Origin of the sequence: Acinetobacter sp. Q186-3 (genome assembly GCF_013420655.1) — a bacterium.
GTDB lineage: Bacteria > Pseudomonadota > Gammaproteobacteria > Pseudomonadales > Moraxellaceae > Acinetobacter > Acinetobacter indicus.
The window spans coordinates 1-57,671 of the sequence record NZ_VOXS01000012.1 but is presented as its reverse complement, the minus strand read 5'-3'; the positions used below and the strand labels follow the sequence as shown (position 1 = coordinate 57,671).

The 57,671-nt window shown below is 45.3% G+C and carries 55 protein-coding genes and 1 rRNA gene (1 of these 56 running past the window's edge); 31 read left to right on the top strand and 25 right to left on the bottom strand.

What is annotated here, in order from left to right; genetic code table 11:
* From FTT64_RS10760 to FTT64_RS10735, 6 genes are all read left to right on the top strand, one after another.
* Nucleotides 1–1,002: the 3' portion of a SulP family inorganic anion transporter gene (locus tag FTT64_RS10760; protein ID WP_104494982.1), read on the top strand. Its footprint begins 723 nt before the window's first position; only the last 1,002 of its 1,725 coding nucleotides appear in the window; the start codon falls outside the window, past its left edge; it ends in the stop codon at nucleotides 1,000–1,002.
* 229 nt (nucleotides 1,003–1,231) lie between these two features.
* Nucleotides 1,232–2,425: a serine/threonine transporter SstT gene (sstT, locus tag FTT64_RS10755; protein WP_104498806.1), complete on the top strand. Its 1,194-nt coding sequence runs from the start codon at nucleotides 1,232–1,234 to the stop codon at nucleotides 2,423–2,425.
* Between the two features lie 35 nt (nucleotides 2,426–2,460).
* Nucleotides 2,461–3,135: a YoaK family protein gene (locus tag FTT64_RS10750; RefSeq protein ID WP_005178167.1), complete on the top strand. Its 675-nt coding sequence runs from the start codon at nucleotides 2,461–2,463 to the stop codon at nucleotides 3,133–3,135.
* A gap of 15 nt (nucleotides 3,136–3,150) precedes the next feature.
* Nucleotides 3,151–3,684 (top strand): DUF2058 domain-containing protein, encoded by a 534-nt coding sequence (locus FTT64_RS10745; protein ID WP_005178168.1) that lies wholly within the window; start codon nucleotides 3,151–3,153, stop codon nucleotides 3,682–3,684.
* Nucleotides 3,685–3,862: 178 nt separating this feature from the next.
* Nucleotides 3,863–5,101 (top strand): mechanosensitive ion channel family protein, encoded by a 1,239-nt coding sequence (locus FTT64_RS10740; RefSeq protein WP_016658089.1) that lies wholly within the window; start codon nucleotides 3,863–3,865, stop codon nucleotides 5,099–5,101.
* Between the two features lie 204 nt (nucleotides 5,102–5,305).
* Nucleotides 5,306–5,668 carry a NirD/YgiW/YdeI family stress tolerance protein gene (locus FTT64_RS10735; RefSeq protein WP_180182356.1) on the top strand — a complete coding sequence of 121 codons (363 nt, stop codon included), beginning with the start codon at nucleotides 5,306–5,308 and terminating at the stop codon, nucleotides 5,666–5,668.
* An 84-nt stretch (nucleotides 5,669–5,752) separates the two neighbouring features.
* Here the strand turns inward: FTT64_RS10735 and FTT64_RS10730 are convergent, their stop codons facing one another.
* Nucleotides 5,753–5,917 (bottom strand): hypothetical protein, encoded by a 165-nt coding sequence (locus FTT64_RS10730; protein ID WP_155757083.1) that lies wholly within the window; start codon nucleotides 5,915–5,917, stop codon nucleotides 5,753–5,755.
* Nucleotides 5,918–5,946: 29 nt separating this feature from the next.
* Between FTT64_RS10730 and FTT64_RS10725 the strand changes: the two genes are divergently transcribed.
* From FTT64_RS10725 to FTT64_RS10705, 5 genes are all read left to right on the top strand, one after another.
* Nucleotides 5,947–7,800, top strand: a complete 1,854-nt coding sequence (locus FTT64_RS10725; RefSeq protein ID WP_005178171.1) for an ABC transporter ATP-binding protein — start codon at nucleotides 5,947–5,949, stop codon at nucleotides 7,798–7,800.
* A gap of 1 nt (nucleotide 7,801) precedes the next feature.
* Nucleotides 7,802–8,251 carry a MaoC family dehydratase gene (locus FTT64_RS10720; RefSeq protein WP_016658087.1) on the top strand — a complete coding sequence of 150 codons (450 nt, stop codon included), beginning with the start codon at nucleotides 7,802–7,804 and terminating at the stop codon, nucleotides 8,249–8,251.
* 103 nt (nucleotides 8,252–8,354) lie between these two features.
* Entirely contained in the window at nucleotides 8,355–9,383 is a 1,029-nt protein-coding gene (locus tag FTT64_RS10715) for an AraC family transcriptional regulator (protein WP_005178175.1), read from the top strand.
* Nucleotides 9,384–9,451: 68 nt separating this feature from the next.
* The gene (gene gcvH, locus FTT64_RS10710) at nucleotides 9,452–9,826 is read left to right on the top strand and encodes a glycine cleavage system protein GcvH (RefSeq protein ID WP_005178176.1); all 375 of its coding nucleotides are present in this window, start codon (nucleotides 9,452–9,454) and stop codon (nucleotides 9,824–9,826) included.
* A 255-nt stretch (nucleotides 9,827–10,081) separates the two neighbouring features.
* Nucleotides 10,082–11,263, top strand: a complete 1,182-nt coding sequence (locus FTT64_RS10705) for an MFS transporter (protein ID WP_016658086.1) — start codon at nucleotides 10,082–10,084, stop codon at nucleotides 11,261–11,263.
* 58 nt (nucleotides 11,264–11,321) lie between these two features.
* Here FTT64_RS10705 and FTT64_RS10700 read toward each other — a convergent pair whose 3' ends face one another.
* Complete coding sequence (locus tag FTT64_RS10700) at nucleotides 11,322–12,515, bottom strand: PilT/PilU family type 4a pilus ATPase (protein WP_045794791.1); 1,194 nt, start codon at nucleotides 12,513–12,515, stop codon at nucleotides 11,322–11,324.
* A gap of 253 nt (nucleotides 12,516–12,768) precedes the next feature.
* On the bottom strand, nucleotides 12,769–13,824 hold the full coding sequence (locus FTT64_RS10695; RefSeq protein ID WP_075166576.1) for a 3-deoxy-7-phosphoheptulonate synthase: 1,056 nt from the start codon (nucleotides 13,822–13,824) through the stop codon (nucleotides 12,769–12,771).
* Between the two features lie 874 nt (nucleotides 13,825–14,698).
* Here FTT64_RS10695 and hppD point away from each other — a divergent pair.
* The 3 genes from hppD (at nucleotide 14,699) to FTT64_RS10680 (ending at nucleotide 18,526) form a co-directional block, all read left to right on the top strand.
* A complete protein-coding gene (hppD, locus tag FTT64_RS10690; RefSeq protein WP_168383124.1) occupies nucleotides 14,699–15,757 on the top strand; it encodes a 4-hydroxyphenylpyruvate dioxygenase in 1,059 nt (352 codons plus the stop codon).
* 151 nt (nucleotides 15,758–15,908) lie between these two features.
* Entirely contained in the window at nucleotides 15,909–17,291 is a 1,383-nt protein-coding gene (locus tag FTT64_RS10685) for an amino acid permease (RefSeq protein WP_016658082.1), read from the top strand.
* A gap of 14 nt (nucleotides 17,292–17,305) precedes the next feature.
* Nucleotides 17,306–18,526, top strand: a complete 1,221-nt coding sequence (locus FTT64_RS10680; protein ID WP_180182357.1) for an amino acid aminotransferase — start codon at nucleotides 17,306–17,308, stop codon at nucleotides 18,524–18,526.
* Nucleotides 18,527–18,599: 73 nt separating this feature from the next.
* On the opposite strand, the gene FTT64_RS10675 is transcribed toward FTT64_RS10680, so the two are convergent.
* A complete protein-coding gene (locus FTT64_RS10675; protein WP_168406285.1) occupies nucleotides 18,600–20,708 on the bottom strand; it encodes an EAL domain-containing protein in 2,109 nt (702 codons plus the stop codon).
* A gap of 313 nt (nucleotides 20,709–21,021) precedes the next feature.
* On the bottom strand, nucleotides 21,022–22,137 hold the full coding sequence (locus FTT64_RS10670) for an S-(hydroxymethyl)glutathione dehydrogenase/class III alcohol dehydrogenase (protein WP_016658079.1): 1,116 nt from the start codon (nucleotides 22,135–22,137) through the stop codon (nucleotides 21,022–21,024).
* 123 nt (nucleotides 22,138–22,260) lie between these two features.
* Between FTT64_RS10670 and FTT64_RS10665 the strand changes: the two genes are divergently transcribed.
* The 3 genes from FTT64_RS10665 (at nucleotide 22,261) to FTT64_RS10655 (ending at nucleotide 25,169) form a co-directional block, all read left to right on the top strand.
* Entirely contained in the window at nucleotides 22,261–23,829 is a 1,569-nt protein-coding gene (locus FTT64_RS10665; RefSeq protein WP_180182358.1) for a phospholipase D family protein, read from the top strand.
* Nucleotides 23,830–24,025: 196 nt separating this feature from the next.
* Nucleotides 24,026–24,463 carry a hypothetical protein gene (locus FTT64_RS10660; RefSeq protein ID WP_168407189.1) on the top strand — a complete coding sequence of 146 codons (438 nt, stop codon included), beginning with the start codon at nucleotides 24,026–24,028 and terminating at the stop codon, nucleotides 24,461–24,463.
* 196 nt (nucleotides 24,464–24,659) lie between these two features.
* Complete coding sequence (locus tag FTT64_RS10655) at nucleotides 24,660–25,169, top strand: pyridoxamine 5'-phosphate oxidase family protein (RefSeq protein WP_168408180.1); 510 nt, start codon at nucleotides 24,660–24,662, stop codon at nucleotides 25,167–25,169.
* Here the strand turns inward: FTT64_RS10655 and FTT64_RS10650 are convergent.
* The 6 genes from FTT64_RS10650 to FTT64_RS10625 all read right to left on the bottom strand — a co-directional run bounded on the left by FTT64_RS10650 (nucleotide 25,166) and on the right by FTT64_RS10625 (nucleotide 30,576).
* A complete protein-coding gene (locus FTT64_RS10650) occupies nucleotides 25,166–25,756 on the bottom strand; it encodes a uracil-DNA glycosylase family protein (protein WP_171065083.1) in 591 nt (196 codons plus the stop codon). The two genes, FTT64_RS10655 and FTT64_RS10650, sit on opposite strands and share 4 nt — an antisense overlap.
* A 15-nt stretch (nucleotides 25,757–25,771) precedes the next feature.
* Entirely contained in the window at nucleotides 25,772–26,500 is a 729-nt protein-coding gene (locus FTT64_RS10645) for an SGNH/GDSL hydrolase family protein (RefSeq protein WP_180182359.1), read from the bottom strand.
* A 167-nt stretch (nucleotides 26,501–26,667) separates the two neighbouring features.
* Nucleotides 26,668–27,411, bottom strand: coding sequence for an SDR family oxidoreductase (locus FTT64_RS10640; protein WP_016658074.1), 744 nt, complete (start codon nucleotides 27,409–27,411; stop codon nucleotides 26,668–26,670).
* A gap of 15 nt (nucleotides 27,412–27,426) precedes the next feature.
* Nucleotides 27,427–28,125 carry a histidine phosphatase family protein gene (locus FTT64_RS10635; protein WP_016658073.1) on the bottom strand — a complete coding sequence of 233 codons (699 nt, stop codon included), beginning with the start codon at nucleotides 28,123–28,125 and terminating at the stop codon, nucleotides 27,427–27,429.
* Nucleotides 28,122–29,243, bottom strand: a complete 1,122-nt coding sequence (locus FTT64_RS10630; protein WP_180182360.1) for a phosphotransferase family protein — start codon at nucleotides 29,241–29,243, stop codon at nucleotides 28,122–28,124. Before FTT64_RS10630 ends, FTT64_RS10635 begins: the two co-directional genes overlap by 4 nt.
* 91 nt (nucleotides 29,244–29,334) lie before the next feature.
* Nucleotides 29,335–30,576, bottom strand: a complete 1,242-nt coding sequence (locus tag FTT64_RS10625; protein WP_168400115.1) for an acyl-CoA dehydrogenase family protein — start codon at nucleotides 30,574–30,576, stop codon at nucleotides 29,335–29,337.
* A 94-nt stretch (nucleotides 30,577–30,670) separates the two neighbouring features.
* Here FTT64_RS10625 and FTT64_RS10620 point away from each other — a divergent pair, with 94 nt between their 5' ends.
* On the top strand, nucleotides 30,671–31,588 hold the full coding sequence (locus tag FTT64_RS10620) for a LysR family transcriptional regulator (protein ID WP_168395738.1): 918 nt from the start codon (nucleotides 30,671–30,673) through the stop codon (nucleotides 31,586–31,588).
* 219 nt (nucleotides 31,589–31,807) lie between these two features.
* Complete coding sequence (locus FTT64_RS10615; protein ID WP_005178218.1) at nucleotides 31,808–32,365, top strand: thermonuclease family protein; 558 nt, start codon at nucleotides 31,808–31,810, stop codon at nucleotides 32,363–32,365.
* A gap of 40 nt (nucleotides 32,366–32,405) precedes the next feature.
* Here FTT64_RS10615 and FTT64_RS10610 read toward each other — a convergent pair whose 3' ends face one another.
* The 3 genes from FTT64_RS10610 to FTT64_RS10600 form a co-directional block, all read right to left on the bottom strand.
* The gene (locus FTT64_RS10610) at nucleotides 32,406–32,513 is read right to left on the bottom strand and encodes a hypothetical protein (protein ID WP_005178219.1); all 108 of its coding nucleotides are present in this window, start codon (nucleotides 32,511–32,513) and stop codon (nucleotides 32,406–32,408) included.
* A 63-nt stretch (nucleotides 32,514–32,576) separates the two neighbouring features.
* Nucleotides 32,577–33,581, bottom strand: coding sequence for a cytochrome d ubiquinol oxidase subunit II (cydB, locus tag FTT64_RS10605; RefSeq protein ID WP_180182361.1), 1,005 nt, complete (start codon nucleotides 33,579–33,581; stop codon nucleotides 32,577–32,579).
* The gene (locus tag FTT64_RS10600) at nucleotides 33,578–35,023 is read right to left on the bottom strand and encodes a cytochrome ubiquinol oxidase subunit I (RefSeq protein WP_180182369.1); all 1,446 of its coding nucleotides are present in this window, start codon (nucleotides 35,021–35,023) and stop codon (nucleotides 33,578–33,580) included. Before FTT64_RS10600 ends, cydB begins: the two co-directional genes overlap by 4 nt.
* 417 nt (nucleotides 35,024–35,440) lie before the next feature.
* On the opposite strand from FTT64_RS10600, the gene FTT64_RS10595 reads away from it, so the two are divergent.
* A complete protein-coding gene (locus FTT64_RS10595) occupies nucleotides 35,441–35,884 on the top strand; it encodes a MarR family winged helix-turn-helix transcriptional regulator (RefSeq protein WP_016658066.1) in 444 nt (147 codons plus the stop codon).
* A complete protein-coding gene (locus tag FTT64_RS10590) occupies nucleotides 35,881–37,089 on the top strand; it encodes an MFS transporter (protein ID WP_180182362.1) in 1,209 nt (402 codons plus the stop codon). The genes FTT64_RS10595 and FTT64_RS10590 overlap by 4 nt, the downstream gene beginning before the upstream one ends.
* A 14-nt stretch (nucleotides 37,090–37,103) precedes the next feature.
* Here FTT64_RS10590 and FTT64_RS10585 read toward each other — a convergent pair whose 3' ends face one another.
* Entirely contained in the window at nucleotides 37,104–38,084 is a 981-nt protein-coding gene (locus FTT64_RS10585) for a GlxA family transcriptional regulator (protein WP_180182363.1), read from the bottom strand.
* A gap of 114 nt (nucleotides 38,085–38,198) precedes the next feature.
* Between FTT64_RS10585 and FTT64_RS10580 the strand changes: the two genes are divergently transcribed.
* Nucleotides 38,199–39,986, top strand: coding sequence for an acyl-CoA dehydrogenase (locus FTT64_RS10580; RefSeq protein WP_127800243.1), 1,788 nt, complete (start codon nucleotides 38,199–38,201; stop codon nucleotides 39,984–39,986).
* Between the two features lie 104 nt (nucleotides 39,987–40,090).
* Here the strand turns inward: FTT64_RS10580 and FTT64_RS10575 are convergent, their stop codons facing one another.
* The gene (locus tag FTT64_RS10575) at nucleotides 40,091–40,582 is read right to left on the bottom strand and encodes a hypothetical protein (protein WP_104471392.1); all 492 of its coding nucleotides are present in this window, start codon (nucleotides 40,580–40,582) and stop codon (nucleotides 40,091–40,093) included.
* 2,104 nt (nucleotides 40,583–42,686) lie between these two features.
* On the opposite strand from FTT64_RS10575, the gene FTT64_RS10570 reads away from it, so the two are divergent.
* Complete coding sequence (locus FTT64_RS10570; protein ID WP_168381814.1) at nucleotides 42,687–43,370, top strand: hypothetical protein; 684 nt, start codon at nucleotides 42,687–42,689, stop codon at nucleotides 43,368–43,370.
* A gap of 139 nt (nucleotides 43,371–43,509) precedes the next feature.
* Here the strand turns inward: FTT64_RS10570 and FTT64_RS10565 are convergent, their stop codons facing one another.
* The 4 genes from FTT64_RS10565 to FTT64_RS10550 form a co-directional block, all read right to left on the bottom strand.
* Nucleotides 43,510–45,870, bottom strand: coding sequence for a TonB-dependent receptor (locus tag FTT64_RS10565; protein ID WP_180182364.1), 2,361 nt, complete (start codon nucleotides 45,868–45,870; stop codon nucleotides 43,510–43,512).
* Nucleotides 45,871–46,090: 220 nt separating this feature from the next.
* Entirely contained in the window at nucleotides 46,091–46,543 is a 453-nt protein-coding gene (locus FTT64_RS10560; protein ID WP_104487297.1) for a DUF2147 domain-containing protein, read from the bottom strand.
* 419 nt (nucleotides 46,544–46,962) lie between these two features.
* A complete protein-coding gene (gene fumC, locus FTT64_RS10555) occupies nucleotides 46,963–48,357 on the bottom strand; it encodes a class II fumarate hydratase (protein ID WP_016658056.1) in 1,395 nt (464 codons plus the stop codon).
* Nucleotides 48,358–48,492: 135 nt separating this feature from the next.
* On the bottom strand, nucleotides 48,493–49,500 hold the full coding sequence (locus tag FTT64_RS10550) for an SDR family NAD(P)-dependent oxidoreductase (protein ID WP_180182365.1): 1,008 nt from the start codon (nucleotides 49,498–49,500) through the stop codon (nucleotides 48,493–48,495).
* A 71-nt stretch (nucleotides 49,501–49,571) separates the two neighbouring features.
* Here FTT64_RS10550 and tusD point away from each other — a divergent pair, with 71 nt between their 5' ends.
* The 4 genes from tusD to FTT64_RS10530 are packed head-to-tail and all read left to right on the top strand — an operon-like array spanning nucleotide 49,572 to nucleotide 50,966.
* Complete coding sequence (gene tusD, locus FTT64_RS10545; RefSeq protein WP_005178259.1) at nucleotides 49,572–49,940, top strand: sulfurtransferase complex subunit TusD; 369 nt, start codon at nucleotides 49,572–49,574, stop codon at nucleotides 49,938–49,940.
* 43 nt (nucleotides 49,941–49,983) lie between these two features.
* The gene (locus FTT64_RS10540) at nucleotides 49,984–50,334 is read left to right on the top strand and encodes a hypothetical protein (RefSeq protein WP_005178260.1); all 351 of its coding nucleotides are present in this window, start codon (nucleotides 49,984–49,986) and stop codon (nucleotides 50,332–50,334) included.
* Between the two features lie 17 nt (nucleotides 50,335–50,351).
* Entirely contained in the window at nucleotides 50,352–50,636 is a 285-nt protein-coding gene (locus FTT64_RS10535; protein WP_016658053.1) for a DsrH/TusB family sulfur metabolism protein, read from the top strand.
* Nucleotides 50,637–50,654: 18 nt separating this feature from the next.
* On the top strand, nucleotides 50,655–50,966 hold the full coding sequence (locus tag FTT64_RS10530) for a TusE/DsrC/DsvC family sulfur relay protein (protein WP_005178263.1): 312 nt from the start codon (nucleotides 50,655–50,657) through the stop codon (nucleotides 50,964–50,966).
* Between the two features lie 79 nt (nucleotides 50,967–51,045).
* Here FTT64_RS10530 and FTT64_RS10525 read toward each other — a convergent pair whose 3' ends face one another.
* Nucleotides 51,046–51,945, bottom strand: coding sequence for a LysR family transcriptional regulator (locus tag FTT64_RS10525; RefSeq protein WP_171294542.1), 900 nt, complete (start codon nucleotides 51,943–51,945; stop codon nucleotides 51,046–51,048).
* 101 nt (nucleotides 51,946–52,046) lie between these two features.
* On the opposite strand from FTT64_RS10525, the gene FTT64_RS10520 reads away from it, so the two are divergent.
* Together FTT64_RS10520 and FTT64_RS10515 are read left to right on the top strand one after the other, a co-directional pair.
* Complete coding sequence (locus tag FTT64_RS10520) at nucleotides 52,047–52,460, top strand: CidA/LrgA family protein (protein WP_005178267.1); 414 nt, start codon at nucleotides 52,047–52,049, stop codon at nucleotides 52,458–52,460.
* Nucleotide 52,461: 1 nt separating this feature from the next.
* The gene (locus FTT64_RS10515) at nucleotides 52,462–53,154 is read left to right on the top strand and encodes an LrgB family protein (protein WP_005178270.1); all 693 of its coding nucleotides are present in this window, start codon (nucleotides 52,462–52,464) and stop codon (nucleotides 53,152–53,154) included.
* Between the two features lie 33 nt (nucleotides 53,155–53,187).
* On the opposite strand, the gene ybaK is transcribed toward FTT64_RS10515, so the two are convergent.
* Nucleotides 53,188–53,658, bottom strand: a complete 471-nt coding sequence (gene ybaK, locus FTT64_RS10510) for a Cys-tRNA(Pro) deacylase (protein ID WP_005178272.1) — start codon at nucleotides 53,656–53,658, stop codon at nucleotides 53,188–53,190.
* Between the two features lie 75 nt (nucleotides 53,659–53,733).
* Entirely contained in the window at nucleotides 53,734–55,359 is a 1,626-nt protein-coding gene (locus tag FTT64_RS10505) for a Na/Pi cotransporter family protein (protein ID WP_180182366.1), read from the bottom strand.
* 312 nt (nucleotides 55,360–55,671) lie between these two features.
* On the opposite strand from FTT64_RS10505, the gene FTT64_RS10500 reads away from it, so the two are divergent.
* Together FTT64_RS10500 and FTT64_RS10495 are read left to right on the top strand one after the other, a co-directional pair.
* Nucleotides 55,672–56,214: a lytic transglycosylase domain-containing protein gene (locus FTT64_RS10500; RefSeq protein ID WP_005178276.1), complete on the top strand. Its 543-nt coding sequence runs from the start codon at nucleotides 55,672–55,674 to the stop codon at nucleotides 56,212–56,214.
* A 151-nt stretch (nucleotides 56,215–56,365) separates the two neighbouring features.
* Nucleotides 56,366–56,914 carry a type 1 glutamine amidotransferase domain-containing protein gene (locus tag FTT64_RS10495; RefSeq protein ID WP_104471402.1) on the top strand — a complete coding sequence of 183 codons (549 nt, stop codon included), beginning with the start codon at nucleotides 56,366–56,368 and terminating at the stop codon, nucleotides 56,912–56,914.
* Between the two features lie 69 nt (nucleotides 56,915–56,983).
* On the opposite strand, the gene FTT64_RS10490 is transcribed toward FTT64_RS10495, so the two are convergent.
* Nucleotides 56,984–57,307, bottom strand: coding sequence for an ankyrin repeat domain-containing protein (locus FTT64_RS10490; RefSeq protein WP_168384535.1), 324 nt, complete (start codon nucleotides 57,305–57,307; stop codon nucleotides 56,984–56,986).
* A 265-nt stretch (nucleotides 57,308–57,572) separates the two neighbouring features.
* Nucleotides 57,573–57,671 (bottom strand): 5S ribosomal RNA (gene rrf, locus FTT64_RS10485); the annotation flags it as partial.

Here is a 57,671-nt window from a genome sequence, read left to right as displayed (position 1 = left end):
CAACAGGTCGGCATTAAAACTGTCGGTGAAATTCCTTCCGGTTTCCCGGCGCTGTCGATGCCGTTCTGGAATCTGGAGCTGGTACTGCAACTGTTACCCGGCGCCGCGATGATTGCCATGATCAGCTTTGTGGAGTCATTATCCATTGCCCAAGCCACCGCCTTGCAGCAGCGTAGCCAGCTGAATAGCAATCAGGAACTCATTGCCCTGGGTGCAGCCAATATTGGGGCCGGCCTCAGTTCAGCCTTTCCGGTGACCGGCAGCCTCTCACGTACCGTGGTCAATGCCGATGCTGGCGCCAAAACCTCCATGGCTGGCGTGCTGTCATCTTTATTTATTGTGCTGGTCAGCCTGTATTTCACCGGCTTTTTCCGTGATCTGCCACTGACTGTACTGGCAGCGACCATTATTGTGTCAATCTGGAAACTGGTCGAGCTAAAACCGTTTATCGACACCTGGCGTTATTCCAAGGCCGATGGTCTGGCGATGTGGATTACCTTCTTCGGCGTGTTATTTATTGATATTTCTACCGGGCTGATTATCGGGATTGTTTCAACCTTTATTCTGCTGCTGTGGCGTATTAGCCGGCCGCATATTGCCGAAATTGGACTGGTCGAAGGCACCCAGCATTTCCGTAATATCCAGCGTCATCAGGTCATCACCTCGGCCAAAGTGCTGTCGATCCGGATTGATGAAGACCTGACCTTTTTAAACTCCAATACCTTAAAAGGTTTCCTGATTAATGCAGTCAGCCAGAAACCGGAATTGGAGCATGTGGTAATTAACGGTTCCAGTATTAGTGCCATTGATTTAAGTGCGCTGGAAATGCTGGAAGATCTGGACAATGAACTGAGAAAACTGAATATCCAGCTGCATTTTTCCGAAGTTAAAGGCCCGGTCATGGACAAACTGCAACGCTCTAAATTACTGAATCATTTAAGCGGTAAAATTTTCCTGACCCATTATCAGGCCATTCGCGAGCTGAGTCCGGACATCACCTAAGATGCCGATCCTGTCTGCTTTTCAGGCAATTATTCGCCCTAAAAAGCAGGCATAAGCATAAAAACATGAAAAAATCATGACTTTTGCATAGCTTAATTTTTCGAATATTCTATTTAAAAACAGCCATTTGATTTTTATATGAATTTTTTTGTAAGCTATTTAAATTTTCGGTATAAAATACATCGCTAATTTTTCCCTATATTGTCCGTAATTCAGACAAGGCCTTCCTATGTTCTCAGCATTTCTGCGCTTGAGCTTAGTCACTCGAATTCTGATCGCTATCATTTTAGGTGTGATAGTTGCGGTGGCTTTTCCACAATTTGCGCCCTACTTAAGCCTGCTCGGCGATTTATTCATTAAAGCGCTTAAATCCGTGGCACCGATTCTGGTGTTTGTCCTGGTGTTATCCTCTATTGCCAATTTCAAGGTTGGCCATAGTGCGCATATCCGCCCGATTATGTTGATGTATGCCGCAGGTATGTTCCTGGCTGCCCTGGCTGCAGTAATTGCCAGCAGCCTGTTCCCAAGCACGCTGTTCCTGGATATTCCGGCCAATACCGACATGCAACCACCGGGCAGTCTGGCTGAGATTTTAAAGAATCTGCTATTAAGTTTTGTGGCTAACCCGGTAACAGCAATTAGTGAAGCCAACTTTATTGGTATTCTGGCCTGGGCTGTGGCTTTAGGTGTGGCCTTCCGTCATGCAACAGACAATACCAAAGCCTTCCTGACCGATGCTGCAGATGCTGTGAATAAAGTAATCCGTCTGGTGATTAACTTTGCGCCGTTTGGTATTTTTGGTCTGGTGGCGGTGACTTTTGCCGAATCTGGTATGAGTACCTTGGTTAGCTATACGCAATTATTAACTGTGCTGATTGGCACCATGATTTTTGTGGCGCTGGTGATTAACCCGATGATGGTGGGCTTTGTCACTCGTTCCAATCCATATCCACTGGTATTCAAATGTTTACGTGAAAGTGGTATTACCGCCTTCTTTACCCGCAGCTCTGCCGCTAACATTCCGGTGAACCTTGATTTGGCCAAACGTTTAGGCGTACAGGAATCAACTGCCAGTGTCGCCATTCCATTGGGTGCTGCGATTAACATGGCTGGTGCTTCTGTAACCATTACTGTGCTGTCACTGGCGGCGGTGAATACTTTAGGCATTCAGGTTGACTTTAGCACCATGCTGATTTTATCCGTGGTCGCAACAGTTTCGGCTTGTGGTGCATCAGGTGTGGCCGGTGGTTCATTGCTGCTGATTCCGGTGGCATGTGGCCTGTTCGGAATTTCATCGGACATCGCCATGCAAGTGGTGGCCATTGGTATGGTGATTAGCGTGTTGCAGGATTCAACTGAAACTGCACTGAACTCATCTACCGATGTATTATTTACTGCCGCAGTTGATCGTAGTTTGCGTTAATATATGCACGACGTCTGTTGATTAATCAATGAATTATGCCATTTCAAAAATTACCGCTCTGGGTTCAGCTGGGTGCATTTTTTCTTTCTGTGAATGCAGGAATCATTAATGTTCTAGGACTGGTGACTGTGTTGCACCAGTCCGTTTCCCACATGACCGGTAATGTCAGCATGCTGGCAATGGCACTTTTGGACTGGCAATGGTCACAGGTAATTTATCTGTTTCTGGTCGTTGTCTGTTATGTGATTGGTTCATTTTATAGTGGACTTATCTTGGGAAATAGCCACTTTCTCCTCGGACGCCGTTATGGGCTGCCGCTGAGTTTAGTGGCTATTTTTATTCTGCTGTGCTGGATTTTACTGCCGTATTTCCCGCGTTATGCATTGCTCTGGGCCTGTGTAGCGATGGGCGTTCAAAACGCCATGATCAGCTATTACAAAGGCACCATCATCCGGACCACGCATTTATCCGGGGTATTGACCGATTTGGGTCTGGCCTTGGGCTATCGCGTGCGTGGCCTGCATGTTGGCAAACGCCGGGTGATTTTGCACCTGCTGATTTTAATTGGCTTCTTTATTGGCGGTCTGGTTGCGACAGCGGTTTATCCTTTATTACAATTAAACTCTTTCCTGGTGCCGGTGGCTTTAAGCTTTAGCTTAAGTCTGGTGTACTGGGTGATTTATTTTCGTTATCGACATTTTCAGAAATAGTTCGGACATTTTCTCATGGTCAAAAATGCATTACAGGCACAGTTACTCAAAGCAGGTTTAGTCGATAATAAAAAGGCTAAAAAACTGTCTAAACAGGCGGTACATGAGCAGCGCACAGGTGTGAGTAAAGATGCTGAAGTAAAAGCCAAAATCGAGCAGGACAAACAGCAGAAAATGGCCCGTGATCAGGCGCTGGAACAAGAGAAAAAAGCCGCCTTGCAGGAAAAAGAGCTGAAAGCTGCCATCATGCAAATGATCAACCAGCATAAAATCCGCGACACCGATGGCGACAGCGTGTATCAGTTTATTGATGGCACCATTAAAAAAGTCTACATCAACCAGCAGATTTATAATGCACTGGTGGCCGGAAGTCTGGTGATTGCCAAGGAAAATGACGGTTATGCCTTCTTGCCAAAAGCGTTGGCAGAGCGTATTAACCAGAAAATGGAAGGCTTTATTCTGGTGAATAATTCACAAAGCAACGCAGATACCACCGATGAAGAAGATCCGTATGCTGCTTATGTCATTCCTGATGACCTGATGTGGTAAGCACTACAAAGAAAACCGGCTTGGGCCGGTTTTTTTATGGGCCGTTTCATGTGATTCAGAGCCGATTAAACGTAAGCAGATGCACAGGATATGTATAAAAATTTTATTAGAGGTTATAAATTTAAACATAAACCTTTAAACTCTATCACATTTTTAAAATGAATTAAGCGAGGATCACTTGGAACAGTTTGACGTCATCCAGAATCTGCAAGACTGGATAGATCAATACCCATGGCTAGAAATGCTGTCATCTCTCAGTATTGTGATTTTATTGGCGATTATTGCCAATTTTATTGCCAAGCAGGTGGTGGTACGCGGCATTCGCAAGCTTATTTCCAAACTTCCTTTTGCCCACAACGAAATTATTGCCGAACACAGCGTCATCCGCCGTATTGCCAATATTGTGCCGGCGATTGTAATCATGAACGGGATTACCACCGTTCCGCATTTGTCCGATAAAGCCATCACCTTTGTACAGATGGGTGCGCAGGCCTTTATCTTCCTGACCATTGCCCTGGCCATTGGCGAATTGCTGAATATCTTTAACCTGATTTACCAGCGCAATCCCAAGTCACGCAATAAACCAATCAAAGGCTATTTGCAGCTGGTCAAGCTGATTATCTTTATTGTCTGCGGTCTGATGATTCTGGGCACTTTCCTGAAAAAAGATGTATTCACCTTGCTGGCCGGTTTTGGTGCCATGGCTGCGGTGCTGATGCTGGTGTTCCAGAATACGATTTTATCGCTGGTGGCTTCGGTACAGATTGCCTCTTATGACATGGTGCGTTTAGGGGACTGGATTGAAATGCCATCTTTAAATGCCGATGGTGATGTCATTGATATGTCATTACATACCGTCACAGTACAGAACTTTGACAAGACCATTACCACCATTCCGACCAATAAATTAATTACCGACACCTTTAAAAACTGGCGCGGTATGCAGGAAGCCGGTGCACGCCGGATTAAACGTTCGATTCATATTGATCAGAGCAGCGTGCATTTCATGAGCGCTGAGGAACAGGCCAAGCTGAAAGAGTTTATTTTGCTGGATCAGTATTTAAATACCAAAGCGGAAGAACTGGAGAAATTTAACCAGCAGCTAAACAACCATGCTCAGTACAATCATCGTCGTCTGACCAATCTGGGAACATTCCGTGCCTATGTTGAGTTTTATCTTCAGCAGCATCCGGGCATTAGCAAAAACCAGTCCCTGATGGTACGTCAGCTACAACCGACCAGCGAAGGCTTACCACTGGAGATTTATGCTTTTACCAATACCACGGTCTGGAAAGAGTATGAAAATATCCAGTCAGATATTATGGATCATTTACTGGCAATTATTCCGGAGTTTGGTTTACAGGTGTATCAGGCGCCATCTGGAACCGATTTTAAAGAGTCGTTTAAAGCATCTTAAGTTTTTAGACTGAAACTAAACACATGAGAACCCACCGCTTGGTGGGTTTTCTTTTTCATCTCCCCTTTCGAATGTATCAGACTCATTTCCCTGTTCTTTCTTACCTAAACACTGCCCGCTGATGTTTACAATGACACAGCATTGCAGCACGCTGTTTTTACGTATACTGAAATTAAGCTTATAAAAGAAAGAGGTACATCCTGCATGAAAATTAAAATGCCGTTAATCTTCGCCAGTGTTCTGCTTGCACTTTCAGCTCCTGCCTTTGCGGATGATGACCAGAAAATTATTGCGCAAGCAGCAAAAAATATTATGACCACTGCGCAGGCACTGAAAGCCGCAGATGAAACACCAGTTACGGTGTATGGCACTATTCATAAACATATTAAAGATGAAATGTACCAGCTTCAGGATCAGACCGGCATCATCCATATCGAAATTGATCATGATCTGGCGACACCGGCGCAATTGCTGAATCCGGGTAAAAAAGTCCGGGTGGTCGGTGAAGTGGATACACACCGTTATAAACCAACCGATATTGATGTAGTCGAGATTGAAATTCTGTAAGTTTCAGGCAGATATTTTCTGATCGAAGCTCGCAAAAAATATGAGGTTTCTTTCAACTGCAAAGCCTTATTTATCTGCCTGATTTTAAAGCAGCACCGCCCTGAAAAGTTTTACTTTTCTTTTAAACTGGGTATTCTTGGCAATAAATCTGTTGTTTATCTCGCAAGCGGTAATCGTGATCAGTAGCGCATTGAATAGAACATGCTCTTCGTCTGTACAAGCTGCATGGCCGATACCAATGATGATCATCAATCTGCTTGCTCAAAAGGACATTGTGTATGTTTAAGTGGTTCGAGAGCCTGGTTAATCCATACCCCACCAAAGGTTTAAATAAACCACTACCTACCCGTTTTTTTCCTTTTGTCTGGCAGGCCGCGCGCGGTGTTCGTCCGTACTTATTGCTATTGGTGCTGTGTACCGCAGGTGCGGCAAGTTTTGAAGCCCTGCTCTATGCCAAAATTGGCGAGCTGGTGAACTGGCTCAGTCAAAGTCAGCCAGATACCTTTCTGGCCGAACATCAAACCAATCTGACTATTCTGACTTTTATCCTGCTGGCCAATATTTTCTTTGCTAGTTTGCAATCCATTATCAAACATCAGATTTTATATAGTAATTTCCCGATGCGCCTGCGCTGGCGTTTTCACAACTTACTGCTGCGTCAAAGTCTGGATTTTTTCCATAATGATTTTGCCGGGCGGCTATCGGCCAAAGTCATGCAAACAGCGCTGGCGGTACGAGAATTCTGGATTATTCTGGGCGATATGCTGGCCTATGTGGTGATTTACTTTATTACCATCAGCGTGGTGTTAGGCGCCATTTCACCTATGCTGATTATCCCGTTGCTGGTATGGCTGGGCCTGTTTATTGCCGCAGCCAGTTATTTTATTCCACGTTTAAGCAGAATCTCCAATAGCCAGGCTGATGCCCGCGCCGTCATGACCGGCCGCGTGACCGATGCCTATACCAACATCCAGACCGTGAAACTGTTTGCCCATGCCGGCCGCGAAAGCCAGTATGCCAAAGAATCCATGCAGGAATTTATGGTCACGGTCTATAAACAGATGCGCTTGGGCGCACAGTATGAAATCAGCATTAACCTGCTGACGGTTGTGCTGTATGTCGGTGTGCTGGGTACGGCGCTGTGGTTATGGATGAATGGCCAGGCAGAACTCGGCATTATTGCCGCCACCACCGCCATGATTCTCAAGCTGAACAGCATTGCTGAATTTATGATGTGGCAAACCTCAGCGCTGTTTGAAAATGTCGGTACCATTCAAGACGGGATGAAAACCCTCGGCCGCCCGATCACAATTGAAGATAAACCGGATGCCAAAACCTTAAATGTCGCACAGGGCGAAATCAAATTTGAAAATGTCAGCTTTGCCTATAACGACAAAAACGTAATTGAGCAGTTTAACCTGACCATCCGCCCGGGTGAAAAAATCGGGATTGTCGGACGTTCCGGTGCCGGGAAATCGACCCTCATCCAGCTGTTACTGCATTTTTATCAGATTAATCAGGGCCGGATTCTGATTGATGGTCAGGATATTGTCGATGTCACCCAAGACAGCCTGCGTAAAAATATCGCGCTGGTAACACAGGACACGTCGCTGCTGCATCGTACCGTGGCTGAAAATATTAAATATGGCCGCCCTGATGCCAGCGATGAAGAAATGTATGCTGCAGTGGCCAAAGCCAAGGCTGAAGAATTTATTCCGCAGCTGACCGATTTACGTGGCAAACGCGGTTATGAAGCCTATGTGGGTGAACGCGGCGTGAAACTGTCGGGCGGACAACGTCAGCGGATTGCAATTGCCCGGGTATTCTTAAAAGATGCGCCCATTTTAATTCTGGATGAAGCCACCAGTGCGCTGGATTCTGAAGTTGAAGCCGCAATTCAGTCCAGTCTAGATGAACTGATGCAAGGTAAAACCGTTATTGCGATTGCTCACCGTTTATCGACCATTGCGCAGATGGATCGCCTGATTGTGCTGGATCAGGGTCAGATTGCCGAACAAGGCACGCATGATGAACTGGTGGCACTGAACGGAATTTACGCTCAGCTGTGGCAACGCCAAACTGGTGGCTTTCTGATTGAGCAACAACAATTAAAGCAAAAACAAGGAACCTGATATGTTGTATCTGGAAGATTTGAAGGTGGGTGATCACTTTGTCAGTCGTGACTACGAAATGACTTTAGAAGAAATTCAGCAGTTTGCCCACCTGTATGACCCACAAATTTTCCATACCGATGTGCAGCAAGCCGCGCAGCATCCGGTATTTCAAGGTATTGCCGCCAGTGGCTGGCATACTGCCGCGGTAACCATGCGTTTATGGACCGAATGTTTTCCGGTGGCACATGGCCTGATTGGTTCAGAATCCAGTCTGCGCTGGCCGCGTCCGACCCGTCCGGGTGACCTGATTCATGTTGATGTTGAAATTACCGCCATCAGTCCATCAAAAACCAAGCTGGACCGTGGTCTGGTCAGTTATGTGACACAGGCCTTAAACCAGCATGGTGAAGTTTTACTGATTTCGACCACCAAAATTGTGGTGTTCCGGCGGGATGCACAGGTGGCCTAAGCAGTCATTTTGTCAAACAATTTTTCTAGTTTTCCGGTTTTTTTCATGCCAATATAGGCAAGCAAATTTAAAAAATAATACTCATTAGTGCAATGGACCGTGCATGAAAACACTTTTACCGCGTCAGGATCAGGGTGTTCCTGGTGTTTATGGCTTACTTATTCTGGATGTTGTTTCCCGTTGGGGATATAACGCTGAAACCTTTTTTGCTCCCTTCCATCTGACCACTGAACAACTGGCCGATCCTGACTTTCGGATTCCGACCAGCATGGCCAATGACATGGTCAAACATGCGCTGTATCTCACCGGTGAATCGACGCTGGGCTATCATTTAGGCACGCAAATGCGCATCTCGATTCATGGCTTTATCGGCTATGCGATTATGACTGCCAATGATATTAGTGATGCTTTAATGCTGGCCAACCGCTTTATTCAGCTGCGGATGCCCTTTTTACAGCTGTTTTTCTCTACCTTTGGTGAAAAAGCCACCCTGCAGCTGCAAGGTGAAATTGATCTGGAACCGCTCAGAACCGAAATTGCGATTGCACTGATTATTGGCATGATCACCATGGCCAAAGCCATTACCGGCATGGAGCATCTTTCTGGTGAAGTCGATTTTGATTTCCCGGAACCGCTGGGCTTTGAAAAATATGCAGCCAAATTCCCGAATCACAGTTTCCGTTTTGACCAGCCCTATCTGATCTTGAGTTTTGACAAGCAGTATTTGGGGCTGAAAATGATTCATGCCGATCCTATTGCCAGCCAGATTGCCATTAACCAGTGCGAAGCCGAACTTTCTGCCTTGGGTGAACGGCGCCGCCTGTCGATGCGCGTGCGCGATATTCTGACCAATTCCGAACAGCATTATTTAAGTATCGAGCATGTCGCCGACCAGCTGCATATGTCAGATCGCACCCTGAAACGCCAGCTGGCAGCCGAAGGCACCTCTTTTTCTACCCTGGTTGATGAAGTCCGTTACCGGCATGCCACCTCGCTGCTGTCACGTACCGATTACACCCTGGAACAGATTGCCGATGAACTGGGTTATAGCGATGTCGCCAATTTTAGCCGCGCCTTTAAGCGCTGGAGTGGCCGCAGTCCAAGCAACTGGCGTAAAGATCCGTATTTATAAAACTTTTGTTTTTCTGCAAAAGCATGTATAAACATGCCAAAAATGATTTAAATAGTTAAGGAGTCATCATGAATCACCCTTCAGAACTGAAATATGCACGTACACACGAATGGGTACGCATTGAAGGTGATCTTGTTGTTACAGGTATTTCTGATCATGCTCAAGATGCACTGGGCGATCTGGTCTATGTCGAAGCACCTGAAGTGGGCCAGCAAGTAACCGCGGGTGAACAGGCCGGCGTGGTGGAATCTGTGAAAACTGCGTCTGACATTCACGCACCAGTATCCGGCACAGTGGTTGAAATTAACCCGGCGCTGGAAGATGACCCGGATTTTGTGAATGATGAGCCGTATGGCAAAGGCTGGATTTATAAAATCAAGCCAGACAACCTGGCCGATGTCGAAAAACTGCTTTCAAGCAGCGAATATGAAGCCGGCTTATAAAAAATAATCTTACAAGAAGATCAGCCTACGGGCTGATTTTTTTAGCTTAAAAGCCAAATTAAGTGCAATAAATATCATATTGAGATAATTTAATTAATAAATTTTAATAAATAACATTAAAATAAACATAGATTATAGCAATACTATATTTTTACCATAAAGCAATTTAAGATAGGCCTTGTCTCTCCCATGTACCAATAGCGGCAGATCAGCACAACAACAAACGCCCTATTGATCCCAGCACAAAGGTTTAATATGTCAAATACCGCGTCACAGCCTTTATGGAACAAACCTTTTCTTCTGTGTTTTTCCAATAACCTGTTTCTGTTTATTTTCTATTTTGCCCAGACCACCATTTTGCCAATTTATATCCTGAATGAGCTGAACGGTTCACTGGCACAGGCCGGTCTGGCCATGACCCTATTTATGGTATCTTCTATTCTGGTTCGGCCATTTAGCGGGTTGATTATTGAAAAGCTGGGCCGTAAAAAGACCTTGTTCCTGTCCGAAAGCATGTTCTGCCTGCTGTCTTTTGCCTATATTTTTGCTGACAACCTGACCCTGCTGCTGATCATCCGTTTTATTCATGGTATCTGGTTCAGTATTTTAACCACCGTTACCGTACCAATTGCCAATGACTTTATTCCGGAGCAGCGTAAAGGTGAAGGTATGGGTTATTTTGTTATGTCGGTGAATTTAGGGATTGTCCTCGGACCTTTGCTGGGCATTTCCTTAATCCAGACTTGGTCCTATAGCATTATTGCGACTGTATTGGCGGTGATTATCAGCCTGGGCTTTGCCTTCTGTTTTATGATCCCGCTGCGTGAGCCAGAAAAAACCGATACTGCTGCAACTGTTCGCCGTAAGCTGTCGCTGCATGACTTTATGGAAAAAAAAGCCTTAACGGTTTCAGTGATGGCGATGCTGGTGGCCTTTTCCTATGCCAGCATCATGTCTTTTATTTCCACCTATGCCGAAGAAAAAGACCTGCTCAGTTATGCCAGCATGTTCTTTATTGTGTTTGCTATTTCCATGATGAGCCTGCGCCCGATTACCGGGAAAATTTATGACCGTTATGGTCCGCGCTATGTGATTTATCCTTCAATCTTAATGTTTGCCGCAGGTCTGGCATTGCTCAGCCAGATGCAGGGTGTGGTCAGTTTTATGGTCTCTGCGATCTTTATTGGGATGGGATTCGGCACCTTGCAACCATGTTTACAAACCTTGGCGATTCAGCGCGCGCCTAAATCGCGGATTGGCCATGCCACCTCAACTTTCTTCACCTGCTACGATATTGGGATTGCCCTCGGTTCGCTACTGGTCGGCTTACTGATTAGCTGGCAAGGCTATAGCATCACCTATCTGGTCTGTGCCGGGGTGGTGTTGTCGAGTCTGCTCTTTTATAAGTTTGTGGTTAATCACCCAGCCACGGCCTAAATAAAAAACGCCCAAATTGGGCGTTTTATTTTTTAAGTGATGCTAGATAAATTGCAGCTTAAGCACTCTGTTGAGGAGCAGATTCCGTATCTTCATCTTCCGGTTTTGGCTCTTCCAGCATGCTAAAGCTCATAGCTGCCGAAGCTTCGCTTGGCCGGTTACTTTTCAATTTAATCTGTAAGCGCAATTCATTCATCGAATCGGCATTACGAATTGCTTCTTCATAGGAAATCGCGCCTTCGTTATACAAATCAAATAGAGCCTGATCAAACGTCTGCATGCCCAGTTCACGCGATTTGCCCATAATCGACTTTAACTCATGGAACTGGCCTTTTAAAATCAGTTCAGAAATCAGCGGCGTATTCAGCATAATCTCGACTGCCGCACGGCGGCCTTTACCATCTTCGGTACGCACCAGACGCTGGGAAATAATGGCCTTCATATTGGACGACAGGTCCATCAATAACTGGTTACGGCGTTCTTCCGGGAAAAAGTTGATAATCCGGTCCAGCGTCTGGTTGGCGTTATTGGCATGCAAGGTGCCCAAACATAAATGCCCGGTTTCAGCAAAGGCAATCGCATGTTCCATGGTTTCGGTGTCGCGGATCTCGCCAATTAAAATCACATCCGGTGCCTGACGTAAGGTATTTTTCAGCGCATTGTGCCAGGAATGGCTGTCGACCCCGACTTCACGATGGGTAATCATCGACTTTTTATGCTTGTGCACATATTCCACCGGGTCTTCCACGGTAATAATATGCCCGGCTGAATTTTCATTACGATGATCAATCATCGCCGCCAAAGAGGTCGATTTACCTGAACCGGTTCCCCCCACCACCAGCACCAGACCGCGCTTTTCCATAATAATATGCTTCAGTGATTCCGGCAGTTTCAGCTGGCTAAAGTTTGGAATTTCCGCGCTAATGGTTCGAATCACCATCCCGACATGCAGCTGCTGTTGAAACACATTGACCCGAAAACGCGATACCTCCGGCACACTAATGGCAAAGTTGCATTCCAGATCAGTTTCAAACTCGCTACGCTGTTTTTCATTCATGAGGCTGTAGGCAAACAGCTTGGTTTTTTCTGCAGTCAGCGCCTGTTGTCCCAGCGCTTTCATCATGCCCTGATGTTTAATGCTCGGTGGAAAATCCGCGGTAATAAATAAATCTGATCCCCCAAACTCAACCACTTTGCTGAGCATATGAAACATAAATTTACGCGCATCTTCGAGTAATTCTGCACTATACATCATCAATTATTCACTATCTGTTCTGTCATCATTTTTGGCCCCAACGCGCCGGTATTCAACCGATTGGCAGCGCTGAGCATGTTGTCGATATTGCATCAATCATCCTGATTTCACAATCAATAAAAATTTCAACTTATTCAAAAAATTCAAGATAATCTGCCAATTTCATCAAACTTTTCTATTTTAATTTTAAGGTGCTGATAAAAAATAAGCCCCTGAGGTTCAGGGGCTATTCATTCAATACAATTACAGTTTAAGCACTACGTTTTAACGGTCGTAAGACCAGTTCTTGTGCGACCTGAAACAATAACTGTTCAGTCTTGTTCCAGCCTAAACAGCCATCGGTCACGGACTGGCCATAGGTCATCTGATCCGAGATTTTCTGTTGTCCATCCACCAGATGACTTTCCAGCATGACACCGCGAACCTGAGTCTGTGCACGCTCTGCCACAATGGTTTTTAACACCTCTGGTTGTAATAACGGATTTTTACTGCTGTTGCCATGACTGCAATCAATCACCAGCGCTGGCATCTCGCCTTTGACTTTGGCTTTGATTTTTTCAATTTCAGCCAGCTGGTAGTTCGGGCCAATATTGGCGCCACGTAAAATCAGATGTGCTTTCGGGTTGCCCTGTGATTCTAAAATACACGGTAAACCTTGCTGGCTCATGCCTAAGAACTGATGCGGATGTGAAGCCGATTGAATTGCGTCTAAAGCAATTTGTACCGAACCATCGGTACCATTTTTGAAGCCAATGCTGTACGGCATGTGGCTAGAAATTTCACGGTGAATCTGAGATTCACTGGTACGCGCGCCAATCGCACCCCAGGCCAGTAAATCGTCAAAGTAGGCCGTTGCCATCGGGCTTAGAATTTCCGAGGCAATAGGCAGCCCCATTTCAATAATTTGTAAGTACAGTTCACGTGACTTTTCCAGTCCCAATTGCATATTGGATGAACCATTTAATTCTGGATCGTATAAGAAGCCTTTCCAGCCAACCGTGGTGCGCGGTTTTTCGATATAGGCGCGCATAACCAGGAAAATCTGGTCTGCCACCTGGCTTTGCAGTTGTTGTAATTTTTTTGCGTATTCCAGTGCTGCCGCAGGATCATGGATGGAGCATGGGCCGGTAATCACCAGCAAACGTGAATCGGTACCGTTAAGAATATTCTGAATGGTTTGACGCTGCTCGGCAATTTGCTGTGCCAACGCGCCAGAAAGCGGCAATTGCGCCTTGAGCTGATAAGGTAAGCTTAAAATTGTTTCTTTGGCTGAGGATTGTTGTAATGCAGTATTTAAAGCGTTCATTGATTCTTCCTTTGGACTGTGGTTTGACAGTCCGAACTTTTATTTGAGCGATATGGGTCTAATACAGGTCAGGTTGGTCATAGCTTGACTAAAGTAAAACCAATAAAAGTTGCTAAAGTATGAATAGTTAAATGTACGCATGAGAATCTCCAAAAGATTGATTAAATTCAAGATATAAAAAAACCTGATCAGGGTTGCCGATCAGGTATCAACTGGTGGGCAACCTTATTTTGCCCGAACGCGTTCAGGCAATTATCTAAACTGCCAGAAGTAATAGTATGCGTTTGAGATTACAGGTTGCTTTAACATCTTTATTTCTTCAAAAAAGTATGTGTCTGAAAAATAAAATACGCGCTATTTCCAGCTTTGACAATAGTTTTCTGGATGTTTTTTAGCATTCTTCCGGATTTCCTTTCACATTTAGCAAAACACAGCTTTCCTCCAATTGATCTCCTATCTTCCGGGTTAAATCACGTCGAAAGACTCAAATTACTTTTGGATAAAAAATTATCCGCATTAAAATTACCTTCTATTGGATATTTACAGTCAAAACACCACCATTAAAAACCTTTTAAAATCATTAACTAATTCATTAAAAATCATAGCCCACCCATCATCATTTACAAAAAGTTACAATTATATTTCTTCCTATTCACCAATAAAACACAAAACAATATTTTATAAATATCATTACTTTAATTTATCATTAAGCCTGATTTGAGTTATAAGTTACGAAATGCGTAATCATATTACGTATTGAACAAAGATTAACTCTTGCTAAGATATTTTCATCTGGAACTCCCTGATTTCAGGAAATTCCTGCAAAAACAACAAGTGAAGCAATTGGATTGCTCACCATACATGAGGATGGAACATGCACAACTTAGCTAACCCTTTAGAGCTATGCGGATTTGAATTTATTGAGTTTGTCTCGGAAAATGGCGCTCTGGATTCAGTTTTTCAAACGCTCGGTTTTACCCAAGTGGCTAAGCACAAATCCAAAAATGTCTACTTATGGCGTCAGGGCGACATCAATATCATTCTGAACTATCAGCCAGAATCCTATGCATCGTATTTCTTTAATGAACATGGTCCATCGGCCTGTGCCATGGGCTTTAAGACCAAAAATGCAACCCGTGCCTATCAGAAAGCGCTCGAACTCGGTGCCGAACCAATCAAAAACGTGATTGGTCCTATGGAACTGAATATTCCAGCGATTAAAGGCATTGGTGGCTCACCGATCTTTCTGGTCGACTGCGATATCTATCAGCAGGATTTCGAGTTCTTTGAAGGCGTTGATCCGCGCCCGGTGGGTACCGGTTTAAAAGAAATTGACCATTTAACCCATAATGTCTACAAAGGCCGGATGCAGTACTGGGCCAATTTCTATGAAAAAATCTTTAATTTTCAGGAAATCCGCTACTTTGATATTAAAGGTGAATACACCGGCCTGACCTCAAAAGCGCTGACTGCACCAGATGGCAAAATCCGTATTCCACTGAATGAAGACTCGGACAAAGGCAACGGACAAATTGCCGAGTTCCTGTCAGAATTTAACGGCGAAGGCATTCAGCATATTGCCTTCTCAACCGATGACTTACTGGCGACCTGGGACAAGCTCAAAGCCATGGGTGCCAAGTTTATGACCCCACCACCGGCAACCTATTATGAAATGCTGGCAGAACGTTTACCGGAACATGGCGAACCGACTGCAGAGCTGCAACAGCGTGGCATTTTACTGGATGGTAATACCAAAGATGGTGAAAAGCGCCTGCTGCTACAGATTTTCTCGGAAAATATGATTGGCCCGGTGTTCTTCGAATTTATTCAACGTAAAGCAGATGATGGCTTTGGCGAAGGAAACTTCAAAGCCCTGTTCGAATCGATTGAGCGCGACCAGATTAAACGTGGCGTGCTTGACGTCTCTGCCTGATTTTCAGGTGTTCTAAATCCCGACAACGCCGCTCTTGCACATGCGATTTGGCATGTGTCAGGGGCGACGCATGTTTAAATTTCAGCAATCACATCACCTGCGCCAAAACAATAACAACACAGTGATGTCGATTTTACATGGATGATAAAAGATGCAACAACATGATGGCAAACTACATAAGGGCTTGAGCAACCGGCATATCCAGCTCATTGCCCTCGGTGGCTCAATTGGCACCGGATTATTCCTCGGCATCTCCCAGACCATTAAACTGGCCGGCCCGTCGGTCATTCTGGGTTATGCCATTGCTGGCCTGATTGCATTTTTAATGATGCGTCAACTGGGTGAAATGATAGTCGAAGAACCGGTCAGTGGTTCTTTTAGTCATTTTGCCTATAAATACTGGGGCAAGTTTGCCGGCTTTATGTCGGGCTGGAATTACTGGGTACTGAATGTACTGGTCTGCATGGCCGAACTGAGTGCCATTGGCCTGTATATCCATTACTGGTGGCCGGAGATTCCGACCTGGGTCTCGGCACTGGGCTTCTTTATTTTTATTAATGTGATTAACCTGCTGCATGTTAAACTGTTCGGCGAAATGGAATTCTGGCTGGCGATTATTAAAGTGCTGGCGATTGTGGCCATGATTGCGTTTGGGAGCTATCTGCTGGCCTCAGGCACGGGCGGTCCACAGGCGCATTTAAGCAATTTATGGGAACTTGGCGGCTTTTTCCCCAATGGTGTGATGGGCCTGGTGATGGCAATGGCCATGATCATGTTTGCCTTTGGCGGTATTGAGCTGGTCGGTATTGCCGCAGCAGAAACTGACAACCCGAAAAAGACCTTACCGAAAGCGGTCAATCAGATCGTATACCGGGTTTTATTATTCTACATTTTAACCCTGCTGATTATTCTGGCCTTATATCCATGGAACCAGATGGCACAAGGCGGCAGCCCGTTCGTGATGATGTTTGATTCTTTGGGCAGTCAAGGCGTTGCCACAGTATTGAATTTCGTGATCTTGACTGCGGCGGTGTCGGTCTATAACAGTACCAACTACTGTACCAGCCGTATGCTTTTAGGTCTGGCGGAACAAGGTAATGCACCGAAGTTTTTAAGCAAAATCAATTCACGCGGTATTCCGGTGAATGCGGTGATGGTTTCAGCCTTTTTCACCCTGCTCTGTGTGCTACTGAATTACCTGTTTCCAGAAACGGCATTCAGCCTGTTGATGATGCTGGTGGTGGCGGCCATTGTGATTAACTGGGTGGTGATTTCCTATACCCATCTGAAATTTAAACGTCAGATGCTGGCGCAGCAACAGCAAACCCTGTTCCCAAGTATTGCCTATCCGTTTACCAATTACCTGTGTATTGCCTTTATGCTCGGTATCTTGGTGATTATGAGCCAGACCCCATCAATGCGTATTGCGGTCGGCCTGCTGCCGGTATGGATTGGCCTGTTATCGCTGGCCTATTACCTTAAACAGAAAAAACTGGCGCGCGATCCTGCGCTCATCAAAGCCAAAAGCTATTAATTCAGGAAGATTGTATGTTTCAACATGTCGATACCTATGCCGGCGATCCGATTCTGTCCCTGATGGAAGAATTTCAGCATGATCCGCGTCCGCATAAAGTTAATCTCAGCATCGGGCTGTATTATAACGAGGCCCAGCAGGTTCCGCAGTTGCGTGCCATCCAGCAGGCTTATCAGGACCTAAATGCCGAGCAGCAGAAGGTCAAACTGTACCTGCCGATGCAAGGTATGCCGGCTTATAACAGCGCCGTCCAAGCGCTAATTTTTGGCGAAGATAGTCCATCCTGTCAGGCCGGTCGTGTAGTGACACTACAAACGCTGGGTGGTTCGGGCGCACTAAAAGTGGCAGCAGATTTCTTAAAACGCTATTTTCCAGCCTCTGAATTATGGGTTAGCCGCCCGACCTGGGATAACCATATTGCGATTTTCCAGGGCGCCGGCATTCGCTGTCATGAATATCCGTATTTTGATCCGCATAGCGGTCAGGTGAACTTTGCTGCCATGCTGGATTGCCTGCAACAGCTGCCGGCGCAAAGTATTGTTCTGCTGCATCCCTGCTGTCATAACCCGACCGGTGCCGACTTATTGCCAGCGCAGTGGGATCAGCTGATTGAGCTACTGGCGCAGAAGCAGCTAATTCCGCTCTTGGATATGGCCTATCAGGGCTTCGCCGAAGATTTTCACGCAGATGCTTATGCCATCCGGGCGATGGACAGGGCCGGCCTGAATTTTCTGGTCAGCCATTCATTTTCCAAAATTTTCTCTTTATATGGCGAACGGGTTGGCAGCTTAAGTGCGGTCTGTGATGATGCCACCACCGCCCAAAGCGTGTTAGGCCAGCTGAAAGCCACCGTACGCCGGATTTATTCCAGCCCGCCGACTACCGGCGCGATGCTGATTCAGCATGTGTTACACACGCCGACGCTGTACCAAAGCTGGCAGGACGAACTGACCGAAATGCGTGAGCGCATTCAACAGATGCGTGAGCGTTTAAAACAGCAGCTCGAACTTGCCTTACCGGGGCAATCTTTTGACTATCTGACCCGGCAGCGCGGCATGTTCAGCTATACTGGCTTGAGTGCAGCCCAAGTCGATCAGCTCAAGCAGGAGTTTGGTATTTATCTGGTGCGTAGTGGCCGGATGTGTGTGGCAGGACTAAACCAGAACAATGTCGATGCAGTGGCACATGCCATGGCACAGGTATTACAGCATAGTGATACTGCTCTCACTGCTTAAACCTCTGTTCCCTCGCAAATAAAAACGGGCCATGTGCCCGTTTTTATATTTTTATATCGTAGAAATTTGAAGATTATGAAGCGGCTTTTAACATCTGCTTGGCTTCAAGCTGATTGACAGCATTGCTAAATAAATAGCCCTGACCAAAATGGCAGCCAAACTGTTTCAGGGTTTCAAACTGCTCCTTGGTTTCAATGCCTTCGGCAATAATATCCAAGGACAAAACCGGCCCTAACTTGATAATCGCTTCGACAATGGCCTGAATGGATTTATCACTATTGATGCGGTTGACGAAATCACAGTCAATTTTCAGGCTATCTACCGGATAATCACGTAAATGGGTTAAGGAGGAATGTCCGGTGCCAAAATCATCCAGCGAAATGCGAATACCGGCCTGTTTCAGTTTATGGATGGTACGAATCACACATTCAGAGCCACGCTCGGCCAGTGATTGCTCGGTAATTTCAATTTCAATTAATTGTGCCGGAATCTGATAATGCTGCATCCGTTTTAACAGCACTTCTGCGTAGTTATCGCGCATCAATTCCACCGGCGAGGCATTAATTGACACCGGCACCGTCTGTAAGCCTTGTTTGATCCAGCTTTGCAAATCACTAAAAATGGCCTGCTGCATCAATTCGCTGATTTTTGTAGTCAGCTCATAATCGCTAAAGGCTTCTAGCAGCTCTTTCGGATAACGGTAACGCTGCTGTGCATCCTGCCAGCGTAATAAAGCCTCAAAGCCAATCAGCTCACCGGTTTCAATACACACTTTCGGCTGATAAAACGGTACAATCCGCTGTTCACGAATAATCATGCGTGCAGTCTGCAACTGCTCTGCCTTGCTCTGGACCGCCGCCAGCATAGAATGATCAAACATGCGGATGCCACCTCGGCCACCGGCTTTCAGGTCATTCAGCGCGGTATCGGCACATTTCATCAGTTCGGGAATTTCTCTGGCATCTTTGGGATACATCGAACAGCCAATGCTCATGCCGCAGTTAATGACCCGGCCGCTATAGGTAATGGGTGCATCCAGCAGTTTGGCAAACTTCTTGGCCAGTTCAATCAGCTGCTGTTCATTTTCAACCGAATGCACCACCACGGCAAACTCATCACCACCCAGGCGCGCAATACTGACCTGTTCTGAAATATATTTTTGAAAGCGTTTGGACAATACTTTTAATAAATGATCGCCGGCCTGATGGCCCAGGGTATCGTTAATATTTTTAAAATGATCCAGGTCAATCAGCATGACCCCGACCAATGTGCGGGTTTCTTTGGCGACCTGAATTGCCTGTTTGGTTTTTTTCCGGAAAGTTCGGCGGTTAATCAGCTTGGTCAGATCATCGACTTCACTGCTGAGTCTTAATTTATCTTCGGCAATTTTTTGCAAGGTCACATCACGCGACACACATAAAATACTGGTGGTTTCGCCGTGTTCGTTCAGCACTGGGGTCAGCATATTGTCCCAGTATTTCACTTCATCCTGATTAATGCTCATACCCGGGAAACGGGAATTTTTGCCTTTAATCGCCTCACGAATGGCCTGCTGACCTTTTTCACGAGCTTCGGGTGGTAACAGGTCAAGCCATTTCATGCCGAAGTTCTTTTCCCGCTCTTTGCCTAGCAAGGCCTGGCAACCTGAACGGTTCATATGCGACAGTGAGCCATCCGGTTTGACAATCTTGATACAGTCAACACTGACATCCAGCATATGGGTGTGGGCACGTAAGGTATCTTTGGTTTCCCGATATTTCACCGCACTGTCATGAATATTGGTACAGCTGATCATCCACTGGTCACAACCCTCGAGCTGCTGCGAATTTCGGGCAATTAACAAAAACCAGTGATAGCGCTGCTGGCGATCCCGAATCCGGCATTCTTTTTCAAAACTCTGACCACTTTTTTGCGCACTTTCCCATAAAAAACACAGATGCTCGGCATCTTCCGGGTGAATGGCATTCAGCCAGCTTTGAGCAGTCAGGCTTTGCTCATCTGAAGCAAGATACTGTTTAAAATTAGAATTATATAGATGATGTCCGGCTGAACTAACCCAAATCAGTTGTGGCATCATTTCAATGGCGCGAATAAAGTCTTTCTGAAAAGGAGATTTCTCAAGTTTAGGCGTGACCTGTTTGGACTTGTCTTTTAATACCTCAAGTAGATTAATATGACTCATATCGCATTTTCCGATTTATAGTGCCAATAAGATCACACTTCTATACAAATATGTATTATAAGAGCAATAAAAATTATTTTTAACCCACGGTAAATAAAAATACCCAGTTTTTGTATATTCTTTTTGTAATTAAAATGGCTTAAAAATATACAATTTTCTGTGCATATTCCTGACTTTAAGCATGCAGCCTAGTTCTACTTTGTAGCGAGACTGGGCAGTTTTGATAGAAAAAAGATATCAGTTGTGATGGTTTCTGTGAGTGCAGATACAAAAAAACACCGGGTCTAAGCCCGGTGTTTTTTAGATAAGGTCATTACGACTCGAAATGAATTACACTACGAATTGATTTACCTTCATGCATTAAGTCAAATGCTTCATTAATCTGTTCTAACGGCATGGTATGGGTAACAAAAGGCTCCAGCTGAATATCACCTTTCATGGCCTGCTCGACCATGCCTGGTAATTGTGAACGGCCTTTAACGCCACCAAATGCAGTGCCCATCCATTTACGGCCCGTCACCAATTGGAATGGGCGGGTCGAGATTTCTTTACCGGCACCAGCCACACCAATAATCACCGATTGGCCCCAGCCACGATGGGCACATTCCAGCGCGGAACGCATGACGTTGACATTGCCGATACATTCAAAGGAATGATCAACACCCCAACCGGTCATTTCAACAATCACTTCCTGAATTGGGCGCTCATAATCATTCGGGTTAATGCAGTCAGTCGCACCAAACTGTTTGGCCAGTTCAAATTTTTCCGGGTTGGTATCAATTGCAATAATACGGCCGGCTTTGGCCTGACGCGCACCTTGCACCACGGCCAGACCAATCCCGCCTAAACCAAACACGGCTACACTGTCACCTTCCTGTACTTTGGCAGTATTATGCACCGCACCAATACCGGTGGTTACGCCACAGCCCAACAAGCACACCTGTTCATGGTTGGCTTCGGGGTTAATTTTGGCCAGTGACACTTCGGCCACCACAGTATATTCACTGAAAGTTGAGCAGCCCATGTAATGATAAATGGGCTGACCATTATATGAAAAACGGGTGGTGCCATCTGGCATCAAACCTTTACCCTGGGTAGCACGCACCGCCACGCACAGGTTGGTTTTACCCGATTGACAGAACAGACATTCACCACATTCCGCGGTATACAGTGGAATCACATGATCACCCGGTTTAAGGCTGGTCACACCTTCACCGACTTCCACCACCACACCCGCGCCTTCATGACCCAACACGGCTGGAAACACCCCTTCAGGATCATCACCTGACAAGGTAAAGGCATCCGTATGACATACACCGGTATGACTAATTTTAACCAAGACTTCTCCAGCTTTTGGCGGAGCCACGTCTATTTCTACAATTTCAAGGGGTTGACCCGGACCAAATGCGACCGCAGCTCTTGATTTCATGAAATTGATCATCCTTTTGATACGTCTTTAACAGATGTCTTACAGTAACCGCTTTTTATCAACAGATTCAACCTATAACATCATGATAATCTATATGAATCAGTAAAAATCTACTTCATAAAAATGATGCCATTAAAATATTACAACATGATCTGGTTGTGCTGTCTGATTCTGGCATGTACCGGTTGTAATTCGCTTGAACAGAACTATGCTGCGCAGGATGCGCCAATTGAACCAGATTTTGAACACTGGATGCCGCGACCAGAGGCACAGGCACAACTACAACGCGGACAAACCGCCTATTTACCGCTGTATGACGGATTTATCAGTATTGCTTCACGTTTACATTTAATTCATAACGCCAAACATCATTTAGACCTGCAATATTACATCTGGACCGATGACGAAATTGGTCATTTAGTGCTGGCCGAATTACTCAAAGCCGCCGACCGCGGGGTACAGGTCCGGTTACTGATTGATGACCAGAATGGCACCCAACTGGACGATACCTTGCTGGCACTCAGCCATCATCCGAACTTTAAAATTCGCCTGTTTAATCCTTATAAATTCCGTCATTTTCGGGCACTGGATTATGCCTTCCGGATGCAGGCAGTGAATCACCGCATGCACAACAAACTGATTATTGCCGATGGCGCGATTGCCGTGACCGGTGGCCGCAATATCAGCCGGGAATATTTTGATGCCAGTGATGACTTTCAGTTTACCGATGTAGATATTCTCTTTGCCGGTAATGCGGTCAAAAAAGCCAACGATAATTTCCGTGCTTTCTGGAACCATGAACTGAGTTTTAATCTGGTCCAGCTGATGGACCAGAACAGCAATAAATACCATCGTAATAGCTTGACCTTGCTGCGGGAAAAATATGCCAGCCAGCAACTGGATGAACAGGAAGTGCAGCGCCGGATCAGTTTTGCCGAGCAACAGGTGGCGCAATATTTAAAACAGCGTTCCTATCATTGGGCCAAAGCGCATTTTGTGGCTGACCCGCCAGAAAAAATCCAGGGCAAAGCCAAAGATGAAGAGATGATTTACCATCAGATGATCCAAATTATGGGCACGCCCGATCAGCATCTGGAATTGGTGTCTGCCTATTTTATTCCGACTCAACGTGGTACCGATTATATGAGCCGTCTGGCAGAAAACGGTATTGATATCCGGGTTTTGACCAACTCGTATATGGCCAATGATGTACCGATTGTACATGCCTTCTATCAGCAATACCGGCCGCAGCTATTGGCCAGTGGCATTCGACTGTATGAGTTCAAGCGTTATATTCAGCGCGAAGAACGTACCTGGTATGAAATTATTACCGGTAACGTGATTCCAGCCAAAGGCCGCAGTGCTTCCAGCCTGCATGCCAAATTCTTTGATATTGATGGCAAGGTATTTATTGGCTCTTTTAATTTTGATCCGCGCTCGGCTTTTTTAAATACCGAAGTCGGGCTGGTGCTGGAATCTGATGAACTCCAGGATGAAATTTCAGATTCATTGAATCAGTACCTGCCGCAAATTGCCTATGAACTAGGGTTGGATGAGAAAGGACATATTATCTGGCTGGATTATCAAAAAGATGGTTCAGTGATTCAGCACAAGGTTGATCCGGAAACCACCAGTTTCCAGCGTTTTGTGATGAATTTAATGACCCATGTCCCAATCGAGTGGATGATGTAATGACATCCACATTACAGTAAATATACATTGACCAAGATAATTGAATACGAGTTGCTCTATGGGTTTGCAGCAAACCCGATACCCGGAGAGATTGTGTGATCTCTCACTTCGTATTTATCGCCAGAAGGTTTTACTCTCCTGCTACATTACTTTAAAATTCACGCTTTATTTTTCTTCTTTTTTTAGATCTCTCCCCATGCAATTTTTTGATTTAAGCCGTCAATTTAAATTAAGTGATATTCTCAGCCCGACTAAAACCCTGAATGAATTGGGCCAGCAAGAGTGGTTTCTGGCCAAAGTGCGGGTCGAACATGATTGCCTGTCCGACTCGGAGCAGCTTGAAGGTCAGGTAGTGTTGCAATCGAATGAGAATATTCAGCTGGAACTGGAATGGCTGATTCAGGACACCGGTTTTGAATTGCAGGTGTTGTTTAAGGGTGTAGAAACTGCGGCTGAACAGGAAACCTTGGTGATGGTCAAAGGTGCACAACTGGTGGATGATGCACAGCAACCGCTCTCAACCCAAGCCCTCAGCTTATGGATTGATGGCACTTTATTACCGATGTTGCCGCAAATCCGCAAGGAAATTAAAGCCCGCCTGAATTTATGGGATTATGTGGAATACGGAGCTTAAGTCCTTTTATTCTGCTTTTACTGCTGAAACATGAAAAAAGAGCGAAGTTTTTCGCTCTTTTCTGAGCTGTGCTCGTCAGATTTCCTCTCGTTCTATTTTTAAATCCAATTTATGATGAATATGCAGTTGCGCTTTCACGCATAACAATAGTTCTGGTCTTTATTATGCTGGTTTTAACTATAAAATGAGTATAAAAATGAACAAGAATATGGATGCTCAAACCTGGGGGCAAATACGACAAGTGGTTGCGCAGGCGCAGCGCGCCAGTATGCACTGCTCCATCGCCAGTGTGAGTCCAGAAGGTATCCCGAATATCACCCCGATTGGAACCTTATTTTTAAACGACAGCTCTCCCACCGGTTTCTTTTTTGATACCTACTCTGCCACGCTGCAACCGCATCTCAAACATAATGCGCAGGCCTGTATTCAGGCCGTAAACAGTAGCCGCGCGTTCTGGCTAAAATCAATGATGTCAGGTCAATTTCGTACTTATCCGGGTGTGCGTTTATATGCTGAAATTGGTGAGTTACGCCCGGCCACTGCCGAGGAAATGCATCAGGTGCGCCGTAGAATTGCGCCGTTAAAATGGACACGCGGCAGCAAGCTGATCTGGTCGGATTTCACCCAGGTCCGGGAGGTGCATATTCATGCATTTAGATGGGTAGAATATCCATCAATGATGCCAAAGACATCCTCTCTTTTTTAAAGCAGGCCGACATCCTTAAACAGACCGCAATAAAGTTCAGCCTTTTTCTCCACCGCTAAGGGATAGGCGCGAGATGAAGATGGCATACGGTATAAATGCAGCTCTCGACCAGCAAAGATCGCCTGTGAAGATTGGCCAATTACCGGTTTCGGCGTGCCTTCCGGCATTGATTCCATCAAGGTATCAGTGGCTTTATCACCCGTGGTCATAATGTACTGGCACAGCGGCATTTGCTGGAGCAGCCGATTTAAATCGGTCGGGGTGTGAATATGCAGAAATTTATCTGAAGCATTGCCCTTTAAACGGCTAATCCGGTAGGCGGTATCAAACAGTGCAATACCGGTATCTTTTAAAAAGTTTTGAATCAGTTCAAGCTGAAAGTTTTTATTCGGCAGGTCTAAAAAATAGTTTTTATCCTGAAAAAAGCAGATACCAAAAATCCGCCACATATCATTCTGATAATTCGGATAATAAAATTCCATTTTCCAGCGGTTTTTGGGCGGTGGAAAACTGCCCATCATCAGTAATTTGGCATTGGATGGTAAAAAAGGCTCAAAGGGATGGGTTTCAATTTCAAGATCATCAATCATAAGGCAGCAAACTCAATTCACTTTATTCATCTTAAGCCGTTGTTTAATTTTGACTGTTACTTCTTTGCCCCATATTTGATAAATTTCTTTACTCGGATGAAAGCCATCTTCAGCCATTTCCAGTTGCATCTGCTGATATTGCGCAATGTCATATTCAATCCAGTCCATGTTTGGCTGTTTTTGAATAAATTTATGCAGTTCACGGTTCATCTGCTTGGCATATTGGCCAAACAGCCATGCCAGCGGGTTCGGTAAAGCCGGGAAAAGCTGCATCGGTGGTACACCTGCTGCAAGGATGAGTTGTGGCTGAAATTTAGCTGCAATCAGTTGATACAACTGCGCCTGTTTTTGAATCCAGATATCGGCCGGCATCAGTTTGGTGACATCATTCACCCCGACCGAGGTGACCACTACATCAAACTTTTCAGTGTCCAGCTGCTGAACGCTTTGAATGACCTGCCCCGTGGTATTGCCTGTTTTGGCATGCAGTTTCCAGCTGACCTGAAATTCGGAAGTGAGTCCGGCCAGAATCGCGCCGAGCAAGGCATCTTCCTGATGGCTAACGCCAACGCCGGCAGCGGCTGAATCACCCAGAATCAAAATGGATAAGGCCTGTCCCTGACCGTTCGTGCCCTCACGTTCCCCTTCTGGCTCTGCCAGTCTTAAGGTATTTTTCTTGACCCAGCGGCCTTGAATAATCAGGGCTGGAATTAAACCCAAGGTTGCAAGCTTCAGAAACATCGCATTGTCGATCATCTTCAAAAAAATCGGGCCTATTTTAACCAAAATAAGCCCTCTATTTTTATCTTTCTATGAAATATTTTTAAATTTTCAAATATTTAAAACAAACATTTAAAATAAAAAGTGAAAAGCGCCAAATGGAACTTTTCACTTGATATACATGTGGATTAACCGAGTTTATTGACCAGTTTTAATGGTAAGACTTTCATGGCCAAGCCCAGCGGCAACCATGGCCATTTCGGTACATAGGCTTTTACCGGTGCTTTTTCAATTTCTGCGGCCAGTAAGCGTGAACCGGTTTGTTCATCTACTTCAAATGGTAATTTTTTCGCGCCTTCGTTAATTTCGGTACGGATATAGCCCGGGAAAATGGTGGTAACTTTAATTGGCGTATCAATCAGCTCGGCACGGATGCCTTCGGCCAGATGTGCCACGCCAGCTTTACTGGCACCATACGCCGTCAGATGTTTTGGCATACCACGCATTGCACTCATGGAAGAAATCATCACCAGATGACCAGAATTTTGGGCACGGAAAATTTCTACCGCAGCTTCACATTGTGCCAGCGCTGAAATAAAGTTGGTTTCAACCGTGGCGCGGTTAATCGCAAAGTTGCCTTTGCCGATCCGGCGGCCTTCACCAACCCCGGCATTGACAATAATCCGGTCAATTGTGCCGAGCTCTTCTTTAAAGGCACGGAACACCTCAAATACCTGATCATAATTGGTGACATCTAAGGTTTTTGCGGCCACGCTCACGCCGTACTTGCTTTCCAGTTCCTGTTTTAAGCTTTCCAGACGTTCCATACGACGCGCACAAATGGCCAGGTTATAGCCTTTTTGCGCAAATTCGCGGGCCATACCGGCACCAATGCCGGAACTTGCGCCGGTAATTAAAATTGTTTTGGTCATCTGTCTATTCCTTGATTAAATCCAGGTTAATAATTCTGGATGTTGTGCTTTTATAAAATGATGTTCATTCAGACTTAACAGTTGTGGCTCATTACCAACCAGACGCAAAGTGGTCATGCTGGTATTTGCGATGGCCCAATTCAGTGCAAAAGTCCGGTTAGGATTCAGTTCCAGAATTTTTCCAGCAACAACCGAAATGACGCCGCCCGAAGTAAACACAATCGCGTAACGCGGTTTGGTTTGGGCCAGTTCATCACACAGGTTTTGCAAGGCGGTTTCGACCCGGGCCTTGAAATGCGGCCAGGATTCTTCATATTCATGGTGATATTCACCGCCAGTCCAGCGTTCAATGGCACCTTCAAAAATTTTTGCCAGATACGCCCGCGGATTAAGCTCTTTGGCTACATCGGCCTTTAATAAATGCGGTTCATTAAAGCGCGGTTCGTATTGGGCAAACACCTGCTGATGATTAAACTCGTTCCAGTCCGGATTGGTGACCAGATGAGCTTCAGGGAAACATTCGGCCAGAGCGATCTGTGCAGTCTGCTGATGGCGCTGCATGGAGCCGGCCACCACATAGGGTTCTTCTTTTAAGATATTGTCAAAATACTGCCCCAGCAGTTTGGCCTGCAATTCCCCATTCGGCGAAAGCTGGTCATAGCTTTCTGCACCAAAAGAAGCCTGGCCATGACGGATTAAATAAATGGTCGTCATTTCGGCAGCAGCTCCTTAAATTTGGCCATATATTTTTGTGCCAGCTCATTGGCTTCAATTTTTTGCAGCCCAATCAGTTTTAAGGCGCGGATGTGCAAGGCATGAATCACAATCCAGAAATCTTTAAAGGCCGGATTATTGGTCTGTTTATGATAATAACGGTAGTAAATCTGCTGGGCGATCACCGCCAGACGGAAAATCCCGAACACTTCATAGAAGGTCCAGTTTTCCGGTTGCAGGCCGGTTTTTTCCAGATAGTAATCGACCACCTGTTTACGGGTGAACATGCCTTTTAAATGGGTCGGCTGACGGCGGGTGGCTTTAAAAATCTGGTTATCGGTTTCTTCTACCCAGTAGGCCAAAGCGGAACCAAGATCCATCAGCGGATCGCCCAGAGTTGCCATTTCCCAGTCCAGCACGCCAATCACTTCGGTTGGATGCTGCGGATTTAAAATCACATTATCAAAACGCCAGTCATTGTGAATAATGCAGGTGGTGGAATCTGCCGGAATATTCTCGTGCAGCCATTTACGTACATATTTAAATGACGGCACATTCAGGGTTTTGGCTTTTTCATAACGGCTGTCCCAGCCTTCCACCTGACGACGGCAATAGCCCTCACCTTTACCGAGTTTTTCCAGTTCAGTGCCCTGATACGGCACCTGATGCAGCTCGATTAATTTATCAATCACATTAATGCACAGTTCCTGAACCTGGGTTTCATCAAAGTTCAGTTCCGGCGGCAGTTTGGCCCGCGAGATAATACCTTCCACGCGCTGCATGATATAAAAATCACAGCCAATCACAGATTCATCCTGACACAGCGCCACCATCTGCGGTAATACCGGATAATACGGTGCCAGATTTTTTTGTACATGATATTCACGCGCCATGTCATGCGCAGATTTGGCTTTGGTGCCTTTAGGTGGGCGACGTAAAATTAAATCGGCATTGCGATAGTTCAGACGATAGGTCCAGTTAGAGGCACCGCCTGAATATTGGGTCACTTCAACGGGTTCCTGAACATCAACCCCTTGCGCCTTTAACCACTGGCTTACCGCCTGAATATCCAGTTCCTCGCCTTCACGAACCTGACCGCCAACATCAATCACTGACATGTTATTTTCCTGATTTTTCACTTTTTTAGGTCTTGCCCTATTAGAGCATTTTCAGCTGTAAAGACCCACACTGTTTCTGGTGTTTTGCCACTTATTTTTTACGACGGGTACTGTAGCCACGTTTGGCCAGTTCCAGTTTGGCAATCATGCCTTTATGCACTTCATCGGGACCATCGGCCAAACGTAAGGCACGTGCCTGAGCAAAGAAACCGGTCAATGGCGTATCGCGGGACAGCCCGGCACCGCCGTGGATTTGCATGGCCATATCTACCACTTTTTCCAGCACGCTTGGCGCCACCACTTTAATGGCAGAAATTTCTGTTAAGGCGGCCATATTGCCTACAGTATCCATTTTATAGGCGGCATAGAGTGTTAACAGGCGGGCCTGATCAATTGCCACACGCGCTTCGGCCACACGCTCCAGGTTGCCACCCAGTTTCAGGATTTCCTTGCCAAAGGCAGTCCGGTTCATGCCGCGGTCAATCATCAGTTCCAGTGATTTTTCTGCTGCGCCGATACAGCGCATACAGTGATGAATCCGGCCGGGTCCTAAACGGCCCTGGGCAATTTCAAAACCTTGGCCGGCACCGCCAATAAAATTGGCCACTGGCACGCGGACATTGTCAAAGCTGACTTCACCATGCCCATGCGGCGCATCGTAATCGCCAAACACCGGTAACATACGTTCAATTTTCACCCCTGCAGTATCAACCGGGACCAGCACCATCGAATGTTGATGATGACGGTCTTTGCTTTCGTCCGGGGTATGCGCCATAAAAATAATGATTTTGGCATTCGGATCACCCAGACCCGATGACCACCATTTACGCCCGTTCAGGACAATCTCATCGCCTTCTACCACCGCCGTAGCCTGCATATTGGTCGCATCAGAAGAGGCGACTGCCGGTTCAGTCATACAAAACACCGAGCGGATTTTGCCTTCGAGCAGCGGCATCAACCATTGCTGTTTTTGCTGTTCTGAACCATAACGCCATAACACTTCCATGTTGCCGCTATCTGGCGCGTTACAGTTAAATACGGTCGGGGCAATCAGGCTACGGCCAGACAATTCGGCAATATGTGCATATTCCTGCACTGACAGGCCCTGGCCCAAATTAGGACAAGGCAAAAACATATTCCACAGTCCCGCGGCTTTGGCTTTGGCTTTTAAACTTTCTAATTGCGCCGGCCACTGCCATTGCGTCCAGTCACCACCCTGATTCAGTTCATGCACCTGCTGCCAAAAGTCGGCCTCACTTGGTTCAATTTCTGTTTGAATAAACTGTTGGGTTCTTTCGAGATAATCCTGTGCGCGTGCTGACAATTCAAACATGACTGTAGCTTCCTCAATCTGTTGTTATATTGGCTTTACAACACCTTAACCTAAAAATTATTATGCATGAAATGATTTTATTGAATTAAATACTATGCACAATATTCATAATAATAGCCCGATGGATCTGGGTGCTTTTCATCGTATTGATATTAATTTATACCCGCTGTTTATTGCGATTTTTGAACAAAAAAATATTTCCAAAGCGGCGCAGCTCTTATGTATCAGCCAGTCGGCGACCAGTCACGCTTTACAAAGGCTTAGGTTACAGTTACAGGATGATCTGTTTATTCGCACCGGCCATCAGATGTTACCAACGCCGTTTGCCGAGCAGATTTATCCGACTATTAAAACTGCGCTGCTGTCTATTCAGCATATTGCCCGGCAAAAACAGCAGTTTGAACCGGCGATGGTACATACCCTGAAAATTGCCATACATGATGAAATTGAACCGATTATTTTTCCCAAACTGGTGCAGCACTTTCAGCAGCTGAACTTGGAGATTCAGTTTTTAAGCAGCAAGCTGGACCGTAAAACCATGATTAATGATCTGGCCACCCAGCAAATTGATTTTGTGATTGATCTGGAACACAAGCTGGGCGATAAAATCCAGTTTCAGGCGCTGGTCCAAGACCGTTTCGTGGTTTGTAGCCAGCGTTCATCCATAGATAAAGAATTATATTTGTCTGCGCCGCATATTGGTGTTTCTTCACGCCGTAGTGGTCTGCTGCTGGAAGATATTTATTTAAAGCGCAATCAGCTGTCTCGAACCCTATTATTACGCTGTCAGCATTATTCCACTGCCCTGCAAATTCTGGCGCAGCATGACACCGCGATACTGACTATTCCGGAAAGTATTTTGCGACATTTACATATTGACCCGAAGCTGCATATTTTTGAATCGCCTGTCGACCTGCCGCAAATTGATTTGGGGATGTTCTGGTATAAGGAGATGCAGGAGAATGCACGTCATGCATTTTTAAGAGCGGAAATTTCTAAAATTTTTGCTTAGGCTATTTAGATCACTCAAATTTAAGGTTTTTGATTGTCATCAAATCCCAATATCGCTCAATCCCTTGCCAAATCAGCCATCGCAGCGTAGCTGATTTGTTAAAAACCGGCTGATTGGCGATTTAATCGACCGGCGAATTGCGCCATTTCTTTTACACTAGCACTTTTATTTTTCACGGTTTACAGCTGGCTGGTCTGTTCAGCTGAATTAAAAGCGTCTATGTTGACTGAACTCTCCCCTTTCTGGCTGCTGGCATTGGCCGCTGGATGCTGTCTTGTTGCGTTTATGCTGTTGGGTAAGATTTCCCGCTTTGTGCAGCAACTGTTTCGACCTTTTAAAAAAGGCAAAACCTATTGGGCGCGGGTCACTGCGGTCAGCGATGGCGATACCCTCACCCTGTACCGTTTTAATTTAAGACGTTCAGAAACCCGTATCCGCTTTGCCTATATTGATGCGCCAGAATCGAGCCAAAGTTATGGTCCGGAAACCCGGCGTCTGGTCAAAACTATGCTGCACCAGAAGGTGGTGCGAGTCAAAATTACCGATATTGATCGCTATGGCCGCCATGTCGGGGTGATTTATCGCTACCGTAAAAATGTCAATGAAGAACTGGTCAAACGTGGCGCCGCCTGGGTCTATGAAGATTATATTCGTGATCGCAAGCAGCTAGCGCATATGCGTGCCTTACAGACTCAGGCCAGAGCACGGAAAAAAGGCCTCTGGAAAAGTAGCCGCCCGGTGCGGCCAAGTGTCTATCGCAAACAGAACCGTAAATAAAATGCTCAGGTGGATTTTTAAAGTCCGAAGATGATTCAGCTTAATAAGCCCATTGCACCAGCAAACGAAAAGCCCCGGCAATCAGCGCCAAAGCCACAAAGCCGGCCAGCCAGAGACCAATAAACCACAGCAGCTGTGTACGTTTCATTGCGGCTCCTTGATGACTAAGGGAATAACTGACCTATAATGATGTGCTTCATGTCGATTTTCTTTAATGATAGCCATCATCCCCGACCCGGACTTTATGGCGAAAAATCCAATAGGACATCGCGCTATAACCTAGAATAATCGGAATTAAAATCAGCGCGCCAATGAGAGTAAAACGCTGACTGCTTTCCGGTGCAGCAGCCTGCCAGAAGCTGACCGAGGGCGGAATAATATAAGGCCATAAGCTGATTAAAAAACCGCTATAGGCCAGAAATACCAAGGCCAGCGTATACAAAAATGGGCGAAACTGTTGCTGTTGCCGGCAGGCTTTTAAAGCCAGATAAGTAAAGATCAGCACCAGTATCGGCACCGGAGAGAAATACAGCAGCTGCGGCAGACTAAACCAGCGCTCGGCAATGTGCGGCTGGGTTATCGGGGTATAAATACTGACGGCTGCTAAAACAATCAATAGGCCGATCAGCATCTTCGGCATTAAACGGTACATACGCTGCTGTAGCGCCTGATCGGTTTTAAAAATGAGCCAGCCACAACCTAAAGTGGCGTACAACATTACCACGCCAGCACCAGTAAACAGGCTAAACGGCGTTAACCAGTCCAAGCCATGGCCCGCATATACCCCCTGCTCGGTACGAATACCCTGAATATAAGCGCCTAAAATTACGCCTTGTAAAAAGCTGCTAAAAACAGAGCCACCAATAAAAGCTTTGTCCCACCAGTGTTTGCTGCTGTTGGCCTTAAAACGAAACTCAAAGGCAACACCGCGAAAAATTAAGGCAATCACTATTAAAATGACCGGTAAATACAGGGCCGAAAGTACCGTGGCATAGGCCAAGGGAAAAGCAGCAAACAGGCTGGCGCCTCCCAGCACCATCCAGGTTTCATTGCCATCCCAAATTGGCGCGACGGTATTCATCATCACATCCCGCTCTGCCTGCTCGGGAAAAAATGGAAATAAAATCCCGATACCCAAATCAAAGCCATCTAACACCACATACATCAGCACCGCGAAGGCAATAATTCCAATCCACAGCAAAGATAAATCCATCATGGCTCCTGCTCCTGTTTGGGACGCTCGGTGGGCGGGTTAAGCCGCTCGGTGACACTGCTTAATGGCCGTCTGGAGGCTTGAGTAAGCTCAGCATCAGAGGCTGATGATGGCGCTGAATGAATCAGTTCCGGCCCTTTGTGCATCAGTCTGAGCATGTAATAAATGCCCATCCCGAACACCACAAAATACACCAGTACAAAAATCATCAAGCTCAGGCCAACCTGCTCTGCAGACACTGGCGATAAGGCATCTTCGGTACGTAACACCCCATAGACCACCCATGGCTGGCGGCCGACTTCTGTGGTAAACCAACCGGCCAATAAGGCAATAAAACCGGAGGGCCCCATCCACAGGGCAAAACGCTGAAAACGACGATGTTCATATAAACGCTGCCGTTTACGTAGCCACAATCCCCACAGCGCCAAAATTAGCATCAACACGCCTAAGCCGACCATAATCCGGAAACTCCAGAACACAATGGTCGAATTGGGCCGATCTTCCGGGGCAAATTCTTTTAAGCCAGTGACGGTGCCATCTAGCGAATGGGTCAGAATTACGCTGCCTAAATTGGGAATCGCCAGTGCATATTTGGTTTCTTCGGCCTGCATATCGGGAATACCAAACAGATACAGCGGCATGCCTTTCTCATGATTGGTATCCCAATGCCCTTCCATCGCTGCCAGTTTGGCTGGTTGATGTTGCAGGGTATTCAAGCCATGTAAATCGCCCACCAGCACCTGTAAGGGAGTTAAGATCAGCATCAGCCACAAGGCCATTGAAAACGAGGTTTTTACCAATGCATCCCGACGGCCTTTAAGTAAATGCCAAGCGGCCGTGGCAGCCACCAGCAAAGCAGAGACCAAAAAGGCAGCAATGGCCATATGCGCCAGCCGATACAGGAATGACGGATTAAAGACAATGGCCCACCAGTCCTGTGGCACCAGAATGCCATTTTCGATGCTGAAACCTTGCGGAGTTTGCATCCAGCTATTGGCTGATAAAATCCAGAACATGGAAATACAGGTGCCAATTGCGACCATTAAAGTCGAGAAAAAATGTGCTTTAGGTCCCACCCGTCCCCAACCAAACAGCATGATGCCGAGAAAACCCGCTTCCAAAAAGAAAGCGGTGAGCACTTCATAGGCCAATAATGGTCCGGTGACACTGCCGGCGATACGGGAAAATTCACTCCAGTTGGTGCCAAACTGATAGCTCATGACAATGCCAGAAACCACCCCCATGGCAAAGGCAACCGCAAAAATCTTGACCCAGAATTTAAACAGGTCCTGATAAATCGGATTACGACTGCGTAACCAGCGCCATTCCAGAATCGCCAGAAAACTGGCCAGACCAATGGAAATGGCCGGAAAAATGATATGAAACGAAACTGTAAAGGCAAACTGAATCCGGGCCAGTTCCAGCGCGGTAAAACCGAGGGTCATCATGCCACCTTTCAAAAGGTCGAGCTGCGCTCAGGGTGTAGAGTTTTAAATATAGCGTTTTGAATTTTTCTCATCGCGCTTCAGCATAGGACAAAGTTGTATAGGCCTTGTGTAGGCTTTTGATCAAGAATCTTTAAGCGAGTAATTTCTGCAACTGATGAGTTTTTTTGGAAGATAGAAGCGCTGATTTTTTATTCTTGCGGTTTATCAGCTGGATAGACAGGACTGGATGAGAGGAATTTTTGTAGTTCAGTTGATTGACCTTAACGCTGCTTAACAAATCTATAGCAATACACGTTGCCCCCTCATCTTTTATCATCTGTTTTTTTGAATCCTTCGCTGGCTTCCCTACTTGAAAAAAATTCCGAACAGGCGTACATTGACTTTGTTTTAGTTACCCTGGTTAACTATTTTTTTATGCCAAGCTCTCCCTTAAAATTTCGTACCGCTTTATTACGCTGTGCACGTCTGTTCAGCGATGAAGTCAATACCCTGTTATTGCCGCATCAGCTTAATTATTCCTTGTGGCAGGTGTTATATGTCATTCATTTAAAACAGCAATGTACCCAGGTAGATATTGCCGCCTATTTAAAGGTGTCCAAACCGAGCATCACCAAACGTATCCGGGTGTTGCTGGACTTAGGTTTAATTCAGCAACTTGAAAGTAGTGATAAACGGCAGAAATGCCTGACTTTTAGCTCTCACGGGCAGGAACTTTTCAAGCATTGTTCCACCCAGATTGATCAGTTTGAACAACAGCTGCTGCAGTCTTTTACAGTTACGGACATCGCCCATACCCGCGAGATCCTTAATCAGCTGAGTGAACAGTTACAACCGACCCTACAAGGTGAAGACAAATGAGTTCAGCACAAGCACCGCTATGGACCAGAAACTTTATCCTGGTCGGCCTGATCAATTTTCAACTGGTACTGATTTTTTATCTATTGGTGATTGTGATTGTCGGTTATGCCGTGGCGGAATTAAATGCCAGCATTGCCGAAGCCGGTTTAATTTCAGGACTGTTTATTGTCGGCACCTTATTTGGCCGTCTGCTGATTGGCAAATGCCTACAGCGTTTCGGTTATCGTAGCACCCTGCTTTTTGGGCTGGCCGGTTTCTTGCTGCTTTCCTTAGGCTATTTTATAGAGATGGGGGTGACTGCCCTGCTCGGCATCCGTTTTATTCATGGCTTTATGATGGGAGTCGCCTCTACCGTACTCGGCACAGTCATCGCACAAACTCTGCCGCCCACCCGCCGTGGTGAAGGTATTGGCTATTACAGCATGAGCAGCACCCTGGGTACGGCGATTGGTCCTTTTGTCGCGATCTGGATGATGCTGCACACCAGTTATCAGACGATTTTTAGCTTATCCAGTTTCTTGGCGCTGGGCTGTCTGGTAGTGGCCTGTTTTATCCGGATGCCGAACCTGGCGCAGCCTAAACCTGCAGCCACCGCGACAGCAGGCAAAGGTTTTGGCTTCTGGACCCAGTATCTGGAAAAGAATGCGCTGCCCATTTCCCTGATTATGCTGTTTGCTTCCATCTGTTATTCCGGCGTGCTGTCATTTATTAACTTTTACGCCAAGGAAATTGATCTGGTCGAAGCCGCGTCCTTATTCTTTTTAATGTATGCAATCGCCATTTTGTTTTCGCGTCCGTTTACCGGGCGGCTTATGGATCGTAAAGGTGAAAATATCATTATGTATCCCGCCTTTATTGTGATGGCGATTGCCCTGTTTTTACTAAGTCAGGCGCATAACTCCAGTATGCTACTGCTTTGTGCCGGCTTGCTCGGTCTGGGCTATGGCAATATTCAATCGGTCTGTCAGACTATTGCGGTCAAAAGTACCTCACTGGAACGTATGGGACTGGCGACCTCGACCTATTTTATCTGTCTGGATGCAGGGCTGGGCTTCGGGCCGTATTTGATCGGAATCGCGCTGAAATCGGTTAGTTATGCGCAGATGTATTTCTATAGTGCCATCGCCGCGCTGTTGTGTTTAGGCCTGTATTATCTGCTACATGGTCGTCATGCTCAGCAGGTGCAGCCACAGTTATCACGCTAACGAAAGCAACACGCTTAAAACCGCCGGCCAAAGCGCTGGCGGTATTCCATTGGGGTTAGGCCGGTTTTCTTGCGAAATAAACGCCGGAATGAACTCGGATCTTCATAGCCCACCATTTGCATAATCCGGTCAATCGGCTGCTCGGTTTCTTCCAGCCGTTTTTGCGCAGCTTCAATACGAATAGCCTGCACATACTGATTCGGCGCCACATCTAACACTGCTTTAAAACGGCGAATGAGCGTGCGCGGGCTGATATTAAAGCGCGCCGCCACATCTTCCATATTCAAGTTTTCACTAAAATGCTGCTCCAGCCAATGCTGGATTTCTTTTACCAAACCATCCTGATGTGGCTTGCTCATACGCATCAAGGAATAGGACAACTGGTTGTCACGGCGAAAATCCAGCACAAAGGATTTGGCCGTCTGAATGGCAATTTCAAAGCCATAAAAACGTTCAATTAAATGTAGCCCCAAATCGAACCAGGCCAACCCGCCACCGGCACAATAGACATGATCGGACTGGGTAATCAGGCGATCCGCCTGCAAATGGACCTCCGGATAGCGCTGCTGGAACTGATCTTTAAAACCCCAATGCGTGGTGGCACTGCGGCCCTGTAAAATTCCGGCTTCGGCCAGAAAAAAATTCCCGGTACAGTTTCCGGCAATCAGGCATTGGGCTTGATCGGCCTGTTGCAGAACATTCATGAGAGACTGATTTTTTTCCAGAATCTGCTCGATGGAACCGGCCAAAGTCGGAATCACCAGCAAATCGGCCTGCTGGATTTCACTATAGGCCAGATGCGCCTCAATGCGTAAACCATTACTGCATTGCACCGTTTTTCCCTGTGGCAAGGCAATCTGCACCTGAAACAAACGCTGGATGTCCTGTTTCTGAATCCGGTTCCAGCTAATGCCGGCCAGACTGAATAAATCGGCCACACCGGTTATGGCCGAAGCCAGTGCACCATCATAGGCCAGAATAAAAACCCGCTTCATGCTTTCTTCCTAAATGTCGTTTTTAGCTCCTTGAGTGTCATTATTGACAATTTATCTGCCAATACAAGTCTTGTTAAGCTAAGAGCAATCAATAAAAACAGGTAACGGCATCCCATGACCGCACTCATCAATCAAAAAGATCTGGATTTTTTACTCTATCAGGTATTTTCAGCCGAACAGCTGACCCAGCTGGAACGTTATCAGGAACATGACAAAGCCACCTTCGACAGTATTTTAGATACGGCGCGCGGCATTGCAGCAGACTATTTTGCCCCGCACAATGCCAAAGGTGATGCGCAAGAACCGCATTTTGATGGTACACAGGTACATACCATTGCCGAAGTGAAACAGGCCTGGCAACAGTTTGCCCAGGCCGGTCTGTTATGTGCCCAGCATGATTATGATCAGGGCGGTATGCAGCTTCCCACACTGATTAATATGGCTGCCAATGCCTATTTTATGTCGGCCAATCCTGCCACCGTGGCTTATTCATTTTTAACCGCCGCCGCAGCGAATCTGATTCAGGCCTTCGGTACCGAGCAGCAGAAACAGACCTTTGTCCCGTCGATGTTCAATGGCCGCTTTTCCGGCACCATGGCCATGACCGAGCCGAATGTCGGTTCCTCTCTGGGTGATCTGACCACCAAAGCCATTCCACAAGCTGATGGCAGCTACAAAATTAAAGGCCAGAAAATGTTTATTTCTGGGGGTGATCAGGACATTACTGAAAATATTGTGCATCTGGTGCTGGCGCGGATTCAGGATGCGCCACAAGGTGTCAAAGGCATTTCCCTGTTTATTGTGCCGAAATTCCTGACCAATGAAGATGGCACGCTGGGTGAACGCAATGATGTCAAACTGGCTGGCCTGTTACATAAAATGGGCTATCGCGGGACAACATCGACTGTGCTGAATTTTGGTGAAAATAACCAATGCTTAGGCTATTTGATTGGTGAAGCCAGTCAGGGCCTGAAATATATGTTCAAAATGATGAACGAGGCGCGTGTCGGTGTCGGACTGGGCGCCGCAATGATTGGTTATCGCGGTTATTTGGAGTCGCTGGAATATGCCAGAAACCGTCCGCAAGGCCGACTGGCCAGTGAAAAAAATAGCGACAGCAAACCGGTCAATATTATTGAACATAGCGATGTGAAACGGATGCTATTAGCGCAAAAGGCCTATGTAGAAGGTGCTTTGGCACTGTGCCTGTTTGCCGCACGACTGATTGATGAACATCAGGCGGGTGGCTTGGAAGATAGCGCCATTCTGCTCGATCTGATCACGCCTGTGGTCAAGTCCTTCCCCTCTGCCTATGGCCCGAAAGCCAATGATCTGGCAATTCAGGTGCTCGGTGGTGCCGGCTATACCCGTGATTATCCGGTAGAACAGTATTATCGGGATAACCGCTTAAATCCGATTCATGAAGGCACTTTTGGTATTCAGTCACTGGATTTACTCGGGCGTAAATTATGGCAGCACAATGGCAAAGGCTTAAATCTGCTAATGCAACGCATCAACACCACGCTGGAACAGATTCAGCATCCGGCCATTCTGGATCTGTCCAGCAAATTCTGCAAACATCTGGCTACGGTACAAAGCACCACACAAAAACTGGGACAGGCGCTTATGCAAGGTCAAACCAATGAGGCTTTGGCCAATTCTGCCCTGTATTTAGATATGATGGCTAAAGTGATTATTTCCTGGTTATGGCTGGATATGGCCAACAAGGCGCAACAGCAGTTTGGCCAGTCTGAGTTGGCAGAAGATCAGCAATTTTTAGCAGGCAAGTTGCAAGCGGCGCGCTATTTCATTCGCTGGGAATTACCGGAAATTGAACATCAGGCCAAATTACTGAGTGAATTTGATGATACCTGCCTGTCGATGCACAGTGACTGGTTTTAAAACCGGATGATGGAAAGCAGGTTTTAAATATCTACCTCCTAAAGAAAATCCCCATGTAGTTTTACATGGGGATTTTTTATATACTTCTAGAATGCAGATGCCGTTTAGAATTGTGCATTCAAGACATTGGCCGCCACTTTACCCTGCCACAATTCACGTAGGGTCGGTAAATAGAATTTTTCACCCAGCTCGACCAGTTCTGCATCAATTTGCGCATGAACTTCATGCATAAACAGATAGTCCAGCTCTACCGTCGCCAATTGGCTTTGTGATTTTTTATAGTCCTGACGTTTTTGCTGTGCTTGCTTCACCAAACGGTCTGCAAAAGCGCGATCTTTATATTTCGCAATAGCATTTAAACGCAGCTCAATCAGGCCCCAACCACTGAGCAGCAATTTAAACAATTCCAGATCTGCCGTGGTTGATTCCCAGGTCATGTCTTCCAGGTTTTCATTTTCAGGCAGCACCGGCAGCAGCAGCTCCATCACACTTGGGAAAATTTTCTTAAAATTTAAAATAAATTTAACAGGATGCTCACCCGGATAATCGGTAAATTGCACCTTTTTCTGAACATCCGTTAAATAGATATCAAGCATTGAAAATTTTCCTAGATAGATTGCTGTTTTACAAAGCTTTATTTCTTAGCTTGTAAAACTGTAATAAAAAACGAATCGCATTTTAGCAATTATGACATCTTATTCAATGTTATTTAAGCCATGCGTCTACATGAGGACGGCTTTAGCTCTAAAATTCTTCAATCTGGAAAGATGACTTTAAACGGTTCGAAGGCTTTTAACTTTTTAAAAACTTTGATTCGGGGCTAGTAGATGGTTCTTTTCTTTATTGGGTTCTTGAGTTTGAATCTTATATTAATCAACATCTAGTTAGTAGTTAGTAGTTCAATAAGCACGAATACTCCATATTAAAATGACACACTGTTTTGCCTTCAATGCACTCTCATCTATTATGCTGAGATATCTCAGACTTAAAAAATAACGATGCTTTTTCTTATTGCGATCCTATTTTTAGTTTTTATTCTCTATTACTACAGGCTTGATCAGGCCAGCGCGACGAGCAGCGAGTTTGTGTTCTACCTTTGCCTTTCATTAATCATCCTCTGCATCGTGAACGCCTGGCGTGTGTTGACTTAAGCATCGAGTAAGCATCAAAAAAACCTTCTCATCTCCCAGCGATCACAACACTGCGTATAGCGTGACCCTCTAGTTATACCTATATTTTTTCCTTTCACAAGCGGTTCATAGTACAGGTATATCATCACGGGCTTAAAAAAATTAATGTGAGATGTATCGTGAAATACGGAATTTTAATTGTTCTACTGTTAAGCTGTGTAGTCAGCAGTGGCCTGAGTTTCTGGGTTGGATTCAAGGCAAATGATTCATTATTATTGATCATTGGCGGACTGCTTGTTTTTGCATCAATCTTGATTACCCTTGAAATTAAAAAAGTCAAAAAAGATCCGTTCTAAGCCAAGCCGGCAATTTTTCTATGCTCTATGGATGCGGGTATAGCGCCTATTCACGCTCTTTTAGACAATCCTGACAGCGCCGAATTTCTTCATCATCACCCGTGTATTCGACTTCAGTTGCGCCATGAAAGCTAAACAGACAAAGAAGGAACTGGATCATAATATTCTACTCTTAATAATCTGCCTCCTGTTCTGGAGGACGGCGTTGGGAGAAAATCAGAAGTTAGCCCTGATACAAATTTTATATAAATAGAAATTTTACAAGTTGTCATAATATGACATTCATAAAAATTAACATTCATTTAAATTATCTCATTTCGATAATCTAAATAAAAAATTACCCACTAAACCCAGAAGTCCTGAATAACGACTTTGTGGATGCTTTCATCGAAATCCGTATTGGATAGATTTAAGTTTTTGTTCTTAATATTGATATAACAATAACTTGCTGCAAGTCCTACACCAATCAAAGCTAATAGTTTCATTGCTCACCTCACCTATTGGAAGATCTGGATTTAAACTATCATTCAAATTTGTAGCTTTCACATTCAATTTTGATCATTTTTTGTACAGATTGTAATTTCCGGAGCAATGTATAAAGCCATAAAAAAGCCCACCAGTGGGTTGAGCTTTTTAGGTCTTGACCAAGAGAAAGAAGCAATAGGGATGAGCGCTGTTAATACTCTTGATCTAAACCATTGCTACACGTTTCATTCTCTTCTTCATCGAGCAGGTAGTCGATTTCAGTCACCTCATGCAGGCCAAATAAAGTGAATAGAAGATGGAGCATAATTTTCTCCTCAAAAAAAATGCCTCCCTAGAGGAGGAGGCAGTAAAAAAAGAAACTACAGCGATAGATTCTGCTGAAAATTATATATAAATTTATAATTTATATATTTGCATAATATTACATATTTTATGCCAAAAATTAGCCAACCCAAGCCGTTTTAAATGAATTATTAATAGAAAATTATTATAATTTTAAGATAAGTTTAATAGTATTCAAAACTCGGAGGCATCCTCAACCTCGAATCGACTGCCTCGCTGTCATTGTAAAGTGCAATTTAAGAAAAACCACCCAAACCCAATATTCAACGCATAGTTGTTAAACCGGAGTTGAGCTATACTGCAAACCTAATGACAAAGCTGGTTTTGTGAACCTAATCTCTTCTTATAAAAAACATAAATTCACTTTTACCGAAGATAATCTCTTTATGAAAAATATTATCCTTCCACTATTCATATCTTTTACAACACTCAGTTTAACAACTGCCTGTAACAGTCCTTCTAATAATTATATTGAGAACACTTCTGGTTCAAAAGCTAGTCCAGAACTCAGTTCTGAAAGTAAACTCATTATCGAAGAATACAACTCTATAATTTTAGAATTTCAAAATATTGATGATGAAACAGAAACCTTAAAGAAACTTAAATCTATTATTCCCAAGTTGAAGCAAATCAATCTTGAAAAAGAACGTTATCGGCTTTTAATGAATTCGTACCTTAGAATTGGAGATATTGAGAAAGCCTATACATTAACAGAAGAAATTTTGGCTCAAAACAAACAACCTAACATAAAAAACTTTCAATGTATGTTAATGGAAACACTAAATAAGCCTTCTTCTTTAATTAAAGATTGCTACTCAGCTGCTGCATCTCTTTATCAACATGAATTAAATAAATTAGATTCATCTGCCCCGAACTACACACAAATATTATGGGGATTTAACGTAAATATATTTCATGCAGGGCATATTGAATACCGATACCAGCTTAAAAAAATTGTGGATCATCAAAAAAATGAAACAGATCAACAATTTTATAAAACCTTATTTGATTTAGAGACCAATGCCGACCTGCGTCAAGAATTATTATATTCAATTGCTTCTCGCATATAATTCAATAGCTCGCTTCTCCTCAATATTCAGATTAAGCATCTTCAAGAGGCCTAACCTGAATATCTAATGTCTCCATCTCAATACATCAAGCAGTCCACCTACCAATGTATTCAAGGAAAATATTCAGATCATCCCACCCTTAAAGATGCATGGTCACACCCAGCTGAAAAGCGCGGCCCGGTAACGGCGCAATATATTTCAGGGGCGAATTATGTGGACGTGCCTCTTCATCCAGCAGGTTTGATCCATTCATAAACACATCAAAACTGGCATTTTTTAAAGTCACTTTTTTACGAATATCCAGATCCATCAGGTTATATGCCGGTAATGGCACTTCCTCTGACACATTTTTTCCTAAATATCGCGGTTGATCATAATAAATACTTGCCAGACGCGCTGACCAATCTGCGCGTGTCCATTCAATGTGGGCACCATAACGATTGGTCGGCATATTCGGCAAATACACACCATCATTACTTAAACGTAAACTTTCCGGATTGGTGGCCTTATTTTTAACCAGATCGGCAAAACCACCGACCTGTACCTCACCAAAATGGTCTAAATCAAAAGTGTAGTTCATATCCACCTCAAAACCATTCACTTTAGTATCGGTTTGCTTCCAGTACTTCAGCGGTAAACGGTTTCTCATGGATGAACCGGAATGCGACAAATAAAAATAATCTTCAAAATCCATTTGATATAAAGCTACAGCGATATTCGCAGCATCCCAGCTCACATGCGTGATTAATTCCAGCCCCTGCATTTTTTCTTTGTTCAATGCCTGATTGCCTTCCTCCTGCGTCATAACCGAATAATGCGGATTGCTGGCATACAGTTCATTAATTTCAGGAGCCCGTTCTGACTTGGAATATTGCAGCCTAAAGTCCAGATAATCAGTCGCTTTAAAATTCGAACCGACATAAAAACTATTTAGGTCAAAGGATTTATTTTGTAGGGTGCTATTGGCCGCATTACGCGCCAGTTTAAAACTCTGATCCTGAATCTCATGCTGAACGTTCTCATGACGATAACCGGCATCCACTGAAAACCGCTCCCAATCCAATTTTTCCTGGATAAATACCGCCTGGGTCGTGGTTTTGACATTAGGGAGATAGCGCTGTGTTCCTGAACCCTTAACATCACGTACATTCAAAGCAGTGCCAATTTCACCGCTCAAATTTTTATAAGGCATCTGCTTTAGTACCAGTTCGGCAGCATGGCTATCAAACTGATATTCATTGGCTTTGCTTGCACCAATATATTCACCCGAGCGATTGGATAATTTTGATGCCTGAATTTGGAGATGATCAAGTACAGGCAGTGGGTCTCTGAGTAACGCATCAACCGCAAAACGGTTCTGTTTAATCTGCACCGTAACCGGCAAGCCATCTTCATAAGCGCTCTGGAAAGATTTATTTTCCATTGAGAAACCCGGCACACCATAATCACTGGTTTTATAATCGGCACTAATTCCGATATAGCCATTGTCTAAAAAGTAAGTACTCCCGATTGCTATATTTTCATTTCTGGCATAGCTATTGCCCAGTTTTTTCTGATAATTGGGCGTAACATCCTGATTGGTTTGGCTTTCTACATATTTTGGTGTATTGGGCACATAATCCGGGTTGGGATCATTGACAAATTCCCGGTAGGCACCATTCACATAGCGGGTTAAAACCGCTTGATCCGTATATTTGGCCGACTCCAAGCCATCATAATAATCATAAAAATGCTGAGGATTCTGCGCGATATCTTCTAAAACATGCTTATTTAAATATTGATGATGTGCCTTATTAAAGATCTGTTCAATTCTGGCATCGCGCTGGCAGGCGCTTGCCAAAGCAGAATCAATCCCGCCTCGCTCCGAGAAAATCGCTGTATCACAGACGGCTGCTTTGCTCTTTCCGGGAATTTTATAAGATGAAATCTGTTGGGTAGAAAACTGGATATTGGTGCTCAGATTTTCCTGATTATTGACATTAATGCGAATACCATGCCCGCTAAAATCGTTAAAGCCCTTTTTATATACCACATCGACATTGGCACTTTTCTCTTCCAGCGTTTTTGAGATGATGCCCGAATCGATATCCACATAACCACCAATCGCCTGTCCGCCATAACGTACAGTATTGGTCCCTTTATGTACGGTCACGCTTTTAGTAAATAGTGGATCAAATGGAATATTAATATCACCGCTGATAGCATTCATTCCATTGATCGCCTGACCATTCTCCAGAATCCCGACCCGATGACCGCTCAAACTGCGTATCACTGGTGCCCCCGAATTGGGACCGAATGCGCTACTTTGCACGCCAGACATATGTTTAACAGCATCGCCCAAGGTATTGGCTGTTTCAATACGTTCTTTAAGTGCAATATTCAGATTCTTGTCAGTATCATCCCCCTGAAAAATAAGTGGTTCCAGAATTGTAATCGGCTCTTCAGCCTGTGCCTGTTGCATCGCCAATAAAATTAAAGTCATGAGTGTGCTGTATTTCATGCGAGCCCCCTTTTAAAAAGTGTTATGCTATAACATAACCTTATGTCTATTTAAAAAATTATTCTGGTTTTTCTGGCAGATCGAGAAAATGCAGCAACTCAATTGAGAGGAAGAAAAATGGGGGAATTGAAATATTTTGAATTCTTAGATTCTTAAAAAAGAAAAACCATCTAACACGAAGTTAAATGGTTTTTAGAACCCGCTCAACAACCAGAGGTCATTAGAGCTTTTTCCAGGTCATGGCACTGGTTGTATTGCTCTGTTGCGCTTTACCAAATACTTTCATCTGGTCTTTAGCATCATTCAATTGCGCTTCAATGGTATAGGTCCGGCCATCCTGGGTATTCAGCCATTGACCTTGCTTAAACTGCTTATGGTTGCCGGTCATGCCTTTCAGCACTTCCATACCAAAAATCGGCTGGTTCTTTAAAGCCCCTTCACATTTGCCACAAACGTCCGGATTCACCGCTCCCGCCGCCGGATAATGCTTGCTCACTACTGCACTATACTGCTGTGTTTTGGAGTTTTTACGAATCACAATTTCCGACACATAATACCCGGTTCGATCATCAATCACTTTCCATGTCCCGATTAAAGGATCAAACGGCATTGCCACTACAGTTTTGGTTAAACCCGCCAATAGAGCCGCAGCCCCCAATAATTTAAAATTCATAAGCAAAAAGAGTTTCAAAAGAGTCAATAAAGAAATGAGATACGCTTCCCAGCGGCCTGAATTATATTCATTTTCCTAAATTAAATCATAATAATTTCATAAATTTTAAATATCTATGTGGTATTTAGATCCAATTTTTGCTAGATACTTCACATTTCTTTTCCAGAATTTTAGCAATTCTTTTTATTGTCACATTCAGGGCTTATGATGCAGTCAAGGTCATTAAAAACGAGAAGATGGCCTGTAATAACTAAGTAGCGCAAACTAACCCAGCATATAGCAATCCATATGTTGGGTTTTCTTTTATAGGTACTTTGCACTTTCATGCACAGGTTCTGATGGAAAAATAGTTGTGATGAAGCAAGATTTTTTAGCCCACCGGGATGGCTGCTACTTTTCCATCCCGGTAGATGCAACACTTATTTCGCATTCGGTGAAACCATATTTTCTGGTCGTACCACGTCATCAAACTGTTCAGCAGTGACCAGATTCAGCTCCACCGCCACCTGTTTTAAGGTTTTCCCTTCTTTATAGGCCGTTTTCGCGACTTTGGCGGCATTTTCATAACCAATTACCGGATTCAGTGCCGTCACCAACATCAACGAGTTATGCAGGAAATGATCAATCTTGTCACGGTTCGGCTCAATTCCGACAGCGCAGTGATCGTTAAAGCTGTTGCAGGCATCTCCCAATAACTGAATCGACTGTAACAGGTTATAGGCAATCACTGGCATAAATACGTTTAGCTCGAAATTCCCTGAAGCCCCAGCCACATTAATTGTCGTATCATTACCCAGCACTTGCGCCACCACCATGGTCATGGCTTCACTCTGGGTCGGATTGACCTTGCCCGGCATAATGCTTGAACCCGGTTCATTTTCCGGAATGCGGATTTCACCAAAACCACAGCGCGGCCCACTGGCCAGCCAGCGTATGTCATTGGCAATTTTATTTAAGCTCACGGCCAGAGTTTTTAAGGCACCGGAAGCAAATACTGCAGCATCACGTCCAGCCAGAGCTTCAAACTTGTTCGGCGCAGTAACGAAAGCCAAACCGGTCAGGCTGGCCAGTTGCTGTGCGGCTTTTTCCGCATAGTCCGGATGGGCATTTAAACCGGTACCGACAGCGGTACCGCCCAACGGCAGTTCATATAAACCGTCCAGGGCCTGATGCAAACGTTTCAAACCATGATCGAGCTGCGAGACATAGCCGCTAAATTCCTGCCCTAAGGTTAAAGGCGTTGCGTCCTGTAAATGGGTACGGCCAATTTTCACAATATCGGCAAAGGCGTCGCTTTTGGCCTGCAAGGTATCTCTTAAACGGGTCACTGCCGGAATTAACAGCTCATTAATCTGTAAACTGGCGGCGACATGAATCGCGGTCGGGAAAGAATCGTTGGTTGATTGGGCGCGGTTCACATGGTCATTCGGATGAACCGGCTTTTGCGCGCCCAGCGGATTTCCAAGTTTCTGGTTGGCAATATTGGCAATCACTTCATTACAGTTCATATTACTTTGCGTGCCCGAACCGGTCTGCCACACCACCAGCGGAAACTGGCTATCCCATTTGCCTTCAATCACTTCTTCAGCTGCATCAACAATATAGTGCGACAGCTCTTGAGGAATCTGGTTCAGTTCTGCATTGGTCATGGCCGCGGCTTTTTTCACTAAGCCCATGGCGCGAATCATGGGACGAGGTAAACGTTCCTGCCCGATTTTAAAATTCTGTAAGCTGCGCTGAGTCTGTGCACCCCACATGGCCTCACTCGGGACTTCAACTTCTCCCATGGTGTCGTGTTCGATACGTGTTTGCATACTCAACCTCTATCTATTCTTGCTGTTCTCAATGCTGTTATAACGCTGCCCTGAGGCAGCGGCTATGGCGAATATAGTCATCTTAGGTCAGGCGGATAAAATTGTAAATGATAATTATTATCATGATTAAATTTATCATTGCCCGCGCAAGGTGTGCTGATAAAAGCGCCATTCATCTTCCAGCATCTGCTGAATCGAGCGTTTCGGCTGCCAGCCCAGTACCTCTTTGGCTTTACTAATATCGGCCGCGACCTGATCCAGTTCGGCATAGGGATATACATCAGCATCGACCGTTTTAATTTCAGTGCCGGTGACGCTCGAAATTTCATTTAACAGTTGCTGGATCGAAATCGCCTCGCCGGCAATATTAAAGGCTTCACAAACATGCTGTTGCTGGAATAGCCATTGCAGGGTTAAAGATACGGCCTCACAACAATCCAGTACATGCAGGAAACTACGCTCTACAGTCTTGTCTTCAGTTTGGGCCTGCTTGCGCAGCTCGATAAATTCGCGTTGCCGCGCCCCGACCTGCATCGCCAGGGGTACAATATTTTTTGGCAGTGGCGGTACCATCTCACCCAGTACCCCATGTTCAAAGGCACCGGCAATATTACCCAAACGCAATAAGGCAATTTTCCATTCATTGTCAATTTTAAAGGTATCCTGAATAATTTCCTCAGCCATCTGCTGAGATTTGATATACGGATTCGGATAGGCATACTGAAATGGCAGATCTTCTTTCAGTTGCAGGCTGGATTGACCATACACGGTTAAGCTGGATAAATGCGCCAGCACACGTACCCCGGTACGCTGCATGGCACGCAGCAAACTCATGATACAGCTGACATTATCATTATAATATTCAAGCGGTTTCAGGACCGATTCTTCCAGCGATTTAAAGCTGGCCGTATGCACCACTGCATCGACCGAATACTGTTCAAAGACTTTATTTAAGGCCGGGGTGTTACGAATATCAATTTTGGCAAAAGGCACATACATGCCCGAAATATATTCAAGTCGTTCTAAGGTTTGTAAATTGGCATTGGATAAATTGTCGACAATAATGACTTCTTGCCCTTGAGCCATCAGACTTAATGCAATATGCGAGCCTATAAAGCCTAAACCACCAGTCACTAAAATCATTGTATACTACCTTTTTCTTATGAAGTCTGAATGCCCCCTGTGTTGCGGGAACATTTCATTAGTGAATTTTGATGAGTACCTTATTACTAATTACCTCCGCGCCAACCTCAATTCATGCCTGGCATGCGTTGGGTCTGGCTCAAGCCTTGCAGAGCAAGAATGAAGATTTCCGGGTGTTCTTCTATCAGGACGCTGTTATGGTCGCTAACGATTTACAATGGCTACCCGATGATCAGCGACAGTTAAAATCGGAATGGCAAAAACTGTCGATTCGTTTGCCGGTTTGTGTCAGTGCGGCACTGTTACGCGGGATTACCGATCAGGACAATGCCAAACGTCATCAACTTCATCAACACAATTTAGCCGCGGGCTTTGAATTGGTTGGTCTGGGCGAACTTGCCGATGCAGTGCAATCTGCAGATCGCCTTCTTCAATTCTAAGTGGTTCTATTTGAGAATTTGTTGCATTTAAAAGGTAAATTGTGTGAAAACTGTACTCGTCATTTTAAGCCAGGCCAATTTAAGCAGCCAGCAGGTACATGAAAGCCTGTCTGCGACTATGGTACTGGCCACTTTTGGCTGTGAAGTCAAAGTGTTATTACAGGATGCTGCCCTAAGTCTGCTCAAAAGCGATTTGGCTTTTGACCAGCTCAAACACGCCTTCAAGCTGGCCTCGAATATGGTCGAAAGTTTTGAGTTTTATGATTTAAGCCCGATTCTGGTAGAACACCAGCATCAACATTCAGCTTATGTCAGCCAGTCGCAGCAGGAAATCGAGTTTATTGAACTGAATGCGGACTTTATCCAGCGTTTTGACCACGTGCTGTACTGGTAAGCCGGAAGGAATCTGTTATGTCACAAAATACTTTATATCTGCTGCAATCCGGCTTCCATACTACCCCGGCCATGCTGGACAAAGTTTCACGTCTGTATAGTGAAGGCGATGCAGTGGTGCTGATGGGTGATGCAGTATTGGCCATTGATCACCCATTTTGTCAGCAATGCGGCACCCTGTTTGCACTGGAGCATGATCTAGAGCTGCTGGTCCAGCCATTGCCTGCCCATCTGCACAGTTTAAACTATGCTACCTTTGCCGAGCTGTGTCTGGCTTATAGCCGTTGTATCTCTTTAAAATAAACAAGCTTTGAGTGTGTTATGAATCTTGAACTGGACCAAGATGGTCATTTGGTCGATTACACCATCTGGAATGAAACTGTAGCGCAAGAGCTGGCCAAAAGCCTAGAGCTGGAACTGGAAGATTGGCATTTTGAAATTTTGCAGGCTGTGCGCCAGTTTTATCAGCAGTTTGGTCATTCTCCGGCGACCCGCCCGTTAATCAAGTTTCTGATGAAAACGGTCAGCCCTGAGATTAACAATGCCCTCTTGCAAGAGCGTTTTAACACCGGACTGGTGGCGCGGCACTTAAGTCGTCTGGCCGGTATTCCCAAACCGGCGAATTGCCTGTAATTGGAGGAAGATTCATCTGTTCAGAGGTTTAGCGCTGTAGATGAATCTGATTTCACACGATAATCCTTTAATTCTTACTTTAGAAATGAATCTGATCGGGATGCGTTTCAATAATTCTTAACCAGGCCCGGGTGGCCGGACTCATGGCGACTGTCGTATTCCAGGCCATTCGCAAGGTCCAGTTCAGCTCAGGCTGGCACAAACGGCTGATCTGATAACGCTCGGCAGGCAACTGCTCACAATAAACCTGAGGCAACAGCGCAATCCCCACGCCGGAATCCACCATTTTGGCAATAAAATCCCACTGGCTGCTTTTACAGACAATCTTCGGTTCAAAACCCAGCTGTTGTGCGGCCTGCAAAATCATCTGGTTTAAAGTAAAGCTGTCGGCAAACAGTAAAAAAGACTCATCTTTCAGTTCCAGCAACGATACCGTTTCACGTCCCTGCCATGCAGAATTCCGGGCAGATAACAAACACAGTGGCGAATCCATAATTGGAATTCCGCCCAATACCGGTTTTAAATGGCCGAGTACAATCCCGACATCAATCTGTTTATCCAGAATAGCAGCTTCAATCCCGCTGGCGCCCACCTCTAAAAAGCTCAGTTCAATGGCTGGATACTGCTGATGAAACTTGGCAATTAGCCGGCTTAATAGCACCGAACCCAAGGGCGGCAAACCCAGCGTCAATTTACCGCGTTCTAGCGCACGAACTTCCGCCACTGAATCATAAATTGCCTGCTCCTGTTGCAGCATCTGTAATGCATGCTGATAAATCTGCTCGCCCAGGTAAGTCAATTGCACTTCACGTTTACGCCCAGCTTCACCTTTATGAAACAGCGCAGTGCCCAACTCATCTTCCAGCCCCCGAATGGCCTTGCTAATTGTGGGCTGGGTCAGGCACAAAGCATCTGCAGTCCGGGTAAAACTTTGCAATTGCACCAGCTTGACCAGTATTTTCAGGCTTTTTAAATCCACCATCATTCCCAATAGGCATAATTATTTTTTCATTATTCATAATCATCTTGGTAGGTCAAATCTAAAATACAGTCGTGTTTAACCTTTAGGGTAATTCAGCGATGTGGTCACTTTCCCGTGTTGCCGTCCTCAGCATACAAATTGCGCTGCTAATCCTGATCTGGTGGCTCGGTGCGCTGATCCAACAGATATTCCAGCTGCCGGTTTCAGCGGGTGTGATTGGCCTGATCCTGTTACTGCTGGCGCTGTTAAGTGGCATATTTCAACTGCAATGGATCAAGCAAGGCGCCGATTTTATGCTGGCCGAGCTGATGCTGCTGTTTATTCCCTGTGTGGTCGGTATTATCAATGATCTCGACTTACTGCTGAGCCAAGGCTGGCAACTGCTACTCTCGATTACGCTCGGCACCTGTGCGGTAATGGTCGCCACAGCCTATAGTGTGTGCTGGGGTTTTAAACTGGAACAGCGGCTCAGGAAAAATACCAACAACACCGCATATGTGTCAGGAGATTAAGATGAACCTGATCGCAAGCCTGTGCTTCATCTTCACCCTGCTGGGCTATATCGCAGCCAAACAGCTGTATCGTCGTTATCCGGTGCTGCTGTTTTTACCCTCCATTCTAGTTCCGGCTGGATTAATCTGCATGCTGCTCTATTTCGGGATTTCCTATGACAGCTATATGCAGTACAGTCACTGGATTGTCTGGATGCTCGGGCCAGCCACGGTGGCTTTTGCCATTCCGATTTATGAATATCGCGCGCTGATTCAACGCCATCTGCTGGCCATCAGCATGGGTATTGTGATCGGTATGTGTGTCGGCATTATCAGTGCTTTTTATCTGGCGCAGCTGTTTCAGCTAAATCAGGAAACCACATATAGCCTGATGGCGCGCTCTATCTCTACACCCTTTGCGATGGAGTTAAGTACACAGGTGGGCGGCTCGGTTGAACTGGTAATCCTGTTCACCATGATGACCGGCTTTGCCGGCGGTTTTATGGCAGATGCCGTCTTACTCGCACTCAAACTGAATTCACATTTTGCTCAAGGTGCAGCCTTAGGTAATGCCGCGCATGGTTTTGGTACTTCTAAAGCCTTTATGCGCCATCGTGAAGAAGGTGTGGCCGCCTGCTTAAGTATGGTACTGGCTGGCATATTTATGGTGATTTTTGGACCTGCCCTGATTCATGGCGTAGTCCGGTTTTTATAACTGAATCCGCTGCTAAAATAAAATCAGTGCAGATTAAGACTCATCCACCACATCGGCAAACTGGGCATTTAACACCCGGGCCAGATCATCCGGCTTTAAACCAATGTCCAGTCCACGTTTGCCACCGCTGACATAGATTTTTGCCAGACTTTGCGCACTCTGATCAATCACGGTTTTTAAACGTTTCTTCTGCCCAATCGGGCTAATTCCGCCAACCAGATAACCGGTTAAACGTTCGGCATCTTTAGGCTCTGCCATATGCAGTTTTTTACAGCCCACCGCAGTAGCAACTTTCTTTAAATTTAGCTGCACATGCACCGGCAAAATCGCCACATAATACTGTTTATCATCAGTTACCAATAAGGTTTTAAATACTTCGGCCAGGGCTAAACCCAGCTTTTCCGCTGCTTCCAGCCCAAAACTTTTGGCGTTCGGATCATGCTCATATTCATGAATACTATAGTCAATTTTATTGGATTTTAAAATTTTACAGGCCGGTGTCATTTTAGTTGCCCAGTGATAAACCTCCTCGCAGTATAAAAGCTTCTGCTGCAGAAGTTAATTACTGTATAGCTTAGGCTATTGAGTGACAGTATGATATTTCAGCTTTTCCACATCATCCAGCATGCTCTCGGTTTCCTGCAAGACATTGGCCAAACGCTGGGTATGCGCAATCAAACGGTCCAGCCAGCGCTGTGCGGCCAGTAATTCCAGACTGCGTGCCGCACTCAGATGCTGCACCGTGGCATATTCAATCACTTTTTCACGCGCTTCGGCACGCTGCTCTTCCACCCATTGTTTCAGGTTTAACAGCTCACGATTTAAAGATGCCACTTCGGTCAGGCGGTTAAACTCATCGACATACTGAAAGTGATTGTCCAGTACATGAATATAATCCAGCCCCATCTGATAAATAGTCGGCTGGGTGCGGATATGCTCGGCATGTTCCACCGCTTCCAGATCACTGCGCAGCACGCGTAAATACACCATCAGGCGCAGCATCGCCATTAAACGCTGCTGATCCAGCTCATTTTCACTGACCGATAAATCTTCCAGATATTGCTGCACTCGTTTTAAGATTTCATCCAGCTGCTGTAATTCGCTATTGGAGGGCAAACGACCTTCCTGAATCGCGCGTTTCAGTAAAATCAGGATATGCCCAATCGACCAATAAATCACTTTAGAAGCAGCATTAATTGCCAAAGCCGGCACCGAAAAACTGGCCTGATCCAGATAACATAAAATTGAAGGGGTACGATCTGGAATTAAACCGACAATCAACTGTTCAAACTGTTTTAAAAAGGGCAATAAAAATAAGGTTCCCAGCACACTAAAAGCGGTATGAAACGCAGCGACAATAATCACATCATCCCAAGTACCGACCTGTGAATGTTCAGCCAGCCACAAAAAAGCCGGTTTCAGCAAGATAAAAGCCAACACGGCCGAAATCACGTTAAACACCACATGCACGGCTGCGGTGCGTTTGGCATTGGCAGTCGAGCCCATGGCTGCCAGAATCGCGGTCGCCACCGTACCAATATTTTGTCCAATCACCAGACCTAAGGCTTGGGACAAATCAATCGCACCACTGGCTAAAGCGGCCAAGGTCGCAGTAATGGCTGCACTGGAAGATTGCAGCAGCACGGTCATCACCAGCCCGACCAGCACTAAAATCAACTGTGTGGTGAAAGAGTTATTGGAAAAAACCGATAAATCAACCCGCTCGGCAAAACCGGACATTGCCACCTGCAGCAAGTCAATCCCAAAGAAAATCAGGCCAAAACCGGCAATAGTTAAACCGAATAAAGACAGTCGCCCACGGCTGAATAATTTAAAGATCGCCCCCAACCCAATGAGTGGCAAGGCAATATGGGCAATGGAAAATTTAACCCCCAAAAAAGCCACCATCCAACCGGTGCTGGTGGTGCCAATATTGGCGCCAATAATCACACCAATGGCCTGACTAAAAGTCAGAATACCAGCACTCACAAAGCCAATGGTGGCCAATGTGGTTGCCGTTGAGGATTGCACAGCCAAAGTCAGGCCGATGCCAGAAAAAATGGCTTTAATCGGTGAACCTGTAAATTTAGACAGCCATAAACGCAATGACTCCCCGGCCATCTCTTTCAGACTGTCTGTCATTAAGGTCATTCCGATCAGGAATAAACCGATCCCGCCACACAACTGTGCAATCACTTCTAGCATGTAACTACCCAATAAATATTTTTATTTTCAACCATCTAAGTATATAAGAGATTATGCGATGAAATCCGCTTTATACCCTAAAAGTTGCATAGTGACCTAAACGTGAACAGCACAATAAATAGAAACATGATCTTCCAATGCACTCTAAAGATATTTCAAACAAGGAGTATCGGAGCCAAAACTTAACAAAACAGCGGCGGTTCCAGGCCGCCGTTGGCTTGACGGATATCGCCCAGCTCACTAACATCCTTAAACATATTCGCGAGCACTGGCTAATCTGGTGCAGCATCACTGCTTTTTTCTGATTTTAAAATGAAACTGACCATCCCATTATTATTGAAAACCTCTTTTATTGGCCTCAGTGCTCTTAGCCTGATTGCCTGCTCACCTTTAGGGGGCGGCTCCGTTGCCAAACGTTCCGCTAAACTTTCAGTCGGGATCCAAAAAGCCTATTCGGTTGCACCTGACACCGCTAACCGTGTTGCACCGATGATTGTGCAACATGCAGAACGTTATGAAATTGATCCACTGTTACTGGCCGCGCTGATTCGCCAGGAATCCAGCTATCGCAGTCATGTGGTATCACCGGCTGGTGCGGTGGGCTTAACCCAAGTCATTCCGCGTTATTGGCAGCAAAGCTGTGGCAGTAATTTGTTTGATGAATCTTCCAATATTCAATGTGGTTCTTACATTTTAAATCGCTATAACACGAAAGCCGGCAGCTGGCCCAAAGCCCTAGCCTATTATAATGTTGGTCCTACCGGTTATCATTCCAGCTGGAAGATGAAACGCCAAGGCAAACGTTATGCCAAACAGGTTAAACAGCACCAAAATGATTTAAAAGGCGCGCTATAAACCTTTTTATCCTGCGGTTTTTTAAAAGCTCCTGATGGGGCTTTTTTTTACATCATTGCCAAGCAATTACATATTCCCGTCAAAACCAGTACAGTGCCTTGAGCCTCAGTTGTTAACGTAGCAAAAGAATTCACGAAACGAGGATGGGAAAATGCCAAAGAAAGTATTATTCATTACGTCCAATCAGGGTGTGGAGCAGGATGAGCTGATCAAACCCTTTGAATATTTGAAATCTAAAGGCATTGAAGCCATACATGCAGCAGAAGAACAAAAAGAAGTTCAAACGGTCAAGGCCGATAAAGAACCGGGCTTAAGCACCGAACCGGAAACAACGCTAGATAAGGTCAATCCGGAAGATTATGATGCACTGGTCATTCCCGGTGGAACGGTCAATGCCGATACGCTGCGGATCAACCCCGAAGCGCATAAAATCATCCAGCACTTTACCGATCAAGGTAAACTGATTGCCGCAATCTGTCATGGTCCGTGGGTTTTAATTAATGCCGAACGGATTCGCGATAAAAACCTGACGTCTTATAAAACCATCAAGCTGGATCTGGAAAATGCCGGCGCGAAATGGGTCGATGAAGAAGTCCATCGCTGCAATACCGGTGGATGGGTATTGATCAGCTCACGTAATCCGGATGATATTCCTGCATTTAACCAGGCGATTGTGCAAGAATTGGAAGCTGAAACCTAAAGATTTTTAATCGCCTCCATAAAAGAAACCTCATCTTCGGATGAGGTTTCTTTTATCAGAATCGGGAAATTAAGCAAGCCCTTTGAGCCGCTTTAAATAGGCCACCACTTCCTCATTACCTGCCATTTCAGCAAGTTCCAGCGCTGTATGTGGACTACGATGCTCCATATCCGCCCCTTTGCTCATCAGCAGTTTCACCACGTCCAGATGATCATTTTCTGCCGCCGCCTGCAAGGCACTATAGCCTTCCTCATCACTACCATTGGCATCTGCACCTTGCTGTAAGGCTTGCTGTACCTGCTCCAACTCACCCAGTGACGCCCAATATACAATTTCAGGAAGATGTAGCTCATCATCATCTTCAGGGATCGGAGAGAATGAATTCAGTTTCATAAAGTGCTCTTAGAATCGTAATTTGATCATATTGATCTTAAGATTTTAGCTGAATCTGGGGATATATGGATTTAAATTGTTAGCTTTAATTTTTAGATAAAAATTGGGTTCTATGCGCTGGCTGATGAGGCATTTATTTAAATAGAAGCAGGAAGGAACAGCAAAAAATCAAAAGCGACCTTAAACAAGATGAGGAAGCCCAGATAAATTTTACCCATAAAAAAAATCCCCCTGCTGTTTAAGCTAGGGGGATTTTGAATTAATGAGCTGGCGATGACTTACTCTCACATGGGTAACCCCACACTACCATCAGCGCTAAGAGGTTTCACTTCTGAGTTCGGGAAGGGATCAGGTGGTTCACTCT

Excerpts from the sequence above, each read along its gene's own strand:
- sstT (WP_104498806.1), top strand. The coding sequence starts at position 1,232 with ATGTTCTCAGCATTTCTGCGCTTGAGCTTAGTCACTCGAATTCTGATC.
- FTT64_RS10750 (WP_005178167.1), top strand. The coding sequence starts at position 2,461 with ATGCCATTTCAAAAATTACCGCTCTGGGTTCAGCTGGGTGCATTTTTT.
- FTT64_RS10745 (WP_005178168.1), top strand. The coding sequence starts at position 3,151 with ATGGTCAAAAATGCATTACAGGCACAGTTACTCAAAGCAGGTTTAGTC.
- FTT64_RS10735 (WP_180182356.1), top strand. The coding sequence starts at position 5,306 with ATGAAAATTAAAATGCCGTTAATCTTCGCCAGTGTTCTGCTTGCACTT.
- FTT64_RS10730 (WP_155757083.1), bottom strand. The coding sequence starts at position 5,917 with ATGATCATCATTGGTATCGGCCATGCAGCTTGTACAGACGAAGAGCAT.
- FTT64_RS10725 (WP_005178171.1), top strand. The coding sequence starts at position 5,947 with ATGTTTAAGTGGTTCGAGAGCCTGGTTAATCCATACCCCACCAAAGGT.
- FTT64_RS10720 (WP_016658087.1), top strand. The coding sequence starts at position 7,802 with ATGTTGTATCTGGAAGATTTGAAGGTGGGTGATCACTTTGTCAGTCGT.
- FTT64_RS10715 (WP_005178175.1), top strand. The coding sequence starts at position 8,355 with ATGAAAACACTTTTACCGCGTCAGGATCAGGGTGTTCCTGGTGTTTAT.
- gcvH (WP_005178176.1), top strand. The coding sequence starts at position 9,452 with ATGAATCACCCTTCAGAACTGAAATATGCACGTACACACGAATGGGTA.
- FTT64_RS10705 (WP_016658086.1), top strand. The coding sequence starts at position 10,082 with ATGTCAAATACCGCGTCACAGCCTTTATGGAACAAACCTTTTCTTCTG.
- FTT64_RS10700 (WP_045794791.1), bottom strand. The coding sequence starts at position 12,515 with ATGTATAGTGCAGAATTACTCGAAGATGCGCGTAAATTTATGTTTCAT.
- FTT64_RS10695 (WP_075166576.1), bottom strand. The coding sequence starts at position 13,824 with ATGAACGCTTTAAATACTGCATTACAACAATCCTCAGCCAAAGAAACA.
- hppD (WP_168383124.1), top strand. The coding sequence starts at position 14,699 with ATGCACAACTTAGCTAACCCTTTAGAGCTATGCGGATTTGAATTTATT.
- FTT64_RS10685 (WP_016658082.1), top strand. The coding sequence starts at position 15,909 with ATGCAACAACATGATGGCAAACTACATAAGGGCTTGAGCAACCGGCAT.
- FTT64_RS10680 (WP_180182357.1), top strand. The coding sequence starts at position 17,306 with ATGTTTCAACATGTCGATACCTATGCCGGCGATCCGATTCTGTCCCTG.
- FTT64_RS10675 (WP_168406285.1), bottom strand. The coding sequence starts at position 20,708 with ATGAGTCATATTAATCTACTTGAGGTATTAAAAGACAAGTCCAAACAG.
- FTT64_RS10670 (WP_016658079.1), bottom strand. The coding sequence starts at position 22,137 with ATGAAATCAAGAGCTGCGGTCGCATTTGGTCCGGGTCAACCCCTTGAA.
- FTT64_RS10665 (WP_180182358.1), top strand. The coding sequence starts at position 22,261 with ATGATGCCATTAAAATATTACAACATGATCTGGTTGTGCTGTCTGATT.
- FTT64_RS10660 (WP_168407189.1), top strand. The coding sequence starts at position 24,026 with ATGCAATTTTTTGATTTAAGCCGTCAATTTAAATTAAGTGATATTCTC.
- FTT64_RS10655 (WP_168408180.1), top strand. The coding sequence starts at position 24,660 with ATGAACAAGAATATGGATGCTCAAACCTGGGGGCAAATACGACAAGTG.
- FTT64_RS10645 (WP_180182359.1), bottom strand. The coding sequence starts at position 26,500 with ATGTTTCTGAAGCTTGCAACCTTGGGTTTAATTCCAGCCCTGATTATT.
- FTT64_RS10640 (WP_016658074.1), bottom strand. The coding sequence starts at position 27,411 with ATGACCAAAACAATTTTAATTACCGGCGCAAGTTCCGGCATTGGTGCC.
- FTT64_RS10635 (WP_016658073.1), bottom strand. The coding sequence starts at position 28,125 with ATGACGACCATTTATTTAATCCGTCATGGCCAGGCTTCTTTTGGTGCA.
- FTT64_RS10630 (WP_180182360.1), bottom strand. The coding sequence starts at position 29,243 with ATGTCAGTGATTGATGTTGGCGGTCAGGTTCGTGAAGGCGAGGAACTG.
- FTT64_RS10625 (WP_168400115.1), bottom strand. The coding sequence starts at position 30,576 with ATGTTTGAATTGTCAGCACGCGCACAGGATTATCTCGAAAGAACCCAA.
- FTT64_RS10620 (WP_168395738.1), top strand. The coding sequence starts at position 30,671 with ATGCACAATATTCATAATAATAGCCCGATGGATCTGGGTGCTTTTCAT.
- FTT64_RS10615 (WP_005178218.1), top strand. The coding sequence starts at position 31,808 with ATGTTGACTGAACTCTCCCCTTTCTGGCTGCTGGCATTGGCCGCTGGA.
- FTT64_RS10610 (WP_005178219.1), bottom strand. The coding sequence starts at position 32,513 with ATGAAACGTACACAGCTGCTGTGGTTTATTGGTCTCTGGCTGGCCGGC.
- cydB (WP_180182361.1), bottom strand. The coding sequence starts at position 33,581 with ATGATGGATTTATCTTTGCTGTGGATTGGAATTATTGCCTTCGCGGTG.
- FTT64_RS10600 (WP_180182369.1), bottom strand. The coding sequence starts at position 35,023 with ATGACCCTCGGTTTTACCGCGCTGGAACTGGCCCGGATTCAGTTTGCC.
- FTT64_RS10595 (WP_016658066.1), top strand. The coding sequence starts at position 35,441 with ATGCCAAGCTCTCCCTTAAAATTTCGTACCGCTTTATTACGCTGTGCA.
- FTT64_RS10590 (WP_180182362.1), top strand. The coding sequence starts at position 35,881 with ATGAGTTCAGCACAAGCACCGCTATGGACCAGAAACTTTATCCTGGTC.
- FTT64_RS10585 (WP_180182363.1), bottom strand. The coding sequence starts at position 38,084 with ATGAAGCGGGTTTTTATTCTGGCCTATGATGGTGCACTGGCTTCGGCC.
- FTT64_RS10580 (WP_127800243.1), top strand. The coding sequence starts at position 38,199 with ATGACCGCACTCATCAATCAAAAAGATCTGGATTTTTTACTCTATCAG.
- FTT64_RS10575 (WP_104471392.1), bottom strand. The coding sequence starts at position 40,582 with ATGCTTGATATCTATTTAACGGATGTTCAGAAAAAGGTGCAATTTACC.
- FTT64_RS10570 (WP_168381814.1), top strand. The coding sequence starts at position 42,687 with ATGAAAAATATTATCCTTCCACTATTCATATCTTTTACAACACTCAGT.
- FTT64_RS10565 (WP_180182364.1), bottom strand. The coding sequence starts at position 45,870 with ATGAAATACAGCACACTCATGACTTTAATTTTATTGGCGATGCAACAG.
- FTT64_RS10560 (WP_104487297.1), bottom strand. The coding sequence starts at position 46,543 with ATGAATTTTAAATTATTGGGGGCTGCGGCTCTATTGGCGGGTTTAACC.
- fumC (WP_016658056.1), bottom strand. The coding sequence starts at position 48,357 with ATGCAAACACGTATCGAACACGACACCATGGGAGAAGTTGAAGTCCCG.
- FTT64_RS10550 (WP_180182365.1), bottom strand. The coding sequence starts at position 49,500 with ATGATTTTAGTGACTGGTGGTTTAGGCTTTATAGGCTCGCATATTGCA.
- tusD (WP_005178259.1), top strand. The coding sequence starts at position 49,572 with ATGAGTACCTTATTACTAATTACCTCCGCGCCAACCTCAATTCATGCC.
- FTT64_RS10535 (WP_016658053.1), top strand. The coding sequence starts at position 50,352 with ATGTCACAAAATACTTTATATCTGCTGCAATCCGGCTTCCATACTACC.
- FTT64_RS10530 (WP_005178263.1), top strand. The coding sequence starts at position 50,655 with ATGAATCTTGAACTGGACCAAGATGGTCATTTGGTCGATTACACCATC.
- FTT64_RS10520 (WP_005178267.1), top strand. The coding sequence starts at position 52,047 with ATGTGGTCACTTTCCCGTGTTGCCGTCCTCAGCATACAAATTGCGCTG.
- FTT64_RS10515 (WP_005178270.1), top strand. The coding sequence starts at position 52,462 with ATGAACCTGATCGCAAGCCTGTGCTTCATCTTCACCCTGCTGGGCTAT.
- ybaK (WP_005178272.1), bottom strand. The coding sequence starts at position 53,658 with ATGACACCGGCCTGTAAAATTTTAAAATCCAATAAAATTGACTATAGT.
- FTT64_RS10505 (WP_180182366.1), bottom strand. The coding sequence starts at position 55,359 with ATGCTAGAAGTGATTGCACAGTTGTGTGGCGGGATCGGTTTATTCCTG.
- FTT64_RS10500 (WP_005178276.1), top strand. The coding sequence starts at position 55,672 with ATGAAACTGACCATCCCATTATTATTGAAAACCTCTTTTATTGGCCTC.
- FTT64_RS10495 (WP_104471402.1), top strand. The coding sequence starts at position 56,366 with ATGCCAAAGAAAGTATTATTCATTACGTCCAATCAGGGTGTGGAGCAG.
- FTT64_RS10490 (WP_168384535.1), bottom strand. The coding sequence starts at position 57,307 with ATGAAACTGAATTCATTCTCTCCGATCCCTGAAGATGATGATGAGCTA.